Genomic DNA, 57671 nt, shown 5'->3' with positions numbered 1-57671 from the left:
CGCTGGGTGGCGGGCAACGTCCGCTGGCTCAGGATCGCCGCGGTGGCCCTCGGAGCGGTGATCCTGCTGTGGGGCAACGACGTCTCGGTCGCACGGTGGTGGTGGTCCCTGGCACTGGTTCTGTTCCTGCTGGCAGTCCTGCAAGTCCTGGTCGGAGCTGGTCGCGCGAGCGCTCCTCATGAGGCACGTCCCACGTCGCCGACGGTGCCGGCGTGAATACCTCACGTCGGATGAGGCTGCCCAGCGCCCTGATCCCTACCGTCGGCACCAACAGCCCCGCCGACCGGGGGATACGCGGAGAGGACTGACATGAGCTTCTGGGACATCCTCTGGTTCATCATCATCTCGTACGCCTTCATCGCCTACCTGATGCTCCTGTTCAACATCCTCGTCGACGTGTTCCGGGACGACGGGATGTCAGGGTTCGGCAAGGCAGGCTGGACCATCTTCCTGATCCTGGTCCCGCTGATCGCCGCCCTCGTCTACCTGATCGCGCGGGGGAACGACATGGCTGCTCGGCACCGGGCGCACCTGGAGAGTCAGATCGCGGCGCAGGACGACTACATCCGCTCCGTGGCCGGGACCAAGGGCGGTGGTGGCGCCACCTCGCAGGTGGCAGAGGCCAAGGCCCTGCTGGACTCCGGCGCGATCACGCAGAGCGAGTTCGAGACGCTGAAGGCGAAGGCGCTGGCGTAGCGACGTTCGGAGCCCGATGCTCGTCCGTGGGCCTGCGAGCACCGACCCCTCACGGCTGCTGGGCGCGGTCCGCGATTCCCCGACGAGCCGCTGACGCGAAGAGCTTCACGAGGGCGCCCAGCATCACCAGGTCCAGCAGCATCTGCAAGGTCACGAGGAGCCGCATCGGGTTCGACATCGCCACGATGTCCCCGAAGCCGACGGTGGCGAAGCAGCTCACTGTGAAGTACAGGGCGGTGGTCTTGTCCAGGGGCTCGCTGAACGACGCAGGATCGCCCAGCGAGCCGGAGAGGTAGCTCCGCGCGAAGATCAGCAGGAAGACCGGCACCGTGAGCGTCAGCGTCTCCACCGCCCGGATCATTGGATGAGGCGCCTTGACGATGGAGTGCAGCTGAACCCCGACGACGACGCCGAAGACGCACAGGGCCAGCGCCAGCCAGGGAGCGTCGGAGCCGCCTCGGGGTGGGCGCGCGGGGAGCAGGAAGTAGGCGCCGAACAGGGCGGAGAGAGAGAGGACGGTCCGAAGTGCCGCGAGCCTGGCCAATCGCCAGGTCTCGCGCGTCGATGGAGTCAGGCCCGGCTGCGACATACCTCCTCCGGATCTCAGCTCACTGACGCGCCACGGCGACCCGAAGCAGCTCCTCGGGCGACAGGAAGTGGTCTGCGTCGTGGGCGTCCTCGCCGACGGCGATCTCGACCCAGTGCACCTCACCTGTGAAGTGGTTGGGCGTGGGGTAGTCGTCCGACACCAGCGCACCGTCCTCCCTGCCCACATCACAGGTGTCGTCAGCGGAGAAGATCATGGCAGCGGTCGCGTCGACGTGTCCCGTACCCGCCTCCTCGCCGCCCACGAACAGGTGGACCGTGCCGCCCTTCCCGAGGCCGGGGCCCTCGTAGTCGAATTCCATCCTGACCTGCTGCCGGCCGGCCGGCAGCGGCTCGTCGGCCGCCACGTGGAACCGATGGATGCCGAAGAGGTTGTAGCAGTAGCGGAGCCTCCCGTCCTTCACGTACAAGCTCCAGCCACCGATGCTCCCGCCCTGGGCGATGATCACGCCCTGGGCGTTCTCGTCCGGAACCGTCACCTCCGCAGTCACCGCGTGCGAGACGTTCTTGATGCTGACGACCGAGTGCTCCGACAGCCTGCCCATCCCGGCGTACAACCGCTGCCGGTTGCCGATCACGAGCTGGGGACGACCGCTGATGTCCGCGGAGAGTCGTTCTGCGACGCGGTCGTCGAGGGGTAACACGCCGTTCCTCGTGGCCTCGATGAGGAACAGCCGCTGGAGCTCGTGGAGCTTCCCTGGGTGCTTCTGCGACAGGTCCTCGCTCTGGGACCAGTCGACGCCGGTGTCGTAGAGCTCCCAGACGTCGTCGTCGAAGGCGGGCGTGTCCTCACCCATCAACAGCCACGGGGTCTTGTGCCGCGTGACCGCGGTCCACCCCTTGTGGTAGATGCCACGGTTACCGAACATCTCGAAGTACTGGGTCTCGTGCCTCTCCGCGGCCGCTGCGTCGTCGAAGGAGTAGCGCATGCTCACACCCTGCATGGGTGTCTGCTGTACGCCGTTCACGAACGTGGGCTCGGCCAGACCCGCAGCGTCGAGGACGGTGGGAGCGACATCGATCACGTGCGCGAACTGGGTCCGGAGACCGCCCGACGACGCGACTCCGCGCGGCCAGGACACGATCGCGCCGTTGCGCGTGCCGCCGAAGTGGGACGCCACCTGCTTCGTCCACTGGTACGGCGTGTCCATGGCGTGGGCCCAACCCACGGAGTAGTGGTTGTAGGAGTCGGGTCCACCGAGGCCGTCGAGATTGGCCAACAGGAACGCGGTCGTCTCCAAGGCGGCCGCTCCATTGAAGTTGATCATCTCGTTGAAGGTGCCGTTCATGGTTCCCTCGGCCGAGGCGCCGTTGTCCCCGATGATGTAGAAGACGAGCGTGTCCTCGAAGACCTGGAGCTCCTCGAGTGCGTCGAACAGTCGACCGACGTGGTGATCGGTGAACTCCAGGAATGCGGCGTAGACCTCCATCTGCCGGCGGAGGACCGGCTTCAGCTCCTCGGACATGTCGTCCCACGCGGGGATCTCGGTCGGCCGTGGCGTCAGCTGCGCCCCGGAGGGGATGACGCCGATCTCCTTCTGACGGGTGAAGATCTCCTCCCGCAGCACGTCCCAGCCACCGTCGAAACGGCCGGCGTACCTGTCGACCCAGTCGGGCGGCACATGGTGCGGCGCATGGGTCGCGCCCGGCGCGAAATAGGCGAAGAACGGCTTGTCAGGCATCAGGGACTTCTGGCGGCGGACCCAGCCGATCGCCTTGTCCGTCATGTCGCCCATCAGGTGGTAGCCCTCCTCGGGCGTACGGTCGGGCTCGACGGGTGTGGTTCCCTCATAGAGGGCTGGGTAGTACTGGTGTGCCTCCCCGCCGATGAAGCCGTAGAAGTATTCGAAACCACTCCCTGTGGGCCAGTTGTCGAAGGGGCCCAAGGGACTGGTTTCCCACACGGGTACCTCGTGGCACTTGCCGAACTGCGCGGTCGAGTACCCGTTGAGACGGAGGATCTCGGCGAGTGGTGCACAGCTGTTGGGACGTCTGGAGCTGTAGCCCGGAGCGGACGTTGCGATCTCGGTAATTCCGCCCATGCCCACGGTGTGGTGGTTGCGGCCGCTCAGCAGAGCGGCACGCGTCGGCGAGCACAGCGCCGTCGTGTGGAACCGGTTGAACTTGAGGCCGGCTGAGGCCAGTCGGTCAGCGTTCGGCGTGCTGATGACGCCACCGAACGTGCTGGAGGCCCCGAACCCGACGTCGTCGAGCAGGACGACCAGCACGTTCGGTGCTGAGGCAGGGGGTCGGATCGTCTCGATCGACGCGCGGGGCGTGTCAGGGTCCTTCGCGTCATACGTGACCAGACCAGGTGTGAGTCGATCCGGAACCGGCAACACATCGCGACGGTCCGGGTTCTGCTGGCTGTCCATAGGCGATGGCCCCTCCATCTCGCGACCCGCGCGGACACCGAGGGTCGGTGGCGCCATCCTTCGCCCTGGGAGCAACGGCATCGTCGTCCAGGATGGATGACTCCCGGCTTCGATCATCCATCCGGAGTGAGGACAGCCGGTGGCTGTCAAGGCAGGCTGCGGGGACGTGCGCTGCGGTCGCAGCGTGTGAGCCGGGCCAGCGAACGTACACAAGTAGAGGGGGCTTGCCAGACGTGGAGGCGGCCTCGATCTCGATCGTCCTCCTGACCGTCGTCCTGTGGGGGACGTTGGGCAACAGGGCCGGGTCGGTCATGATCACCGCGCCGATCGTGTTCGTCGTGGCCGGCTATGTCTACGTGGACGTCGTCGGGGTGATCCACCTCGACGTCGAGGCCGAGCCGGTGAAGGTGCTCGCCGAGGTCACGTTGGCGTGGGTGCTCTTCGTCGAGGCCTCCGCGCTGAACCTCCATCGGCGGCCGCCAGACCTCGGCACCGAGGTACGCCTGCTCGGCCTCGGCCTGCCGCTCACCATCGGCCTGGGCGCGGTCGTGGCGAGCACGCTTCTCGGCTACGGCGCCTGGGAGGCCCTGTTGGTCGCCGCGGCCGTAGCGGCGACGGATGCGGCGATGGGCGCGGCTGTGATCGGGAACCCGCGCGTACCTGCGCGGGCCCGACGCGCGTTGAGTCTCGAGAGCGGCTTGAACGACGGCATCGTCTTGCCGATCGTCATGCTGGCCATCGCGGGTGTGGCCGCGGACCTCGGGGTGGAGGGTGTCCATGAACCTGGACGCGCAGTCGTGGACCTGCTCGTCGGTGCGCTGGTGGGAGCCGTGGTCGGGGCGGTCGGAGGAGGCTTGGTGCGCGAGGCCCGGCGCCACGGGTGGCTGAAGGAGGACCTCGTCGGGGTCACCCTGCTCTCCTTGGCGCTGCTCGCGTTCTCGACCGCGCTCGTCGTCGATAGCAACGGGTTCGTCGCCGCGTTCGTAGCGGGCCTCCTGTTCAGCTGGACGACGCGGCTGACGAAGGCTCGAGAGATCGAGTACGTGAAGGAGACGTCGAGCCTCGCGTCGATGCTGACCTGGCTGGTCTTCGGCGCGCTCGCGCTGCCGACGATGGGGCAGTGGACCGACTGGCGCGTCTTCACCTTCGCGCTGCTGAGCCTGACACTGGTGCGCCTGTTGCCGATCGCGCTCTCACTCGTCGGGTCCGGACTGGAGCGCGCCGAGGTCATGGTGATCGGCTTGTTCGGAGCGCGCGGACTTCCCTCCGTCATCTTCGCCTTGATCGTCCTCGAGAACCTTCATGAGCAAGGCAGGGAGCTGGTGGCGGCGATCGCGCTCACCGTCGTGCTGTCCGTGGTGATGCACGGCCTCGCGGGCGGGCTGCTCGCGAGAGGCCTTACAGCTGACCGAGGATCTTGGCCTTCTGCGCGGCGAACTCCTCGTCCGTGAGCGTGCCCGCTTCGTGGAGACGTCCCAGGTCCGTCAGCAGGGCGATCGGGTCCGGTGTGCTCGCGGCTGGTGGAGCTGCGGGAGGCGCCATCTGCGGTGGAGGGGCCTGCGGAGGTGCCTCGGCCGCCCATCTCTCGGCCTGCCGGCGCGACACCCGGTTGGAGACGGCGGTCGCCGTCCCCGCGATGGCCGCCGTACGGGCAACGCCTCTGATCAGTCCTGGCATGGTCGGGTTCCCTTCTGTCGTGGGTGGGCTACGGTCTCAGCCCTTTGCCTCGGCAATCTCGAGGGCCTCTGCGACTCGGTCGAGGGGCACGTACCCGCTCGCCACGAGCTGGGCGCCGCTCTGCCTCAGACCACGGACGAACGGGGCGGCCCAGGTGTTCGCGAAGAGCAAGATGGCGGCCGCGTTGTTCGGCTCGATCGCCTGGCCCGCCTCCGCGAGGTCGTCGGCACCGAGCAGGTCCGACGAGGCCCCCTGGAAGACCGCGAGGTCGAGCGTGCCGTCGTGGTCGAGGTCGGTCACCTCGACGAGGGTCACGGTCCCGTCGGCTTCCTTCATGACGAACACGAGATCCAGGACGCGGACGATGCCCTGGTCCGTGAGGCGAAGGAGCTCCTCCATGCCTTTCCCGGTGAGCTTGGCTCCCGGGAACTCGACGACCAGATAGCTGATCGGTCCCAGCTCGACCTCGTCCATGACGACCAGTCCTCTCCTCGACAGGTATCGCTGCCGTGTGGTCAGGTGCTGGCCACGTTAGGAGTCCGACGCCGGGCTTCCCTCATCCGCCGAGGACGAAGTGCGGGTCCCGAGAGGCCCGGTTCCTGTACCCGCCTCAACTCGTCTGCATCTGACGATGATCGATGCCCGCGTTCCGGCCAGACTTCCGACAGATGCCGAGCCCCGACGGGCATGTGAGAGGGATGGCTGACGATGATGGAGGGGCAATCGTCCGAGGACACCGGGGCCAGAGGCCCCGGCCACGCCACTGGCGACCAGGTGTTCGAAGTCCGCATCACGGGCAGCGTCCCCGACGCGGTGCTCGAGCAGCTGGCCCCCGTCGACGTCACGATCCGAGAGCTACGGACCTCGCTTCGTGGTCACTTCCGAGACCAGGCGGAGCTGCACGGATTCCTGGTGAAGCTCCGCGCGTACGGGCTCGACGTCGTGGAGGTGAGACGGCTCTCCACCGGCAGCACGGAGGACCCGGGGGTCGATGAACCATGACTCGGCACGACCACGGGGCGGCGACGCAGTTCGAGCTCACGATCGCGGGCCGGCTGGGCCCTGTCCTGCGTTGGGCGCTCCGACCGAGCACCGTCGTGGACTCACACACGTGCACCACGATCTGCACTGAGACGGAGAGCGATCTCGCCGAACTGGTGGCGCTGCTTGACTCACACGGCCTGCAGATCGAGGGCATCTGGGTGGCCGACCGCTCCCGCGACAGCGCAGAGACGTCGATAGGTAGTCGAAGGTGAAGGACGCGCAGCAGCCTCCCCGCGTCGCGAGCTCGCAGGGCTAGCATTGCCGCATGTCCGTGGGTCGGGGAGGGCCTGCGGCTCCAGCGGATCTCGACCGCATGTTGATCGATGCCAAGCTTCGCGTTCCGCCGACAGCCGTAGGAATGGTGAGCCGTCGGGCTCTCATCGACGCCACCGTCACGAGCTCCAGCCGGATCGTGGGCGTGACGGCCCCACCTGGATACGGGAAGTCGACGCTCCTCGCGCAGTGGGCGCAGGTGGAGGAGCGCCAGGTCGCGTGGGTGTCGCTGGATCGGCTGGACGACGATGCCGCCGTTCTGCTCACCCTGCTCGCGACCGCGTACGTCCGTGCCACGCAGCACCGCCCCGACGTCGTGGCCGACATGGCTGCCGTCGGGTTCTCCGCCCTCGGGCGGGCGGCGCCCCTGCTGGCGACCGTCGTGAACGCCAGTCCGATGCCGTTCGTGCTCATGCTCGACGACCTCCACGAGCTTCGGTCGCCGGCCACCCACGACGTGCTCGGCCTGGTCGCCTCCGCGATCCCGGCCGGCTCGCAGCTGGTCACGGCGAGCCGCGACGAGCAGCCGCACCTGCCCCGCCTTCGCGCCTCCGGAGATGCCATGGAGCTCACGCGGAGTGACCTGGCCTTCGGCGCAACCGGTGCGAAACAGGTCTTCGGGACGGCGGGCGTGGACCTGAGTGAAGACGATGCCGAGGACCTGGTCTCACGAACCGAAGGCTGGCCGGCCGGCCTCTACCTGTCGGCACTCGTCGCGCGCGACCGCCCGGAATCGATTGCGCAGATCTCGGGGGAGGACCGGTACATCGCCGACTACTTGTACCGGGAGACTCTCTCGAAGCTCGACGAGGACGTCCGGGAGCTGCTCAGACGCACCTCGGTGCTCGACTTGCTGTCGGGCCCACTGTGTGACGCCGTGCTCGGTCGGCACGACTCGCAGTCACGTCTCCGAGGCCTGGAAGCATCCACCCAGTTCGTCTTCGCCGTGGACCGGAACCGGCAGTGGTACCGCTGCCACGCCATGTTCCGTGAGTTCCTCGTCGGTCAGCTGCACCTGGTGGAGCCGGAGATCGTCGCCGACCTGCACGTGCGGGCCGCGGACTGGTATGAGAAGAACGGTTCGCCGGAGCTGGCGGTAGAGCATCTTCTCCAGACCGACGACTGTCGTCGTGCTGCCGAGCTGGTGGCCAAGGCTGCCCTCCCCACGTACCGGAGCGGGCAGCTGGCCACCGTCCGACGCTGGTTCGCGACCCTGGGAGACGACGGTGTGGAGGAGTATCCGCCGCTCGCCGTGCTCCGGGCCTGGCTGGCGGCCGCCACGGGAGCGACGGAGGAGGCCCTGCGGTGGCTGGCGCACGCCGACGGTGTCGAGTTCGACGGCCCGCAGGTGGACGGCACGGCGTCGTTCGAGTCGGCTCGCGCGATGCTGCGGGTAGCCATGTGTCCGGACGGGCCGGGGCGCGCGATGCGCGATGCTCAGCTCGCTGTCGAGCAGGAGGCGCCGTGGAGTGACTGGCGCGACCGGGCCCTCTACCTGTACGGCGAGGCCACCCTCCTGGCGGGAGACGAACCGAGTGCCGTGGCGCTTCTCGAAGATGCGGCGGCTGCAGCCCTGCGGCGGGGAAACGCCGAGGTGATGGTGCTGAGCGAGACTGAGCTGGCCTGGTTGGCGATGAACCACGGCCACTGGGAGGACGCGGCTCGTCGGGTGGAATCGGTGATGGTCGCCGTGGACAAGCATCGGCTCCTCGATTCCGTGGCGAGCCTGCTGGCACACGGCGTGGCGGCCAGGTCTGCCCTGCACGGTGGTGACCGGGCCTCCGCGGAGCGGCTGCATCGTCAGGCGATGCGTGGCCGGACCAGGTGCACCTACGCGCTGCCCTTCCTGTCCGTGCGCGGGCGGCTTCAGCTCGCCGAGGTCTCACTGGCCGCGGGCGACCCCGGAACGACGCGTCACCTGCTCACCGAGATCGACGAGATCCTTCGACACCGACCCTCGCTGGGAGCCCTCGTCGACGAGGTGGAGACGTTGCGGTCGATCGCCGCGCCGGCACTCGACGCGTCGGCGGCGGGCACAGCACCACTCACCCCTGCCGAGCTGCGGTTGCTTCCTTACCTGCAGACGCACCTCACCGTCGCGGAGATCGGAAAGCGCCTCTTCATCTCGCGCAACACCGCCAGCTCCGAGATCGCCTCGATCTACCGGAAGCTCGGCGCCTCCTCGCGTGGACGCGCCGTCGAGAAGGCCATTGCCATCGGCCTCCTCGGAGAGTGACTCCGCCTCAGATCTCGAGCCTGCGGTCCCAGTCTGTCTCCGTGTCGTAGCCCAGCGCGAGACTGACGCGGTGGGCGGCTGCCACGGCACACGGCAGGCCGATCACGGGGACGATCGACTCCAGCACGTCCACGATCTCGGCCGGCCTGGCGCCGGAGCTGATGGCCGCGTCCGCCAGTGCGCCGTACGACGGCACCGCACCACCCACCGCCATCATCGCCGCAAGGCGCACCAGAGATCGGGTCTTCGGGTCCAACGCTTCAGAGCCCGCAAGCCCACTCAGGCATCGTTCGCCGTGGGCGGGGTCGCTCATCGCCAGCAGCGTCAGTCGTTCGGCGTGATCCACCGTCAAGTCCTCACGTGCAAGTACTCGGGCCGGTTCAACAGCTATCAAGCCACGAGACGCACCCGGGCACGACATCCGGATCGTGTGAAAAGCCTGCCGGGAGTGCTCGGCGAGCGGAGAACCGTCGCTCTTATCCTCTCCTTTCACATGATTCGTGTGATTCCCGCCCGGAGCGGCACGGCTAGCGTGCCGACGTCGGGAGGGAGACCCGTGGAGTCGAAGGCGCGCGTCGACCCGGTCGAGGACGGCCGGCACACCGACGTATCGCCGATGATGGCCGGATGGGCGGGGATTCCCGAGCGGCCGCGCCAGTTCCTGGCCCGCGGCCGGCTTCTGGAGCAGCTTGACGCCGACCCCCGATGCTCCCTGGTGCTCGTGAGCGCTCCGGCAGGAACCGGCAAGACGACCCTGGTGGCCGACTGGATCACGAAGCGGGGGGCGAACCGGGCGGAGTGGATCACCTTCGACGGGGAAGAGGCGTTCTGGCCGGGGTTCGCAGGGTGCCTCGAACGGCTCGGCGTCCCGGTCTCGGCCAGGTCGCTGCCGACCGGCAGCTCTCCCCTGGATGCGAGCGTTCGCCGTGCCATGGCCTCCGCGGTCGCCACGCACGCAGAGCCCATGACCGTCGTCGTCGACGGCTACGAGGTGGACTCGGCTGCCGTCGCCACCGATCTCGACTTCCTTCTCCGGCACACAGGGCACCGGTTGCGCCTGGTGCTGCTGACCCGCGCAGACCCGGTTCTACCCCTGTACCGCTACCGGCTTGACGAGACGATGACCGAGGTCCGGATGGCTGACCTGGCGTTCACCGACGACGAGGCGGCCGCGCTCCTCGGCAAGATGCGTGTCGTGCTGCCCGCTGAGTCGGTGCGCACCTTGAACTCCCGCACCAGGGGCTGGGTCACCGGTCTGCGCCTCGCCGGGAGGATGCTCCTCGAACGCGAGGATCCGACCACTGCCGTTGACGAGGTGGTCGGCGACAGAGGCACCATCGCCGAGTACCTCATGGGCGAGGTGCTGGCCGCGCATCCGCCGGAAGTGCGCGAGCTGCTCATGGCGACGAGCATCCCCGACACCATCACCCCCGGGCTCGCCGAAGCCCTCGCGGGTCGTTCGGCTGCCCGGACGCTGGCGTTCCTGGTGAGGGTCAACGTCTTCATCGAGCAGGTGCCCGGCCACGCGGAGCACTATCGCTATCACCCGTTCTTCAGGGAGCTGCTGCGCGCGGAGCTCGCCTACTCCGCCCCCGGCACCATGGCCACGCTGCAGCGAAGGGCGGCCGAGTGGTTCGCTGAGCAAGGCCTGATCACTCCCTCCGTGCGTCATTTCGCATCGCTCGGGGCGTGGGAGGAAGCGGCAGAGCAGGTGGTCGACAGCGCAGCGGTGGGGCAGCTCGTGCTCGACGGCGGCTCCAGCCCTCTGATGCAAACGCTCCAGGCGCTACCGCCCGACCTCGAGCATCCGGCGGCGGCGGTGGTGAGGGCGACGCTTGCGTTCAGCGCAGGCGACGATCAGGGGTTCCGCCACGAGATCGACCTCGTGCGGGGCCTGCCCGCCGACGGAGCCCAACACGCCAAGGCCATCAATCTGGCGGTCGCCGTGCTGGTCGCGCTCCGGGCCCGCTTCTCCGAGGACCCCGATGAGGCCGAGATCCTCGCGACCGCGGCAGCGGACGCGCTGGCCGACGCGGCAAGCCTGGCGTCGGTGCGCTCCCACCCCGAGCTGGCCGCACTGGTGTTCGCGAGCAAGGGCATGGCGGCGGTTCGACATGGCGAGCTGGAGGTCGCGGAGGAGGTGTTCCGCGCCGGATGCGGCGCTGCCGTCGAGGCCGGCGCCGATCCGCTGCTCGTCGAGTGCCTGGGTTTCCTCGCGCTCCTGTCCTGCTTCGATGGAGATGTCACGCGCGGAGAGGGCTTGGCGAACCGCGCGATCAAGGTCGCCGGTGATGCGGGCATCCCGATGGCGGACCGCTCCGCCGGGGCGCACGTGGCCCTCGCCTGGGTGGCCATGGACCGGTTCGATCTGCGCGCCGTGTCGGAGCACGTGCGCGCCGCCGAGCACTCCGACTTCATCCCCGGGGACCCGGTGCAGCGCACACTTCTCACGCTGGTGAAATCGCGACTCCAGGTCGCTCAGGGCGACCGGAATGCTGCCGCGGCGCGCATCGCGGAGACGATAGCCGGGATGACCGACCCGGAGCACTGGTTGTCGACGTGGCTCCGGCTCGAGGCCGCGCACCTCGCGGTCGCCGGCGGTGACCCGCAGGCCGCGGTCGCGGAGCTCCGGGACGTGCGCGAGAGCGTGGCTGTAGCTGAGGTAGCCCTGCTCGTGGCCGAGGCACGACTGAGGCTGGGGGACGATGCAGCCGCGATGGAGGCCTTGAAGGTCGCCCTCGACAAGACGTCGCCGATCACTGTCCGGGTCCGTGCGTGGCTCGTGGAGTGCGGACGGCAGCTTCGCGAGGGATCCTCGACTCGCGCACGCGACGCGCTCGAGCAAGCACTGCAGCTCGCGTCCGCCACCAGGCTGCGGCGGCCGTTCCACGAGACGGCCGCCCCGGTCCGTCACCTGCTGGTCCAGGATCCCCGGCTCTTAGCGGACCACGCGTGGCTCTTCGAGGTGAGCGCACGCGGCATGCCTCGGTCGGCGCGAAGGACTCCAGTTGACGCGGGGCCACGGTCCGCACCGGTGGAGACCCTGACGGTGAAGGAGCTGGAGGTTCTGGTGCATCTTGCCGAGATGCTCACGACGGAGGAGATCGCGGCGGCGATGTACATCTCGGTGAACACGGTGCGTACCCATGTGAGGAACATCCTGCGCAAGCTCGGAGTGTCGCGCCGCAACGCTGCGGTGCGAGTCGCGCGTGAGTTCGACCTGATCCCGGCGTGACCCAATTCGTTCCCTGAGGACGCGGGCTGATCAGCCGAGGAGCGTCCCCTCGCCTGCTTGCGACGGCGCGATGTCGGGGAGCCGCATCATGCGGAACGAGTTGAGCCATCCGATCAGGCCGGCGAGCACAGGAACGAGCAGCGCCACCTGCAGGGACAGGTTGCGGGCCTCGGAGTTGATGCGGAGCACCTCGTCCTGCACGGTCGCGGGTGCGTCGTCGAGCATCGCATCCAGCTCGGTGTTGCTCATGACCTGGGCGTCGTCCTCCAAGACCTGGGCGATCTGCTCCTTCTGGTCGGCGGGGATCGCGGTGCTCGCGTCGGTCAGGTTGCCGAAGCCCAGCGCCAGCGCCCACAGCATGATGCCTCCCGCCACAGCCAGCCCGAACGACAGCCCGAAGGATCCGGCCGCGGAGTTCACGCCGGCCGCTTCGCTCACCCGGACCTCCTCGATCGGGGCCAACGTGTAGTTGTTCAGCTGGGAGACCAACAGACCCAACCCAGCACCGGCCAGCAACAGCGGACCGATCAGGTACCAGCCGAAGTCTGCTCTGGGGACAAGCGGGATGAGCAGCAGCATCCCCACCGCCGTGAGCGCGAACCCCGCCCGCACGATGGAGCTCGCCCGTCGGTTTCCGGTTCTCCTGCCCGCGATCATCGCCACTGCGAACATGCTGAGCGACAGCGGAGCCAGTGACAGACCGGCCTGCATCGCGTTGTACTCGAGGGTCATCTGCAGGAAGATCGGGAGCACGATCATCGCGCCGCCCAGCGTGATCTGCTGGAGCATCTGCTGGGTCACGCCGATCCTGAAGTGCGGGAAGCGGAAGAGGTTCGGATCGAGCAGCGTCGGTCTCCCCGCACGCGACCGACGGACGAGCCAGCGCGCCAACCCCGCGAGTCCCACCACTCCGATCGCGATCAAGGCGCCCACGAACTCCCCTCCCTCCTGCCAGACCAGGATGCCCAGGACCACTCCGCCCATGCCGACGACCGAGAGCACCGCGCCGATCAGGTCGATGTGTCGGGGTCCGGTGTAGACGACGTCTCGAACGATGCCGAGGTTGAGCAGCACCACCGCGATGACCACTGCCTCCAGCATGAAGCCCACCCGCCAGGACAGGAACGTCGTGACGAAACCACCGAGCAGAGGCCCGACGGCGGCCGCGACCGCAGCCGCGGCGCCCACGAGCGCGTAGGTCCTCTTCTGCGCCGACCCCTCGAAGTTCCCGTGGATCAGCGACTGCATCGCGGGCAGCAGCAGTGAGGCGCCCAGCCCGCCGAGGATCGCCCAGAAGATGATGATCGACGTGAGGCTCTGGGCCAGCGTCATCGCCACCGCCCCGAGGGCGTACCCGAGCAGTCCCAGCACGTACGCCCGCTTGCGGCCGATCAGGTCGCCCACTTTGCTGCTGATGAGGATGAATGCGGCCGAGATCAGGGCCTCGAGCGCGATCGCCGACTGCACACCGCTCACCGTGGTGTCGAGATCCGCGACGACGGCCGAGATCGAGACGTTCATCAAGGAGGTGTCGACGACGAGCACGAACATGGCCGCGGCCAGCAGCAGCGCCAACCGCGTCCCACCGCCTTCCTGCGGGGTCGTGGCGCTCGTACCGATCACCTGCTTCCGATGCGTCCCACAGCACTCCTGGACGCGGTCATGGGCGAGATCGTCCCTGGCGGACCACGTTGCGTCGTCGTCCGCAACGGGTGATCGACCGGAGCGGTGCGGTACCAGACCCTGCGGCCAGGACCGCGGCCATTCGACTGCACTTCTCAATACCCACGCGCGGATGATCCCGTGTGCCCGCGCCGGGGGTCATTCTCGGAGTTGCTCGAGAAGTTCGGCCCAGGGACCCGAGGCGACCATGACACAGACAGATGCACAGCCGCGCGAGTCGATGGCGGCGGCTGAAGCGAGCCAGGTCGCCCAGATGATGGGCGTCGAGGTCGCCGCGGGACTGAGTGCGGCCGAGGCCGCGAGCCGGCTCGAGAGCCACGGTCCCAACCGGCTCACGGGGAGCAAGAAGGAGTCCGGTTTCCAGGCGTTCTTGAGGCAGTACCGCGACTTCATGCAGATCGTGCTGCTCGTGGCGGCGGTCGTGAACCTGGTCGTGACCGGTGACGTGGGGACCTCCCTGGTGCTGGCCGGCCTCACCCTCATGAACGCGGTGATCGGGCTTCGCCAGGAGTCGAAGGCCGAGGAGAGCGTCAAGGCCCTCTCCCAGATGATGAAGACGATCGCCCGAGTCCGGCGCGACGGGCAGGCGGTCGAGATCGATGCCGAGCAGCTCGTGCCCGGAGACATCGTGCTCGTCGAGGCGGGGAACCGGGTACCCGCCGACGGCCGGATCTGTGTGGCGGCGACACTGGAGATCGAGGAAGCCGCGCTGACCGGCGAGAGCCTGCCGGTGGGAAAGTCGACAGCGCCGGTGCCGGGCACCGACGTACCGCTCGGGGATCGCACGTGCGTGGCGTACATGAACACGTCCGTCACCCGCGGGCGCGGCGAGATCATCGTCACCGGCACCGGGATGAACACCGAGATCGGACACATCGCCGATCTGCTCGCCAACACCGAGACCGACAAGACGCCGCTCCAGAAGCAGCTCGACGCGCTGTCGAAGATCATCGCCTTCATCGCCGGGCTCGCTCTGGTGTTCGTGATCGTGCTGGGCCTGGTGCGTGGCCAGTCGTTCGACACTCTGTTCATCACCGGTGTCGCCCTCGCCGTCGCCGCAATCCCGACCGGCCTGCCCGCAGTCGTGACGGCACTGCTCTCCATGGGCACCCGGGAGATCGCGCGTCGCAACGCCATCGTGAAGCGGCTGCCAGCGGTCGAGACCCTGGGCTCGACGTCAGTGATCTGCTCCGACAAGACCGGGACGCTCACCCTGAACAAGATGACGGCGCGGGAGCTGGCGATCCCGGGTCACAACCGGTTCACGATCACAGGCGAGGGGTACGGCACGTCGGGGGAGATCAAGCACGTCGGCGGCAGCCGGATCGACCTGGATGCCTACCTGCTGCCCATGCTGCTCTGCGCCGACGCGGTGCTCGACGGTGAGAACCTGATCGGGGACCCGACCGAGGGCGCCCTGATCGTGCTCGCAGCCAAGGGCGGCATGGACGTCGAGGCAACCCGGCGGCAGTTCCCGCGGGTCGCGGAGGTGCCGTTCGACTCCGAGTACAAGTTCATGGCCACCTTCCACGAGATGACCGATGCTCACGGACGCCCGGTCGTCCGGTGCTACGTGAAGGGCGCCCCGGACGTCCTGATATCCCGCGGTGGCAGCTACCGCGCACCCGACGGCACGTTGGTACCGATCACGGACGAGAACCGACAGTTCGCACTGGAGGCCAACGACTCCATGGCCAACTCCGGTGAGCGCGTGATGGTCGTCGCCCAACGCGAGTTCGACCCTGCCACCTTCAGGCCGGACGGGGACCTGATCGGCCTCGTCACGGACCTGACGCTGCTGGCGATGGTCGGCATCGTGGATCCGCCGCGGCCGGAGGCTCGTGCCGCGATCGCCGAGTGCCGCGACGCGGGGATCCGGGTGCGGATGATCACAGGCGACCACGCCACGACCGCTGCGGCGATCGCAGCAGAGCTGGGGATCGAGGGGCGTGCCGTGACCGGCACCGAGTTCGCCGCGATGAGCGACGAGCAGCTGCTTCGCGAGCTACCTGAGATCGGAGTCGTCGCGCGGGTCGCGCCCGAGGACAAGATCCGCCTGGTGCAGCTCCTGAAGCAGTCGGGCAACGTCGCAGCGATGACGGGTGACGGCGTGAACGATGCCCCGGCCCTGAAGGCGGCTGACATCGGGGTCGCTATGGGGATCACCGGCACAGAGGTGTCGAAGGAGGCCGCGGTGATGATCCTCACCGACGACAACTTCGCCACCATCGTCAACGCGGTCTCTTACGGACGGACGCTCTACGACAACCTCGTGAAGTACCTCCGGTTCCAGATGTCGACCCTGGTGGCGTACATCGCCATCTTCCTGGTCGCCGGCATCCTCGACATCGCCGGCGGCGTGCCGCTCAACCCGTTGCAGATCCTGTGGCTGAACATGGTGATCGACATCCCGATCGCCATCGCGCTGGGCTTCGACCAGGCCACCAAGGGGCTGATGGCACGCCCGCCACGCCCCGTGGACGCGCCCGTGCTGTCACGTGCGAACTGGGTTCGTCTCTGCATCCAGGGTGCCGTGATGACCGCGGGGTCGCTGGTTGCGTATCAGATCGGACTCGACCTTGAGAGCACGGTCGTCGCCGCCACGATGCTGCTCACCACCCTGTCGCTGTTCCACGTGTTCGCGGGCCTGCTGTCCCGGGACCAGGTCAACACGATCTTCGACCGGGACGCCGTACCGGCTGTTGTCCAGCTGCGTCGGTACGGAGTGGCCCTGCTCGCCATCATCGCCGTGACGACCATCGACATCCTGGAGCGGATCTTCGGCACCGTGGAGCTGACGGCGGGCCAGTGGGCCATCTGCCTCGGACTCGCCGCCAGCCTCGTGGTCGTCGAAGAGGTCATCAAGCTCGTCCTTCGTCACCGCCACGACGTCGACTCCGGCACTGCCGCCGCCGTCGTCACCCCGCCCGCCTACGCCGCCTGAGACCGAGGAACGTCATGTCCTTCAACCTGCGCAACCGCAGCTTCCTCAAGGAGCTGGACTTCACGCCCGACGAGCTCCGGTTCCTGTTGAGGCTCTCGGCCGAGCTCAAGGCCGCCAAGTACGGCGGCTACGAGCAACCTCGGCTGAAGGGCAAGAACGTCGCGCTGATCTTCGAGAAGACGTCGACGAGGACGCGGACGGCGTTCGAGGTGGCCGCGAAGGACCAGGGCGCGCACGTGACCTACCTCGAACCGACCGGCTCGCAGATCGGCCACAAGGAGTCGATGAAGGACACCGCCCGCGTGCTCGGACGGACCTTCGACGGCATCGAGTACCGGGGCTTCGCCCAGTCGAACGTGGAGATCCTGGCCCAGTACGCCGGAGTGCCGGTGTGGAACGGGTTGACCGACGAGTTCCACCCCACCCAGATCCTCGCCGACATGCTCACCATGACCGAGCACAGTGACAAGCACTTGCCAGAGATCGCCTACTGCTACCTCGGGGACGCTCGCAACAACATGGGCAACTCGCTCATGGTGGGCGGCTGCAAGCTCGGCATGGACGTCCGGCTGTGTGCCCCGGAGCACCTGTGGCCCTCCGACGACCTGGTGAAGACGTGCCGCGGGATCGCCGAGACCACGGGGGCACGGCTGACCCTCACCGCGGATGTCGACGAGGGCGTCGGCGGCGTCGACTACCTGTACACGGACGTGTGGGTGTCGATGGGCGAGGAGAAGAGTGTCTGGGAGGAGCGGATCGAGCTGCTCCGCCCGTACCAGGTGAACTCCGACGTCGTCGGGCGCACGGGGAATCCGAAGGTCAAGTTCCTGCACTGCTTGCCTGCCTTCCACAACCGGGAGACGAAGGTGGGGGCGGAGATCTTCGAGACCTACGGCTTGGACGGTTTGGAGGTCACCGACGACGTGTTCGAGTCGCCGGCCTCGATCGTCTTCGACCAGGCCGAGAACCGGCTTCACACCATCAAGGCGGTCATGGTCGCCACCCTCGGGTCATGAGAGGTGGGCGGGATGCGAGTCGTCGTGGCCCTGGGAGGCAACGCCCTGCTGCAGCGTGGTGAGCCGATGACCACGGAAGTGCAGCGCACGAACGTGCGGAAGGCGGCGCCGGCGCTGGCGGCCATCGCGGCAGAGCACGAGCTGGTCCTCTCCCACGGCAACGGTCCGCAGGTCGGGCTGCTTGCGCTGCAGGCTGCGGCCTACACCGATGCCGAGCCGTCAACGCTCGACGTCCTTGGCGCGCAGACGCAGGGAATGATCGCCTACCTGCTCGAGCAAGAGCTTCGCAACTGCTTCCCGCCCACGGAGCGGTTCGCGACCATCATGACCATGGTCGAGGTCGACAAGGACGACCCCGCCTTCGCCAGCCCCACCAAGTTCGTCGGGCCGGTGTACTCCGAGGGTCAGGCACAGCAGCTCGCGGAGGAGAAGGGCTGGCCGTTCCGCAAGGACGGCGAGTCGTGGCGCCGGGTGGTGCCGTCTCCGCGACCGCAGCACATCTTCCAGCTGGACGCCATCCGGGCGCTCCTGGACCTCGACATCGTCGTCATCTGCACCGGGGGCGGCGGCATCCCGACCTTGGTCACCGAGGACCATGGGAAGCCGTCCCTGACCGGCGTGGAGGCGGTCATCGACAAGGACCTGGCCACCGAGCTGCTGGCCAGAGAGGTCGGCGCAGACCTGTACGTCATGGCCACGGACGTGGACGGCGTCTACGCGGACTGGGGGAGGCCGGATCAACGGCGCCTCGACCGCGTCACTGTCGCGGAGCTGCGAGACATGGAGTTCCCCGCCGGCTCGATGGGGCCGAAGGTCGAGGCCGCGACGAGCTTCGTCGAGAACACCGGCGGGCGAGCTGCCATCGGAGGCCTCGATCAGATCGAGCTGATCGTCAACGGCACTGCCGGGACGCAAGTGGTCCCGTCCTGACCGGGACCGCGTACGAACGGAGAGGGAAGATGACCGGGTTCGGAGTTCACTCAGAAGTAGGCCGCCTGCGACAGGTGATGGTCCACCGACCAGAGCTCAGCCTCCAGCGGCTGACGCCCTCCAACCACGACGGCCTGCTGTTCGACGACGTGCTCTGGGTCGAGCGCGCACAGTACGAGCACGACGAGTTCGTGGCCCGGATGCGGGAGCGAGGCGTGGAGGTCTTTCTCCTCAAGACCCTCCTGGCCGAGGCTCTCGACGCCAGCGCGGAGGCGCGGAAACGGCTCATCGAGCTCGTGGCTTCGGAGTACACCGTTGGTCTGTCCTTGGTCGACGAGGTGCGTGCCAGACTCTCCGAGCTGAAGTCGGACCAGCTGGCGACCCACCTGATCGGCGGGCTCACGGTGGCCGAGTCGGGGCTGGACATCGGCAGCTACCGCGCGTGGTCCCTGCCCGCAGCCGCGCTGGACGACGAGAGCATGTTCGTCCTGCCGCCGCTTCCGAACACCCTCTTCACCCGAGACTCCTCGTGCTGGATCTACGGAGGAGTGTCGATCAACCCGATGTTCTGGCCGGCCCGCAGGCTGGAGGCGTACAACGTCGCGACCATCTACCGCTATCACCCGATGTTCCGGGACGCCGAGTTCGAGTACTGGTACCCGCCGCTGGGGGACGACGGCCGTTTCGACGCCCACGACTTCGGGCGCGCCTCACTGGAGGGTGGCGACGTGCAGCCGATCGGCAACGGGACCGTTCTGATCGGGATGAGCGAACGCTCCCAGGCGCGGATGATCGAGCAGGTCGCCGCCGCGTTGTTCGACAAGGGAGCTGCGGACCGGGTCATCGCCGCGGTGATGACGAAGGACCGTGCTCACATGCACCTCGACACCGTGTTCACGATGCTCGACCGGGACAAGGTCACGGCCTATCCCAAGGTCGTGGACCAGATCCGCGCCATCAGCCTGCGGCCGGGAACCGACGGCAAGCGGTTCCACGTCACGCAGGAGGAGTCGTTCGTGGGCGCGGTGGCGGATGCGATGGGCGTGCCGAAGCTGCGCGTGGTCGAAACCGGCGGCGACGCGTACCAGCAGGAACGCGAGCAGTGGGACGACGGCAACAATGTCGTTGCCCTCGAGCCGGGCGTCGTCGTCGCCTACGAGCGGAACACGTACACCATCTCGAAGATGCGCGAGGCGGGCGTCGAGGTGGTCACGATCGAGGGCTTCGAGCTCGGCAAGGGCCGTGGTGGAGGTCACTGCATGACCTGTCCGCTGGTGCGCGACCCGGTATGAGGTGAGTGACGATGTCCTCCGACCTCCCCCGCTGGGTTTTCGCGGCAGTCCTGATCCTTCTCGTGCTGGGCATGCTGCTGTGGGCCCGTGGGACGACCCACCACCGCGGTGAGAACGAGGGCGCGCTGGCTAGCTCCGCCGCCGCTTCACAGGAATTTGGGCAGTGAGAGGCGCCCATGTCCGGTCCCGGCACGTCAGCTCCCGCGGAGGCGGCGGGTGACACCCCCGAGCAGGGTCCACGATCTCCGACCATGCTCGACGCTCTGCTGCCGATCCTCGTGCTCATCGTGCTCCTGGCCCTCACCATCGTCCAGTTCGGGATCGACGCCACCAACGGCCCGCTCCAGGTTGCCCTGCTGCTGAGCGCCGCCTTCGCAAGCCTGATGGCGTTCAAGAACGGCCACACGGTGGCCAGCGTCGCAGACGCAGCGGTCGGAGGGGTCACGTCGGCGATCGGAGCGATCTTCATCCTGCTCGCCGTCGGGGCGCTGATCGGTACCTGGAACATGGCCGGCACGATCCCCACCATCGTCGACTACGGCATCAGGCTGGTCAGCCCCACCTGGTTCTACCTGACCGCAGCCGTGGTCTGCGCCCTCGTCGGGCTGGTCACGGGTAGCTCCTGGACCACGGCGGGGACCCTGGGGGTCGCCTTCGTCGGGATGGCCAACGTGATGGGCCTCGACGAGGCGGTGGCCGCGGGGGCCGTCATCTGCGGCGCGTACTTCGGCGACAAGATGACCCCTTTGTCGGAAACGACGATCCTGGTGCCGAAGCTCGTCGGTGGCGGTCTGAGCGTAGGCGAGCACGTGCGCAACATGTTCTGGACCGCAGGCCCGGCGCTGGGCATCAGCCTGGTCATCTTCGTCGTGATCGGCCTGAACGCGGACCCGGAGGCCGAGATCAGCACCGACGCGGCCCGCGCCGCGCTGGCGAGCGCGTTCGACATCGGGTTCGTGAGTCTCCTGCCACTGCTGCTGCTGGTGGTCTTCGCGGTCCTCAAGCTGCCGCCGTTCCTCTCCATCCTCGGATCCGCGCTGTTCGCCGGCATCCTGGCGCCGTTCACGCAGTGGGAGGCGGTCAAGGCCTTCGTGGACGATCCCAGCCTGGGCCCGCTCGGCACCGCGATCGAGGCCGTCTTCGCGGCCATGGCGACGGGCTTCGTCAGCAACTCGGGCGTCGAACCCATCGACGCGCTGTTCACCCGTGGGGGGATGGCGAGTCTGCTCACCACCATCTGGCTGGTGCTGGGCGCCCTGTCGTTCGCCGCCGTCATGGAGCACGCCGGCTTCCTCCAACGGCTCTTGCTGCCGATCGTCTCGCGGACCCGGCGGCGCGGGTCACTGATCGCCGCGGTCAACTCCAGTGGGGTCGGTCTGAACGTGATCGCTGGTGACCAGTACGTCGCCGCCGTACTGCCCGCCAGGATGTTCCGACGCGAGTTCTCCGAACGGGGGCTCGCGCCACAGGTGCTCTCACGCGCCGTGGAGGACTCGGGGACCGTGACCTCGGTGCTGGTGCCCTGGAACACCTGCGGGGCGTACATCTCCGGCGTTCTCGGTGTCTCCACCGCTGCCTACTTCCCGTTCTGCTTCTTCAACCTGCTCAGTCCCCTGCTGGACGTCCTCTACGGGTTCCTCGGGTTCAAGGTCGCGAGTGCCTCCGAACCCTGGGCCGACGTCGAGTCCGCCGTGGCGGCCACAACGGAGACCGGCGATCCGCCGGAAAGGAGTTCCCGATGAGCGAACAGGCGACGGCGGCCCCCGAAGCACGACGGCGGTTCGCCCTCCCGTCGGCCTACACCATCCTCTTCGCGCTGATCGTCGTGATGGCCATCGCCACCTGGCTCATCCCGGCCGGCGCCTACGAGCTCGACCAGGACGGAGCCCCGATCCCCGGGACCTACGCGGAGGTCGAAGGCGACCCCCAACGCATCCTCATCGACTCGCTGACGGCGCCGATCAACGGCCTCTACGGCATCGAGGACGCCGACGGCTTGATCAGCTACTACAACACCGGCGTCCTGTTCGGTGCCATCGACGTCGCGCTGTTCATCATCGTGATCGGCGGGTTCCTGGGCGTGACGATGCGGACCGGTGCGATCCAGACCGGCATCGGTGGACTGGTGAACCGGCTCCGCGGCCGGGAGAGGTGGATGATCCCCATCCTGATGATGGTGTTCGCGCTCGGCGGGTCGACCTACGGCATGGCAGAGGAGAGCCTGGCGTTCTACACGCTGGTGATCGCGGTCCTGATCGCCGCCGGCTACGACGCCCTGACCGGGGCCGCGGTCGTCCTGCTCGGCTGCGGAATCGGGACGCTGGGCTCGACCATCAACCCGTTCGCGACAGGGATCGCCTCCGGCTTCGCTGGGGTGTCGCTCAGTGACGGCCTGTTGTCTCGGTTGATCATCCTCGTCATCGGGCTGGGCCTCGGGATCTTCTTCGTGATGCGGTACGCCGACCGGGTGAGACAGGATCCGACGCGTTCGGCCGTCCTCGAGATGAAGGAGTCCAACGAGGCGCACTTCAGTGTGCAGGGCGGAACGGACCAGGTGGCGATGACCTCCCGGGACAAGGCAATCCTGGCGACCTTCGGCCTGGCCTTCGCCCTGATGATGTACGGCGTCATCCCCTGGGAGGACATGGGTATCGGACTCCCGACCCTGTGGTGGTGGTTCCCGGAGATGACCGCCCTCTTCATCTTGTTCTCGGTCATCATCGGCCTGATCGGCCGGTTGAGCGAGGCAGACCTCACCGACTCCTTCGTCGCGGGTGCCCGCGACCTCCTCGGGGTCGCGCTCATCATCGGCATCGCCCGCGGCATCACGGTGGTCATGACCAACGGTGGGATCACCGACACGGTGCTGCACTGGGCCGAGCTCGCCGTGGAGGGACTCAGTCCCGTCACGTTCGCGATCGTCGTCTTCCTGCTCTTCCTGCCGCTGTCGTTCCTGATCCCGTCGTCGTCCGGCCTCGCCACCGTCGCGATGCCGATCATGGCGCCGTTGGCGGCCTTCGTGGGCGTGCAGTCGGACCTGATCGTCACTGCGTTCCAAAGCGCGTCGGGGCTGATGAACCTCTTCATCCCCACGTCGGCGGTGGTGATGGGTGGGTTGGCCATCGCACGTGTTCCGTACGGGACCTACCTGCGATGGGTGTGGCCACTCCTGGCCATGCTGGCAGCCCTCGTCCTCGTCGTCGTCGGCGTCGGCGCTCTGCTGGCCTGACCGGATGGTCACGCGTCGACAGGCCTGGCGATGGGGTCTCCTTGCGCTGTTCGTCGTCGTCGGCGGGCTCGCCGTGCTCACGCTTCTCGCCCCGTTCGACACGCAGGTCGAGCTGGAGGAGGCCGAAGGGCCGTGGCCGTACGTCGCCGTGTTCGCGCTCGTCCTCGGCGACGCAGTCATCGCCATCCTGCCGGGGGAGACCACGCTCAACACGGCGGCGACGCTGGCTGCCCAAGGAAAGCTCGAGCTGGGCTGGGTGATGGTGGCCGGCGCCTTCGGAGCCGTGCTGGGTGACTCGGCGCTGTACTGGATCGCGCACCTGGCTCGGCCACGTGTCCAGACGCGGCTGGACGCCCTGCTCGCCAACGACAAGGTCGCCGCTGCCATGGACCTGATCGGTTCGACCGCCAGCGGTCTGCTCGTGTTCGGGCGCTACGTGCCAGGGATGCGATTCGTCGTCAACGCCAGTCTGGGACTGGCCGGACATCCCTATCGCGACTTCGTGCGCTGGTCCGCCCTCGGGGGCGTGCTGTGGTCGATCTACATCTGCGCCGTCGCGTACCTGGTCGGGACGGCCCTGGTGGACTCGCCGATCGCTGCGATCGCTGTGTCTGCGGTCGCCTCGAGCATCGTGGTGGCCATCGGGTTCGTCGTCCTCGCCCGCCGGATACGCCGCCAGCGCGCGGCCTCGGAGACGTAGCCGCGAAGCGGACGGTGGCGTCAGACCCGCGCTCCGCGGCGGCTCTTCCACGACACGTCGGCGACGATCGCCAGCGCCAGGATCACGAGCAGAGCGACGGCCGTCCCGGGCTCGTCCACCAAGGTCGTGAAGGCGAAAGCGATGAGCACGATGACCGTCGTGACATCTGCCAGCACCAACAGCCACAGCCGTGCGCCGGTCTCGTGTCGGACGCGTAGGTGTCCGAACGTCACGAGTGAGAACACCACCAGTGCGACGGCGCTGCCGATGGAGGCGATCGCATTGAGGTCGAAGAAGATTGCGAGCACGATCGCCGCGGCCGCCGTGAGCAGGATGCCGACCGGGGCGCGACCCGCGACGCGGTTGCCCATCGAGGGTGGGAACTGCCCGGCGGCGGCCATCTGCTCGGCGAGACCTGCCGCCGGGTAGAGCCCCGAGTTGGTGGCACCCGCCGTGGCGAACAGCGCGGTGACGCTCATCAGCCAGTATCCGGCAGACCCGAGCACCGGCTCCGCCGCGACCGCGAGGGCGGTGCCACCCGAGTCCACGACCTCGTCGACGGTCAGCGTTCCGAAGACACCGAGCGCGACCGCGACGTACACGGTCGTCGCGATCGCGAGCGCCAGGTAGATGGCGCGCGGCAGCTGGCGCTGCGGGTCCGCGAGATCCCTCGCGGTGAACGTGATGACGCCGAAGCCGAGGAAGGCGAAGAAGGTCAGGGCCACGCTCGACACGATCTGGCCCCATGAGGGGTAGCCCGAGAACGCCAACAGGTCGAAGTCGATCGTGGAGAGGGTGGCGACCGAGAACAGGACGAGGATGCCGATGACGACGACGACCACGACCGTCTGTGCCCTCGCGACAGCCTGCGAGCCGAGGACGTTCAGGGCGGCCATGACGACGAGAACGAGGACGGCGAAGAGCTGGATCCAGTCATCAGTGTCGGTGAAGGCGCTGCTGGCGTAGCTGCCGAAGGACACCGCCACCATCGCGGTGATGATCGCGTTGACCGCCAGAAGCAGCCAGGCGAGCACGCCCGTGAAGTGCCCTTCGCCCCACCCTCGGACCACGTACTCCAGAAAGCCTCCGGCAGACGGGTAGCGAGCTCCCAGCTTGGCGAACGAGTAGCCCTGGAGGATGGCGACGCCGCCGGCGATCAGGAAGGAGATCCAGACGGCGGAGCCGGCCACCTCTCCCGCTGCGCCCAGGAGAGCGAAGATGCCGGCCCCGACCATGGAGCCGACGCCGATGAAGGCCGCCTGCCGCACGGAAAGGGCTCGTGGAGACGGGCCGCCGGTGGAACCGTCACGCCGAGTGTCATCCCGGTTGTCGACCATCGCCTCAGCCTTCGTCGTACCCGGGCGCCGAGGGTGGCCCGCTCGTGCCTCGACGCATCTTTCAGAGTGCTGAACGGGCCGGATCGGCGGCTCCCCCGCAGCGGATGACCGGCCCAAAAACGAACCCCGACCACCGCTCCCCATTCCCTCTGTCGCGACCGAGGAGCACAATGCCTTCGTGAGCGTCACCGTCGACCGGGAGACCTCTCGGACGGGACTGGCCGCCGCGCTGCTCGTCGGCGCGGGTGTCACGGTCGTCCTCGGCGCGTACGCCGGGCTGCACGAGCCGGCCGGCCGGCCGCTGGTCACGTTCGGGTTCTCGGGAATGCTGCAGATGAAGGCGTGGCTCGCGACGGCCGCTGCCGTGCTGCTGCTGGTGCAGATCCTGACCGCGCTCTGGATGTGGGGCCGGCTCGGCAGTCAGCCGGCACCGGACTGGGTCGGGCCGACGCACCGGTGGAGCGGTGCTTTTGCCTTCGTGCTGACCCTGCCACCGGCACTGCACTGCATGTGGGCGCTCGGCTTCGCGACTGACAGCCCGCGGGCGCTCGTGCACTCGCTGGTCGGCTGCCTCTTCTACGGCGCCTACGCCGCCAAGATGATCGGGCTGCGGTCTCGGAACCTTCCGGGCTGGGCGCTGCCCGTGCTCGGTGGCCTGGTGCTGACCCTGCTCACCCTGATCTGGCTGACCTCGGCGCTGTGGTTCTTCAGCCGCAGCGGCCTGCCCCTGACCTGAGGAGCTGACGTGGCCCTGCCTCCGATTACCCGCGCCTCGGCCCTCAGCGGCGGCCTGGTCGCGCTGGCCGGGGCGGTCGCCGGCTTCGCAGCGGCCCGGGCTGCCGGCCTCGCGAGCGGGGAGAGCACAGGGGCGGCCAACAGCTACGGCGCGACACCGTCCGGTGGACGACGGCTCGCCGCGCTCGCCGACGTACCCGCGGGCGGCGGGTTGGTGCTGAGCGAGGAGCGCGTGGTGCTGGTCCGCGACGAGGGTGACGAGGTGCACGCCTTCTCCGCGACCTGCACCCACCAGGGTTGCCCGGTGTCCGAGGTGACCGGTGGCCAGATCATCTGTCCGTGCCACGGCAGTGTGTTCGATGCCGCCACCGGGGAGGTTCTCGCCGGACCTGCCCCGTCGCCGCTCGAACCGGTCGAGGTCGAGGTGGACGGCGAGGACGTGCTGGCCGGGTGACGGCCGGGAGAGGAGACCCCATGAGCAAGAGCATGCTGCCGACCCTCCTGTGGTTGGCCGCGGTCGGCTTCGCCGTGGGCGTGCTGCTCGCGGTGTGGTGAAGGCCTCTCAGACGCCGCGGCCGACGTTCCCCTTCTCCTCCTCCTGGTTGAAGGGGGAGTCCTTGCGTGAGAGCAGCTCACGCCGCTCATCGTGGCTGAGCGCCTCCACCTGGGCGATCACGTCCGACGGGTAGCCGCTGACCTCCGGCGCCGGTGTGAGCGGCACGACGGAGTTGACCACCCGGTCGTCGTACAGGTGGAGCATCGTGATCGCCTGGTGGCCGTCGACGCCTGAGACGAAGCGCTCGAGGGGCGCGGGGTCGCTGGTGTAGCAGGACGCCGACGCGACTGACACCGGGACGCCGGCGAAGGTCGACCAGGACGTGAAGTGGAAGTGCCCGCCGAGGATGGCGCGGACGTCGGTCCCGGCGATCGCCTCCGCCAGCCGATGCTGGTCGTAGAGCTCGATGATCTCGGCGGCGCGCAGCATCGGGACCGGGATCGGTGGGTGGTGGAGTGCGAGCAACGTCCCGTGCGGCGCCGGTACGGCGAGCTGGCCGCGCAGCCAGGCCAGCTGCTCGTCCGTCAGCTCCCCGTGGTGGTAGCCGGTGACGCTGGTGTCGAGTGCGATGACCCGCAAGCCGTCGACCTCGTACACGCGGTCCTGGCAGCCGTCGTCGTTGGAGTCGAACAGCTCCCGTGCGAACTCCGCGCGCTCGTCGTGGTTGCCCATCACCCAGACGACCTGAGCGCCGAGGTCCGCAGCCACCGGCTCGACCAGCTCGCGCAACCGGGTGTACGCCGCCGGCTCGGCCTTGTCGGCGAGGTCGCCGGTGAACACCAGGAACTGCGGCGCGGGACGCAGCCTCGCGACCCGCTCCAGGGCCAGCCGGAGGCCGTGCTCCGGGTCGACGACGCCGTACTGGCGCTGGCCGTCGGCCAGCAGGTGCGGGTCGGAGAGGTGGGCGACGACGTGTCGGGGAGCCGGGTACTGACCGAACTGGACCACGCCGAAAGCGTAGGGGCTCGACTGCCATGATCGGGCGGTGACGCGGCGGCAGATCCACGACATCGGCAAGCGTCGGGCGTGGGTCATCTGGGGCGTCGGTCTCGCGATCTACCTGCTGGCCGTCTTCCACCGCAGCTCGCTCGGCGTCGCGGGCCTGCTCGCGGCGGAGCGGTTCGACATCGACGCGACGCAGCTGGCGCTGTTCACCGTCCTCCAGCTCGCTGTGTACGCCGCGATGCAGGTCCCGGTCGGCGTCCTGCTCGACCGGTTCGGCTCGCGCGCGATGCTCCTGACCGGACTGGTGCTGATGACCGCCGGTCAGCTGGCCTTCGCGTTCGTCGAGTCGTTCCCGGCGGCCGTGCTCGCCCGGGCGGTGCTCGGTGCGGGCGACGCCATGGTGTTCGTCAGCGTGATCCGGCTGGTGTCGGTGTGGTTCCTGGTCCGGCAGGCTCCGGTCGTGACGCAGCTGACCGGGCTCACCGGACAGCTCGGCGCGATCGTGGCCGCGGCGCCGCTCTCCTGGGCGCTGAACCAGCTCGGCTGGACCCGCACGTTCGCGCTTGCGTCCTGCGTCGGGTTCGTCCTGATGATTGCGGCGCTGCTGCTCGTCAAGGACTCGCCGTACGCCAGCACCGGCCCGACCCGCGTGAAGCTGCGCGCGCTCACACGGGCGCTGCAGACGGTCTGGGGCAACCCGGGCACCCGCTTGGGGATGTGGTCGCACTTCACGCCGCAGTTCTCCGCGACCGTCTTCGGGATGCTCTGGGGCTTCCCGTTCCTGGTACGCGGCCAAGGCCTCTCGGAACAGGCCGCGAGCACGCTCCTCATGGTGATGACGGGCTTCGTGGTGGTGACCGGGCTGCTGCTCGGCTGGCTGGTCGGGCGGTTGCCCTACTACCGCTCGTACATCGTGATCGGAGTCGTCGTGATCATGCTGGTGCCGTGGACGGCGGTGCTGCTGCGTGAGACACCCGCCCCGATGTGGCTGCTCGTCGTGCTCGTCTGCGCCACCGCCGCTGGGGGCCCGGCCTCGATGGTCGCCTTCGACCTCACCCGCACCTTCACCCCGCAGGAGTCGATGGGGCGCGCCAACGGGGTCGTGAACGTCGGCGGGTTCGCGGCGTCCCTGATGACGATGGCGTTGGTCGGCGTCGTCCTGGACCTCCGGCAGCCCGCTGGCATGGACGCGTACGACCTCGACGACTTCCGGTGGGCGATGTCGGTGCAGTACCTCTTCTGGGCCTTCGGCATCGTGCAGATCCTGCGCTACCGCCGGCGCGGCCTCGACCACCTGCGGCGGGTGCACCCCGGCGCCGTCGAGTCGCTGCGACGCGGCGAGCCGTTCGTTCATCCCGGGTTCAGTGACCGCGAGGGCGTGTAGTCCCACAGGCCGATAATCCGCCGCCGAAATCATCACTTCCGAGCCGCCGGAGATGATTTCGGCGGCGGACTATCGCGTTGTCAGGGGCGGGCCGGGAGGATCGTGCCGGTCACGTCACCCAACGAGATCCGGCCACCGCCGGTGCCGGGCGCGGTGTAGCGCAGGGTCACGGTGTCGCCGTCCTGCAGGAAGGTGTGCCCGTCACCGAACGGCTCCTGGCCGCCCCAGCTGATCTCGAGGAACGAGCCGCGCTGGTCGCGCTCGGGCCCCGAGACGGTGCCGGACGCGAACAGGTCGCCGGTGCGCAGCGACGCACCGTTCACGGTGAGGTGCGCCAGCATCTGCGCGGGTGACCAGTACATCGATGCGTACGACGGGCGGCTGACGACCTCACCGTTCAGCTCCACCTCGATGTCGATGTCGAGGCCACGCGGGGAGCCCTCCGTGAGGTAGCCGAGCGGCTCGGGGTCCTGGCCGGGGAGGTCGACCCAGGCGGCGTCGAGCGCCTCCAGCGGGGTGACCCACTGGGACACGGAGGTCGCGAACGACTTTCCGAGGAACGGGCCGAGGGGGACGTACTCCCAGGCCTGGATGTCGCGCGCCGACCAGTCGTTGAGTCCGAGGACGCCGAAGACGTGGTCGGCGAAGCCCGTGGTCGGCACCCGCGCGCCGAGCCGGCTCGGCGTACCGACGACGAAGCCGAGCTCGGACTCGATGTCGAGCCGGGCCGAGGGGCCGTACGTCGGGGCGTCCGCGTCGGGCGGCTTCCGCTGGCCGCAGGGACGCACGACGTCGGTGCCGCTGGCGACGACCGTGCCCGCGCGGCCGTGGTAGCCGACCGGGAGGTGACGCCAGTTCGGGAGCAGCGCCTCGGCCTCGGGCCGGAAGATCCGGCCGACGTTGGTGGCGTGCTCGAGCGAGGCGTAGAAGTCGACGTAGTCGGCGACCTCGACGGGCAGCAGCAGCTCCACGTCGTCGAGCGGCACCAGGTGCGGCTCGACCAGGTCGCGCTCGGTCTCGTCGGAGAGCAGCCCGGTCAGCCAGCGGCGCAGCGACTCCCTGACCTGCCGCCCCTCCGCCATCAGCGGGTTGAGCGAGGACTCCTCGAACACGTGGTGCACGTCGAGCATCTCGGCCGCGGCGACCGGTGCCACGTCGAGGACGAGCTCACCGATCCGCACGCCGACCCTCGGTTCCTCGCCGCCGCGGGTGAAGACACCGTAGGGGAGGTTGTCGAGGTCGAACATGGAGCCGGCCGCTCCCTCGACCCAGGTCCTGGTCATGGCTTCTCCAGCAGGCCGAGTGCGAGCAGGTCGTCGAGCGGCTCGGTCACCGAGCACGACCCGAAGGACGTGAACCAGCGGCGGGCGCGAGCGAGATCCTCCTTGGCGGCAGCTGCGACGACGGAGTCGGGATCGCGGTCCTCGAGCAGGGCGACGACCTCCTCGGTGGTCGCGCCGTCGAACGCCCGGACCGTCGCCACGAGGACGTTGAGGAAGCCGTGGTGCTCGAAGCCGTCGTCACCGGTGTGCCGGATCGCGTTGTGCAGACCGGCGGTGCACTTGAACGGCGTCTCGCGGTCGAGGGCGGCGTCGATCCACCGTGCCAGCGCGTGCGAGGCAGGGAACAGGTGCGCCTCGAGCCCACCGGTGCGGAACTTCAGCCGCAGCCCGCTCTCCGCGACCGCGTCGGCCGCCCGCAGCCAGGAGCCTGTGTCGGGAACATGTGGCAGCTCGACGTACACCCGGTCGGGGGCCACGCCGCAGCCGTCGACGGCGGTCGCGACCCGCCGTGCGTTGCCGGGTAGGTCGTCGAGGTCGCGCAGCGCGATCTCCACGCCGCTCAGCTGATGCCCGCCGCGCTCGGTGAGCCGCAGGGCGGGTTCGACACCGCCCGCACCACCGGAGACGACCACCGCCAGCGGCAGTGGCGTGCGGACCTCGGGAACCTTGGTGTCGGTCACGACGAACGAGCCGACCAGGTCGGCGTACCACTCGTCGCGACGCGCAAGGTGTGCATCGATCGCGTCGGGGAGCGGGACGTCGCCGGGCGGGAAGATCGCCGCGTCGTCGACCAGTCCCGACCAGGTGGCGGGGAAGGTGGGGCTCACCCCCGCCACTGTAGAGGCCGACCCGCCGGCTCTCCCAGTGAGGAGGACGCGGGCGCGGCAAACCCCCGAGTGCCGCGCCCGCGTCGGTCAGTCGGCCGTCCTCCAGGCCTGCCTGAGGGTGACACGGCCCTGGGTCTGCAGCAGCGCCCGGCGATAGATCCGCTCCGCGAACACCACGGTCGCGGCCATCGCTGCGAGCAGCACCCCGAGGGCGATCACCGGTTCCCACCACGCGGCGTCGCCACCGAGCAGCCGGATCGGCATCAGCACGCACGAGAACGGCGGGACGTACGACGCGACCGTCAGCGCGGTGCCGTCGAGCAGGAACGCCCCGAAGAAGACGGCCATCATCAGGAACGACAGCGGTGTGGCCGTCGCCTGCAGGTCCTCGGCCCGGCTCGCCAGCGCTCCGGCGACGGCCCACCAGCAGGCGATGAAGCAGAAGCCGACCAGGAAGAAGGCCACGAACCAGCCGATCCCCTCGGACAGGGCGGGCAGCAGCTCGCCGTACTGCGTGAACGAGATGCCGACCAACCCGATCCCCACGATCAGGGCCGTCTGCGCGATCGCGAGCATGGTGTTGCCGGCGATCTTGCCGATCAGCAGCTGCCGGACCGGGATCTTGGTCGTGATGATCTCCACCACCCGGTTGGCCTTCTCCTCCACCACGCTGCCAGAGAGCATGTATCCGAACCCCAGTGCGGCCATGTAGAAGAGGAACGCGAGCACGAGGCCCATCGCCCGCGCGAAACCCTGCTGCTCGGCGTCGCCCTCGAGGAGCTCGGTGCCGAGCACGCTGCCGCGCTGCAGCTCGGCCACCGACGTCCCTGCCGCCTCGGCGTTGGCCGCCAGCGCGGCCTCTCGCACCACGGTCTCCGCGGCACGTTGCAGGTTGTCGTTGACCTCCTCCGTGCCCACGAGCGTCCAGCCGTCGTCAGCCGGCCGCAGCAGCACGTCGGCGTCCTCCTCCTCGAGGGCGCGTACGCCGGCTGCGTCGGAGTCGACGTCGAGCAGCTCGACCCGGGACTCCTCGTCGATGTCGGGGACCCGCTCCTGCAGCAGCTCGGCCGTCGCCCGCGCCTCCGCGGTCGTCGCGATGGTGTGGGTGTCGGTGCGCTCCTCGGACCAGATCTGGAACCCGAGGAAGCCGACGATGAGCAGCACCGTGATCAGGGTGCCGACGAGGAACGCCTTGTCGGTGAGCCGGACCAGCACCTCGCGGCGCGCGATGAGCAGCCACGGCCGCTCGGTGGTGCTCCGACCGGTCTCGGTAGTGCGGGCGTCGATGCTCATGCCGTGACCTCTCGGTAGATCTCGGACAGCGGAGTGACGACCCTGACAGCTCGACCACCTCACCGCGGTCGAGAGCGGTGGTGAGCAGCCGACGGCGTACGTCGACGGGGTCGGTGCCGTCGACCTCGACGACCGCGGTCGGGCCGTCGACGTCGACGACATGGAGTCCGCCGTGGTCGCGGACCCAGCCGGCGTCCCGGTCGGTGACGAGCCGCAACCGCTCGGGTCCGCGCGACCGGAGCTCCTCGACCGAGCCCTGCGCGACGACCCGACCACCGGCCAGCACGACCAGGTGGTCGCAGAGCCGCTCGACGAGGTCGAGCTGGTGGCTGGAGAACAGCACCGGCGTGCCGCGCGAGGTCTCCTCGCGCAGCAGGTCGGCCATCGAGTCGACAGCGGCAGGGTCGAGGCCGGAGAACGGCTCGTCGAGGATGAGCGCGAGCGGCTGGTTCATCAGCGCGACGATGATCTGGACCCGCTGCTGGTTGCCGAGGCTCAGCTTCTCGACCCGGTCACCCGCCCGCTCGCCGAGCCCGAAGTGCTCGAGGTGCTGCTGTGCGGAGCGCCGGGCCTCGCCGGCGGGCATGCCCGACAGCTCGCCGAGGTAGACGAGCTGGTCGAGCACCTTCTGCTTCGGGTAGAGCCCCCGCTCCTCCGGCATGTAGCCGAACCGACGCCGTACGGCGGCAGTGATCGGCGCGTCGTCCCAGAGCACCTCGCCGGCGTCGATGCCGAGCAGCCCCATGATCATGCGCATCGTGGTGGTCTTGCCGGCGCCGTTGCCGCCCACGAACCCGGTGAGCATGCCGCGCGGGACGTCGAACGACACGTCGTCGACGGCGGTGAGGTCGCCGAAGCGGCGGGTCAGTCCTCGGGTCTGGATCATGCTGACCACGCTAGGTCGCGGTGACCCTCGCGAGATCCCTCGGAGGATGGAGATCCGGGCTCCCCCGGAGAGCGGAGGTCAGCCCACGAGCCCGGCCCGATGGGCCAGCACCACCGCCTGGACGCGGTCGCGCAGGTGCAGCTTGGTCAGGCAGTTGGAGACGTGGGTCTTCACGGTCGCCTCGCCGAGGACCAACCGCTCGGCGATCTCGGCGTTGCTGAGTCCCTCGCCCAAGAGCACCAGGACCTCGCGCTCCCGCTCCGTCAGGTGGCGCAGCTCGACCTGGTCCCGTCGGTCCCGGGTCGGCTCGTCCTCGCCGCGACCGGTCATCTCGGCGATGACTCTGGTCGTGACCTCGGGCGACAGCAGCGCATGGCCGCGCCCCACGGCGCGGACCGCGTCCACGAGCTGCTCGGCGCGGGCGTTCTTGAGCAGGAAGCCGCTCGCCCCGGCACGGAGGGCGGAGAACAGGTAGTCGTCGTGGTCGAACGTGGTGAGGATGACGACCTTGCCGTGGTCGGCGGCGACGATGTCGGCGGTCGCGGCGATCCCGTCCGTGCCGGGCATCTGCACGTCCATCAGCACCACGTCGGGGTCGAGCTCCCGCGCGAGCGCCACCGCCTCGGCACCGTCGCTGGCCTCCCCGACGACCTCGAGGTCGGGCTCGACCGCCAGGATCATCCGGAACCCCGAGCGCACGAGAGCCTGGTCGTCCACCAGCAGGACCCGCAGCGGCTCAGGCACCGGCACTCCCGTCCTCGCCGCCTCGCAGGGGTACGCGCACCCGCACCCGGAACCCGTGGGTCGCGCGCGGTCCGATGTCGCACTCGCCCCGGTGTGACGCGACCCGCTCCCGGATGCCCAGCAGGCCGAGTCCCGATCCGGACGTGCCGGAGCGAGGCCGCCCGTCGTCGAGCACCTCCACCTCGGCGTACGGCGTCGAGGCGTCCTCCACGACGCGGAGCGTGACCGACGCCCGGCGGGCCGTCGAGTGTCGGACGATGTTGGCGAGGGCTTCCTGAGCCGTCCGGTAGAGCGAGAGTGCGACCGGTCGCGGCAACCGGCCCGGGCCGCCGTCCCGGTCGGTCACGACGTCGTACGTCGTCGTCAGCCGGTCGTCGTTGCGTGAGGCCACGAGCGCGGGAAGGTCGTCGACACCGGGCTCGGGGGCCCGGCCCGACAGCGATCCGCCGTCGACGTCCTGCTCGATCTCTCGCAGCGTGCCCAGCAGCGACCGCATCTGCGTGACCGCCTCGCGTGAGCTCTCCTCGATCGTGCCGAGGGCATCGCTTGCGGCGGCCTGATCGTGATCGAGCACCCGGCGGGCGCCGGCGGCCTGGACGCCGATCACGGAGACATGGTGGCCGACGACGTCATGCAGCTCCCGCGCGATCCGGAGCCGTTCGTCGACCACGGCGCGGCGTCGCAACGTGTCCGACTGCGCCGCGATCGTGGCGGCCTGCGTGGCGAGCGCGCCGCGCTGCCGGGCGCTGCGCCAGGCCACCTGGCCGCCGACGATCGCGCCGAGGAAGTAGACGACGTTGACGACGTAGGTCAACAGCACCACCGACGGGATCGGCGGCAGGAAGCCGTGCGACTCGGCGTCGTCGTTCTCGTCGACGAACTGCTGCAGCCCGGAGCCGACGGCGAACTGCCACGCCAGCCAGCTGAGCATGAAGGCGAGGATCGCGCCCGAGACCAGCAGGGCGGTCCGGCGACTGCGGCCCCACGCCATGGCCGAGAACAGCCCGACGAAGTAGCAGATCTGCAGGGACAGCTGTCCCATGACAGGCGCCATGGTCACCCCGGTCACGAACATGTGGGTCGCGAGGTACACGGCGACAGCCAAGGGGAAGCGACGTCGCCACACCAGCGGCAGCGCCGCCGCCGACATCACGAGGTAGATGACCCACCACGGGGAATCGACATCCTCGAAGGCTCCGGCGCTGCGCGCGAGCTCCAGCGTCAGGATGCCGATGGCCTCCAGCCCCACCCCGGTCGCCACGTCGCTCGCCCCGAGCGGCGGCATCGGGCGGGACCAATCGTCCTCGAGCGCGAAGAAGGCAGCGAGGCGACGGGTCACGGCGACGTCGCGGGAGGGCACGGCTCCACCCTAGGGAGTGCGGTTCAGGCGTTCGCGATCGACTTCCAGTCCTCGATCCGCTCGGCGATCAGCGCCGCTCGGGCGGCGTTGTCGCGGCCGTCCAGGATGGCGAGGTCGTCGGGCTCGGCGCGCAGGTAGACGCCGGAGGTCCGGGCGTTGAGCTGGGGATCGGCGTCGGACCTCGTCCGCCAGTGACCGGAGGCACGGTCATCGGTCTCTAGCCTGATCTCGCCGGTGCCGTAGATCGCCGGTGCGTTCGGGTGGCGGGGGCGCTCGCCCTGCCAGGCGTAGAAGATGCCCGTGGGGTCTCGCATCTCCTTGGCCGCCTCGCTCCAGTAGCGGGCGGACAGGGTGCCGTCCTCCTGCCAGGCGCGGCCGTTCACCTCGAGCATCCGCTCGCGATCCCGGGAGATGCGAAGGAGGCTCACCGCGGACGGTTCGAGTGCGCTTCGCTCGGTGATCGAGAACTGCCACCAGAGTCCCTCGATCCGAGAGCGCCGGCCCAGGTCCTCGATCGCCCTGCGCAGCTTCTGGTTGACCGCGCGCACCTCGGCCGCCTTGGTCGCATCGCCGTACCGGACGCAGGTCAGGCCCAGCAGGTCGGTGGGCAGCTTCGCGCCGTTCGCGTGGAGGATGAAGGTTCGCTCCATCCCGAGCACGCCGCCGAAGAGCCCGGCCTCGAAGACGACGTTGTCGCGTGGGGAAGCCTGCCCCGCGGCGGCGGGATCGGCGCTGGTCCAGTCGTCCAGGGCGAAGACGAACGCCGCGAAGTCCACCTCACGGGTCAGCTCGACCAGGCGACCGAGCGTGGTCGTACCGGGATTGAACGTCGCCGTCCACGGCTCCACGTCCGCGACGTCCTCGAGCCCGCGCGTCAGGGCCCGGAGCAGCGGCGCCTGCTTGCCCGACGAACCCAGGAAGATGCGGGGCTTGGACATCGGTCCTCCCGTGCGGGTCGACGTGCTTTGCCAGTCGCAGCGTATCGAAGCGGACCGGGTCTACTGTGGCTGCGCAACTCACCCGACCGGGCCCGCTCGACGAGGAGAACTGGGATGGCGACCTTCAGCAAGGCCGACGACCTGCAGGGGGCCGAGTTCGTCGACGCGAACCTGCGCGGCGCCCGGTTCGTCCGGTCCGACCTGTCCGGCGCCGTGATGCGAGCGGTCGACGTCGAGGGTGCCGACATCGACGCGCCGTGGCTCTTCGCCGGCTCCCTTCGGATCAACGGGGTTGACGTGGTCCCGTTCGTCGAGGCCGAGCTCGACCGTCGCTTCCCGGGCCGCGCCGAGCGGCTGGCCACCGAGCCGGAGGGACTGCGCAGCGCGTGGGCTGCGCTCGAGCGAACCTGGGCCGCGACCCTGGACCGCGTGGCTGCGATGCCGCCGGGCACCGTCGACGTCTCGGTCGACGGCGAGTGGTCGTTCGCGCAGACGCTGCGGCACCTGGTGATGGCGACGGACTCGTGGCTGCGCAAGGGGATCCTGGAGATCGAGCAGCCGTTCCACCCCATCGGCCAACCGAATGTCGAGTACGAGACGGACGGGAACGACATGTCGGTCTTCTCGACGGCGTCACCGTCGTACGCCGACGTGCTCGAGGTCCGAGCCGGCCGGGTCGCCATGGTGCGCGAGTTCCTCGCCTCCGTGACGCCGGACCAGCTGGCCGAGACGCGCAGGCACCCGGGCGACCCGGACTACCAGGAGACGGTTCTCTCCTGCCTGCACGTGATCCTCGAGGAGGAGTGGGAGCACCACCGGTTCGCCGTCCGCGACCTCGACTCGATCGAGGCGGACCCGACGACCTAAGCCCGCAGCACCTTCTCCATCGCCTTCCCCCTGGCCAGCTCGTCGACCAGCTTGTCCAGGTAGCGGATCTTCTGCATCAACGGGTCGTCGATGTCCTCGACGCGGACCCCACACACCACGCCGGTGATCGACGACGCGGCCGGGTTCAGCTGCGCCTCTCCGAAGAAGTCCTCGAACGTCGTGCCCGCCTCGAGGTGGCCGCGCAAGGTCGATGCGTCGAAGCCCGTCAGCCACTCGATCACCTCGTCGAGCTCGGCCTGCGTGCGGCCCTTCTTCTCCACCTTCGTCACGTAGTGCGGGTAGACCGACGCGACGCTGGTCGTGAAGATGCGGTGCATGGACAGATCGTAGGTCGCCGGCGCGCTGCCCTGACAGATCAGCTGGTCCAGGCCCGCCACAGGGCGGCGTACTCTCCGTCCTCCAGGTCGACTAGGTCGTGGTGGCTCCCCAGCTCGACGATCCGGCCGTCGATGACCACTGCGATCCGCTCCGCGTCGTGCGCGGTGTGGAGCCGGTGCGCGATCGCGATCACCGTGCGCCCCTCGAGCAGCGCGTTCATCGAGCCCTCCAGCGACCGCGCGGTCCGCGGGTCGATCAGCGAGGTCGCCTCGTCGAGGACCAGCGTGTGCGGGTCGGCGATGATCAGCCGCGCGAGCGCGACCTGCTGCGCCTGGGCCGGGGTCAGGCTGTGCTGACCGGACCCGATCCGGGTGTCGAGGCCGTGCGGCAGCCGGCGGACCCAGTCGTCGGAGCCGACCGCGCGCAGCGCGTCCCAGACCGCGTCGTCGGGGGAGTCCTCTCGCGCCAGCACGATGTTGTCGCGGACCGTGCCGATGAACACGTGGTGCTCCTGGGTCACCAGCGCGACCTCGGTGCGCAGCACCTCCAACGGCAGGTCGACCAGCTCGACGCCACCGACCCGGGCCGCGCCGGTACGAGGTCGGTTGATGCCCGACAGCAACCGCCCGAGCGTCGACTTGCCCGAGCCGGAGGGGCCGACGATGGCGAGCCGCTCGCCGATCCGCAGCTCGAGGTCGACGCCGTGCAGCACGTCGTGGCCCTCGCGGTAGGCGAACCTCAGGTCCTCGCCGACCAGCTGCGCCCCGTGCGGGCGGACGTCGGAGGGCTCGCGGTCGGGCGGCACCTCGGCGATCCCGAGGAGGCGAGCGGTCGAGGTGGCGCCGACCTGCAGCCGGTCCAGCTCGCCGACCAGTCGGTCCAGCGGCCCGCTCAGCGCCTCGACGTACAGCACCGCCGTCGTGATCTGGCCGAGCGTCACCCAGCCGTTCGCGAACCCCCACGCGCCGACGACCAGGGTCACGACCCGGGGCGTGTTGAAGGCGACGTCGATCACCGCGAACAGCAGGTTGCGCAGCGACATCGTGTAACGCTCGGCCTGCGCCGAGATCGCGATGTCGTCGTCGCCCTGCTGCACGCGCCGACCGGCGAGGCCGAGCGCCTCGACCGTCCGCGCGCCCTCGACGGTCTCGGTGAGCGTCGTGTTGATCTGGGAGTACGTCGCGCCCTCGGTGATGTAGCCCTTCGGAGCGGTCCGCAGGTAGCTACGCACAGCCGCGTAGCTGGTGGCGATCACCAGCAGCGACGGCACGGCCAGCAGCACGGAGTTCAGCAGCATCGCGACGACGGACAACACGACGGTGAGCAACGAGATGATCGCCATCGGAAGGCCGAACTGGACCGCCCGGCTCATGGTGCCGACGTCGCGCGTCACCCGGGTCACCAGGTCGCCGGTGCTGGCGCTCTCCACCTGACCGACCGGCAGCCGCAGGATGGTCCGGACGATGTACTCGCGAGCGGAGGCGAGCAGGTCCTGGCCGAAAAGAGTGGACGTCCACTGCGCGAGGAACGTAAAGAGCGCCTGCGCGCAGACGACGGCCACGACGAGCAGCGCCACCCCGCCGTACCCGGTCGTGATCCCGTCCTCGATCCGGTCCACCAGGCCGCCGAGCAGCCGCGGGACGATCAGTCCGGTGGCCGCGGCGAGCCCGTTCAGCACCACCAACGCCAGGAACATCCGGCGACGCTCGCGGATCAGCTCGGCGAAGAACTGGACGACGACCTTGTCCTCGGCCACCGGCCAGCCGCGTACCGGGTTGCGGGAGTCGACGTAGACCTGCTCTGCCTGCTCGCGCCGCAGGTGGTGACGCATCCGCCAGGCGGCGAACCGCTCCCGTGCGGGCGCGCCGGTCGGCGGGACCAGCCGCGGGTCGACCGCCGGCTGCTCCGCGTCGTGCGGGGCCCAGGTCGAGGCCGAGTCGGCCAGCAGGTCGGGGCTCATGTCGTCACCTCCTCGTCGAGGGCGCGGACGACCACGGCGCGGTACGCGGGGTCCTCGTGGATCAGCTCGTCGTGTCGCCCGGTCGCGGACACCGTGCCGTCGGTCAGGAGCACCACACGGTCGGCGTGGTGGAGCCAGAGCGGCGACACCGTGCAGACCACGGTCGTACGCCCGGCGCGCAGTCGTGCCACCCGCTCGGCGATCCGGGCCTCGGTGTGGGCGTCGACCGCCGACGTGGGTTCGACCAGCACCAGGATCGGCGGGTCCGCTGCGAGCGCGCGGGCCAGGACCACCCGCTGACGCTGTCCGCCGGACAGGCCGCGACCGCGCTCGTCGAGCACGCCCTGCCAGCCACCGGGGAGGGCGTCGTACACGTCCTCGGCGTTGGCCGTGCGTAATGCCGTCTCGGCCTGCTGCCTCGTCAGCCGACGGTGCGGGTCGATCGCGTCCTGCAGCGTTCCGGCGAACACCTGGCTGCCGGTGTCGCTGACCAGGATCGTGTCGCGTACGTCGGCCAGGGTCGCGTCGGCCAGGTCGACGCCACCCAGGCGAACGCCCCAGGCGCCGCGGGTCCGGGCGGCGTCGCGGGCCGCGATCTCGGCCCGCTTGCGGGCGCGCTCGATCCGCGCCTCGCGGGCGGCCCGGCCCTTGAGCTCGTCGATGTCCTCGATGCCGACCGGCTCCGTGTCGGCCGGGAGGTAGCGGCCCAGCCGGTCGGCCAGCGCGGCCGAATCCTCCGGCAGCGCGCTGACGACCACGGTGAGCTCGCCGGGGTCTGCGGTGAAGCCGCTCGCTTCGTCGACGAGCCTGGCGGTCGGGTCGAGCGTCGCGGCGACGTCCGGGTCGCGCCACGGCGGCGCGGACTCGAAGATCGCGATCGCCTTCCGGGCGCTGACCAGCGCCCGGGTGAACTTCTGCGCGAACTCGAAGAACGTCCGGATCGGGCCGATCAGGTAGAGCCCGTAGCCGAGGAAGCTGATCAGCTGCCCGATCGAGAGCCGGTCGGCCAGCACCTCACGGGCGCCCAGGTAGAGCAGCAGCACCAGGAAGACCCCGGAGAAGAGCACGCCGAGCGCCTCGATCACGGCCTGCCAGATCCCGGCGCTGACCCCGGCCGCCCGGGCGCTCTGCGACTGGTTCTCGTAGTTGCGGCCGAACGTCCGCTCGCCGCCGATGCCGCGCAGGATGCGGAGGCCGGCGACGATGTCGGTGGCCATCGACGTCAGCTCGGAGTTGCGACCACGCTCGATGGCCTGCCGCCGGTGCAGCGGTCGCAGGAACGGCAACGCGACCGCGAACAGGATCGGGGCGGCCACCAGCACGACGGCGCCGAGCCGCGGTGAGGTGGTGAGCACGATCGCGGCGACCGCGAGGAACGAGACGAGCTGCGAGCCGGCCCGCGCGATGATCTCGGTCATCGCGCCGAACTCGTCGGAGTCGCTCGACGCCACGCTGAGGATCTCGCCGGTGGGAGAGCGACGCGGGAGCACGTGCCCCATCTGGGCGGCCTTGCGGGTGACCATCATGGTGGTGCCGTAGAGGCTGATCAGCCAGCTGCGCACGACCAGCGTGTGCAGCGAGATCCCGAACACCGCCCCGATCAGCGTCACCACAAGCAGTGCGATCGCGCCGAGGGCGACCGCCTCGGGCTGGTCGCCGACGATGCCGGCGTCGATCGCGCGGCCGAAGATCCAGGGGCCGACGATCAGCGGCAGCTGCCACACCACGCCGAGCAGCGTTGCCACCACCACGACGTTCCCCTGCTGACGCAGCACCCAGCGCAGGAACCGCGTCGGGCTCGTGGTGTCGGGTGCCTCTGCGACCACCTCGCCCGTGCGGACCCAGAATGTCGAGACGAGGGGTGGGAAGTCACGCATGGCACCCTCGAGCGTAGGTGGCAGCGGGGACGCCCGGCGAACGATTTTCGCAGGTCACAGGCGGAACGCTAAGACCTCGAGCGCGCTTGAGATCAATCCCGGATGACCGACGGAGTGGTCGGATATCGGCGTCCCGCGTTCGGCAAGCGGTCTTGCGGAGAGTGCCGTGCTGATTGCACAGTGGCCACGTGGCCCACTACCGCCGCGTCGGCGAGGTCCCTCGCCAGCGCCACACCCAGTCCCGCGACCCCGAGGGTCGGCTGTACCGCGAGGAGCTGATGGGGGAGGAGGGTTTCTCCTCCGACTCCTCCCTGCTCTACCACCGCGGCGTCCCGTCCGCGATCGTCGACAGCCAGGTCTGGGAGCTCCCCGACCAGCGGCTGGTGCCCAACCACCCGCTCAAGCCGCGCCACCTCAAGCTGCACACCCTGTTCGACGAGCCGGGCGCCGGAGCCTGCCCGGTCGAGGGCCGCCGGCTGGTGCTGGGGAACGGCGACGTGCGGATCGGGTACGTCGTGACCGGCACCGACCCCTCACCGCTCTACCGCAACGCGATCGGCGACGAGTGCGTGTTCGTCGAGAGCGGGGCCGGCACGGTCGAGACCGTCTTCGGCGTCGTCCCCTACCGCGCCGGCGACTACGTGCTGGTGCCGCGCGCCACCGACCATCGCTGGTGCCCGAGCGAGCCGAGCCGGCTCTACGCCATCGAGGCCTCCAGCCACATCGCACCGCCGAAGCGCTACCTGAGCCGCTACGGCCAGTTCCTGGAGCACGCGCCGTACTGCGAGCGCGACCTGCACGGCCCGACCGAGCCGCACCGGGCCGAGGGCGAGAACGTCGAGGTGCTGGTCAAGCACCGCACATCGGCCGGCGTCGTCGGCTCCCGCCTGACCTACGCGACCCACCCCTTCGACGTCGTCGGCTGGGACGGCTGCCTCTACCCGTACACGTTCAACATCGAGGACTACATGCCGATCACCGGCAAGGTCCACCAGCCGCCCCCGGTGCACCAGGTGTTCGAGGGCTGGAACTTCGTGGTCTGCAACTTCCTGCCGCGCAAGGTCGACTACCACGAGCTCGCGATCCCGGTGCCGTACTACCACTCCAACGTCGACTCCGACGAGGTCATGTTCTACGTCGGCGGCGACTACGAGGCGCGGAAGGGCTCCGGCATCAACATCGGCTCGATCTCCCTCCACCCCGGCGGGCACGCGCACGGCCCGCAACCGAGCGCGATCGAGGCGTCGCTCGGCGTCGACTACTTCGAGGAGTCGGCCGTCATGGTCGACACGTTCAAACCGCTCGAGCTCGGCGAGGGCGGGCTCGCCGCCGAGGACCCGGCGTACGCCTGGACCTGGGCCGGCCGCGGCCCCGACACCGATGGCCCGGACGGTGGCCCGGCTGTCTTCTCCAACTCCTGACCCTCTCCCATTGGTGTGTAGTCCCCCTCCCAGTGGTGTGTAGTCCCCGACGCTTTGGTCGCACCGCCGTCGAGACCACTGCCAGAGCGTCGGGGACTACCCCGTTCAGGTGGAGCCGAGCCTCCGCGTCAATTCAAGACGACCGGGTACTGCACAGGACATGGGCCGCACTGCGCGTGAGCACGAGATCAACGAGGCGGATGTCGCCGTCGAGCAGCCGAAGCGCTCGGCGGCGGGGGTCGAGGCCGTCGTCGTCGCCCTCAGCCGCGCGGTCAAGGCAATGGGGGCGCTGCGAGCCGGCCGGGCCCTGCGAAAGCTGAACCAGACCGACGGCTTCGACTGCCAGGGCTGCGCCTGGCCCGACCCTGCACCCGGCCACCGCCACCCCGCGGAGTTCTGCGAGAACGGCGTCAAGGCTGTGGCCGACGAGGCCACCCGCGACCTGCTCGACCGTGACTTCTTCGCGACGCACCCGGTCGCCGACCTCGCGGAGCACACCGACTACTGGCTCAACAAGCAGGGGAGGATCACCGAGCCGTACGTGCTGCGCGAGGGATCGGACCACTACGAGCCCATCGACTGGGACGACGCCATCGCGATGATGGCCGCCCACCTGCGGTCGGTCCGACCGGACCAGGCGATCTTCTACACCTCGGGCAAGATCTCCAACGAGGCCGCCTACCTCTACCAGCTGTTTGCCCGGGCGTACGGCACGAACAACCTGCCCGACTGCTCCAACATGTGCCACGAGTCGTCCAGCACCGCCCTGAGCGAGACCATCGGCATCGGCACCGGGTCGGTGAGCCTGGAGGACGTCCATCGGGCGGACCTGATCCTGATCCTCGGGCAGAACCCGGGCTCGAACCACCCGCGGATGCTCTCCGCGCTGGAGGAGGCCAAGGGCAACGGCGCCCGGATCATCGCGGTCAACCCGCTGCGCGAGACCGGTCTGGTGCGGTTCCGCAACCCGCAACGGCCCCGCGGTGTGGTCGGGCGTGGGACCGAGCTCGCTGACCTCTACCTCCAGATCCGCACCAACGGCGACCTCGCACTGGTGCAGGCCCTCGGCTCCCTGCTCCTGCAGTGGGACGCCCTCGACCGCGACTTCATCGACCAGCACACCGTCGGGTTCGAGGCGTACGCCGCAGGGTTGGCCGACCTCGACTGGGAGCAGGTCCGCGCCGCCACTGGTCTCGAGCGCGGCGAGATCGAGGATGCCGCCCGGATGCTGGCTGGGTCCACAGCCACCGTGACGTGCTGGGCGATGGGCATCACCCAGCACCGCAATGCGGTCGCCACGATCAAGGAGCTCGTGAACCTCGCGCTGCTCCAGGGCAACATCGGCAAGCCCGGCGCCGGTCTCTGCCCGGTGCGAGGCCACTCGAACGTCCAGGGCGACCGGACGATGGGGATCTGGGAGCGGGCGCCGGAGCACTTCCTCGACGCGCTGCGCGATGAGTTCGGCTTCGAGCCCCCGCGCGAGCACGGGTACGACACCGTCGCGGCGATCAAGGCGCTCCGGGACGGCGACGCCCAGGTCTTCATGGGACTGGGCGGGAACTTCGTGTCGGTGACGCCGGACACCTCGATCACCGAGGCCGCGCTGCGACGAGCGGCGCTGACCGTCCAGGTCTCGACCAAGCTGAACCGGTCCCACGTCGTCCACGGCCGGGAGGCCCTCATCCTGCCGGCGCTCGGCCGCAGTGAGCGCGACCTCACCGGCGGCCAGAAGCAGCGGATCACCGTCGAGGACTCGATGTCGGCCGTGCACGCCTCCCACGGACCCCTGCCGCCCGCCTCGAAGAAGCTGCGGTCCGAGGTCGACATCGTCTGCTCGCTGGCCGAGGCGACGTTGCCGGCCGAGCTCGGCATACCGTGGGCCGACTTCCGCTCGGACTACTCACAGATCAGGCGGTCGATCGCCCGCGTGGTGCCCGGCTGCGCGGCGTACGACGAGAAGGTCGACCAGCCGGGCGGCTTCGTGCTGCCGCACCCTCCGCGCGACAGTCGGACGTTCCCGACCGACGTCGGGCGGGCCGTCTTCACGGTGAGCCCGCTCGAGGTCCTGCACGTGCCCGAGGGCCGGCTGCTGCTGCAGTCCATCCGCTCCCACGACCAGTTCAACTCCACGATCTACGGCTTGAGCGACCGGTACCGCGGCATCGAGAACGGCCGCCGCGTGGTGTTCGTGCACCCTGACGACATCGTCGCCCTCGGCCTCGCGGAGGGTGACCTCGTCGACATCGTCAGCGAGTGGCGGGACGGGTCGGAGCGCCACGTGCCGACCTTCCGGATCGTCGGATACGACCAACCCCGGGGCTGCGCCGCGGCGTACTACCCCGAGACCAACCCGCTGGTGCCACTCGAGCACACCGCCGAAGGCAGCAACCAGCCGGCGTTCAAGTCGGTGATCGTGCGGCTCGAGAGGTCCAGCGGGGGCCTCCGCGACCTCCACCCGAGCGACGCGAACCGGTTGCTTCCGCCCGGGCGTGGAGACGAGTCCAAGCGCGACGTTCAGCCCTACCAGCTCTCGTGACCACTGGCACACTGGTGGTGTGACCAACCCCGAGCGCGACCCGGCGGAGCTGCGCCTCGGCCCGGGCGGTGGCGGACCTCGGCTCGAGGTGCTGACGCCGCGCGAGGTGCCGCTGGGTGGGCTGCGGGCGATGACGGTGCGCCGGACCCTGCCGCAGCGGCAGCGCTCCCTGATCGGCGCCTGGTGCTTCGTGGACCACTACGGCCCCGACCTGGTCACCGAGACCGGCGGGATGCAGGTCTCGCCCCACCCACACACGGGGCTGCAGACCGTGAGCTGGCTCTTCAGCGGCGAGATCGACCACCGCGACAGCGCCGGCCACCACGCCCCGGTCCGGCCCGGCGAGGTGAACCTGATGACCGCCGGCCGCGGCATCAGCCACTCCGAGGTGTCGACGTCCGCGACCCGACTGCTCCACGGCGTCCAGCTCTGGGTGGCACTGCCGGAGGGGTCCCGTCACACGGACCCGGGGTTCGAGCACTACGTGCCGCCGCGGGTTCGGGGACCGGGGTGGCGAGCGCGGGTCTTCCTGGGGTCAGCGCTCGGCGACACCTCGCCGGTGACGACCTTCACCCCGCTGCTGGGGGTCGAGCTCGTGCTGGAGACCGGCGGCTCGGTCATGGTTCCGGTCGACCCGGCGTACGAGCACGGCGTGCTCGTGGACTCCGGTGTCCTGACCGTCGAGCATCTCGACGCCAAGCCCTCCGAGCTCGTGTACGCCGCTCCAGGACCGACGTCGCTGACGCTGACCGCCCACGACGAACCGGTCCGGATGCTGCTGCTGGGCGGGCGCCCGTTCGGCGAGCCGATCGTCATGTGGTGGAACTTCGTCGGCCGTACCCATGACGAGATCGTGCGTTATCGCGCCGAGTGGCAGGCCCAGATCACGCGCGACGGCGCGGTCCTGCGCAACAGCCGCGATGTGGCGCCCGGCCGGTTCGGCATCGTGGACGACCCGCTGCCCCCGATCCCGGCACCGGCGATGCCGAACGCCCGGCTCAAGGAGCGTCGTTGAGTGGTCGGGTCCCCGTTGCCGTTTGGGCACAAACGGCGAGGACACGCCGTGGGGAGCCGTCGTTTCTGCCCAATCGACGCCGTCCATCCTGCCCGAGGGCAGCGGTCGAGTCGGTTGGCGGTCGGCGTCGCCGTTTGTGTCCAAACGGCGACGACACGCCGCGCCGAGGTGCCGTTTCCGCCCAATCCACGGCCGCAGCGGCGGATCAGGTGGGCAGGGCGGCTGGCCACAGGACCGCGACAACCACACGCGACGCCATCCCCATGACAGGCCTCGCATCATGAGCGGACCGGTCGTCGGTGACGACGGCGTGGCCCGCTGCCCGTGGGGTGCCGGCAGCGAGGTCTACCGCGCCTACCACGACGACGAGTGGGGCCGGCCGATCAGTGGGGAGTCGGCGTACCTCGAACGACTGACGCTGGAGGCCTTCCAGTCGGGCCTCTCCTGGTTGACGATCCTCAACAAGCGCGAGAGCTTCCGCCGTGCGTTCGCGGGGTTCGACGCCGAGGCGGTGGCCGCCTACGACGACACCGATCGGGAGCGGCTGATGGCCGACGCCGGCATCGTCCGGAACCGCCTGAAGATCGATGCCGCCATCACCAATGCCGCCGCCACCGTACGGCTGCGCGAGAGCGGCGGCCTCGAGGAGTTCGTCCAACGTTTCCGCCCGGAGCAGCACGCTGCGCCGGTCACGATCGACGACGTCCCAGCGACATCGCCGGAGTCGACGGCGCTGTCCAAGGCGCTGAAGAAGCAGGGGTTCGTGTTCGTCGGGCCGACCACGATGTACGCGCTGATGCAGGCGATCGGGGTCGTGGACGACCATCTCGTGGGTTGCCACAGGCGGGGAAGTGACCGGTCGGTAACCTCGGGCCCATGACGCACGTCCACGCCTTCGGTGACGACGCCCTGGCCCACCACGACGCTGTCGGTCTGGTCGACGCGCTCCACGCACGGCAGGTCACGACCACCGAGGTGGTCGAGGCCGCGATCGCCCGCACCGAGGCGGTCAACGACCGGCTCAACGCCGTGGCGTACGCCGACTTCGACGGTGCCCTCGAGCGTGCCGCCGACCCGCGGGGCGGGTACTTCGCCGGCGTCCCGTCGTTCCTGAAGGACAACGTCGACGTCGCGGGGATGCCGACCCAGCAGGGGACCGACGCCTGGGAGCCGGCGCCGCGCCAGGTCGACGGGGACTTCGCCCGGATGTACCTCGACACCGGCCTGGTGTGCCTCGGCAAGACGCAGCTGTCCGAGTTCGGGTTCAGCGCCGCGGCCGAGCACGCCCGGATCGGCCCGGTCCGTTCCCCGTGGTCGCTGGAGCACACCGCCGGCGCCTCCTCCTCGGGGTCCGCGGCACTGGTCGCCGCCGGCGCTGTGCCAATCGCGCACGCGAACGACGGCGGTGGCTCGATCCGGATCCCGGCGTCGGTCAACGGCCTGGTCGGCCTCAAGCCGTCGCGTGGCCGGCTGCCCCAGGACGCGCTGATGCGGCAGATGCCGGTCCGGATCATCGCCGACGGCGTCGTGACCCGCAGCGTCCGCGACACTGCCGCGTTCTTCCGGGAAGCGGAGCGGATCTACCGCAACCTGCGACTGCCTCCGGTCGGCGACGTCACCCGCCCTGGTCGGCCCCGGCTCCGGGTCGCGGTCGTCACCGAGGGAATCGGCCGCGACGCGACCCCGGAGGTCGAGGAGCTCACGCTGAAGACCGCGGCGCTGCTCGACGAGCTCGGCCACCAGGTGACGCCGATCGGCAACCCGCTCCCGGCGAGCCTCGCCGACGACTTCCTCCTCTACTGGTCGATGCTCGCTCTGGTTACGGTGCGCAGCGGCAAGCGCAGCTTCGGAGCGTCCTGGGACCCCAGCCGGCTCGACAACCTGACGCACGGCCTCGCGGCGCACTCGGCCCGCAACCTGCGTCGACTGCCCGGTGCGATCAAGCGGCTCCGGCGTACGACCCGGTTCTCGCGCGACTTCTTCGGTGACTACGACGTGCTGCTGACCCCGACCCTGGCGGCCGAGACGCCGCGGATCGGCCACCTCGACCCCAGCCAGGACTACGACACGATCATGGAGCGGCTGCTCGACTGGGTGGCCTTCACCCCGCTCCAGAACGCGACCGGCGACCCCGCGATCAGCCTGCCCCTCGCCACCACCGCCTCCGGACTCCCGCAGGGCATGATGCTGAGCGCCGGGATCGGCCGGGAGAGCACGCTCCTGGCGCTCGCCTACGAGCTCGAGGAGGCGGTTCCCTGGGCGCGGATCGACGCCTGACTCAGGCTGGTTCGGGGGCGCTCAGCGCGATTTCTCGAACGCTCGGAGCCCTGTGTATTGTTCTCCGACGTTGCCCCTTTAGCTCAGTCGGCAGAGCGTCTCCATGGTAAGGAGAAGGTCTACGGTTCGATTCCGTAAAGGGGCTCTGGGTTGGGGCTCCGCGGTCGACGGCGGCGGAACGTTCCGTCCCGGCGGCGGGGTAGCTCAGGTGGTTAGAGCACACGGCTCATAATCGTGGTGTCGCGGGTTCGAGTCCCGCCCCCGCTACAGACAGACAAGAGCAGGACAACCAAAGGACTTCCCGTGGCCAGCAAGAGCTCTGACGTTCGCCCCAAGATCACCCTGGCGTGCCAGGAGTGCAAGGAGCGCAACTACATCACCAAGAAGAACCGGCGCAACGACCCCGACCGCATCGAGCTGTCGAAGTTCTGCCCGCGCTGCCGCAAGCACACCAGCCACAAGGAGACCCGCTGACCGCGGTTCCCCCTCTGATCGACTGACCGACCCGCCCGGACCCCGGGCGGGTCGACGTCATTTCACGGTCGGTTGCGCCGCCTTCAGCCCACTCGCGCCGCGGCACTAGGTTGGTGGGCATGCCGATCGACCAGTCACTCGTCGGGCGCAGCTTCCCGCCGACCAAGCCCCACGAGGTCACCGAGGAGCACGTGCGGGCGTTCGCGCGTGCCAGCGGAGGCGAGTACGCCGGAGGGCCGGCCCCGGCGACCTACCCCATCGTCCTCGCGTTCGATGCCATGAACGCCTTCCTCGACGCCGAGCAGGTGGACCTGTTCCGGATCGTCCACGGCGAGCAGAAGTTCGCCTACCGCCGGCCGATCGTGCCCGGTGACGTGCTGACGGCCACGCTCAGCGTGGCGAGCCTGCGCCAGATCGGCGGCGCCGACATCATCGGCACGAGGAGCGACATCGTCGACGCCGATGGTGAGGTCGTGTGCACGACCTCGGCCACCCTCGTCCACTCGGGCGGTGCCGCATGAACCCCGGCGACACGCTCGAGCCGCGCGAGTACGCCGTCACGCGCGCGGACCTGGTGGCCTACGCGGACGCCAGCGGCGACCACAACCCGATCCACCAGGACGACGAGGTCGCGAAGTCCGTGGGCCTGCCGGGCGTGATCGCCCACGGGATGTACACGATGGCATTGGCAGCCCGCGCCGTGTCGGACTGGACCGGCGCGGCCCACGTGGTCGAGCTCGGCTGCAAGTTCACCAACCCGGTCGTCGTGCCCGCCGAGGGAACGATCCTGGTCCGGGTCGCTGGAACCGTGAAGTCGGTCGAGGACGGCCTCGCCACGCTGGCCCTCGAGGTCACCTGTGAGGGGACCAAGGTGCTCGGGATGCCCAAGGCCGTCGTTCGTGCCTGAGCTGTTCCGGGACCACACCACGCTGCGGCTGGGCGGTCCGGCCCGGTCGTGGGTGAGGGCGACGTCGGAGGCTGAGCTCGTCGGCGCCGTGTCGGCGGCTGACGACGCGGGCGAGCCGGTGCTCGTGCTCGGCGGTGGCAGCAACCTCGTTGTCGCCGACGCCGGCTTCGACGGCACCGTGGTCGAGGTCGCCACATCCGGGATCACCGCCGACAGCGACGACCCCGACGACCTCGCCTGTCTGGGCGCCGTGACGGTGAAGGTCGCCGCGGGCGAGAGCTGGGACGAGCTCGTCGCCCATGCCGTCCGGCAGGGCTGGGTCGGCGTCGAGGCACTCGCCGGCATCCCCGGTCTGGTCGGCGCGGTCCCGATCCAGAACGTCGGCGCCTACGGCCAGGAGGTGTCGCAGACCATCGCCCAGGTGCGCACGTGGGACAGGGGTGAGTGCGCGCTGCGCACGTTCAGCACCACCGAGTGCGGCTTCGGCTACCGCACCAGCCGGTTCAAGCAGGAGCCGTCCCGCTACGTCGTCCTCGACGTCACCTTCCTGTTCAGGCAGGGGACTCTCGGCGCGCCGGTCGAGTACGCCGAGCTGGCCCGCGCGCTCGGCGTGGAGCTCGGCGACCGGGCACCGATGGCCGACGTGCGCGAGGCCGTGCTGGGACTGCGTCGTGGCAAGGGGATGGTGCTCGACCCCGCCGATCACGACACCTGGAGCGCCGGTTCGTTCTTCACCAACCCGATCGTCGACCCCGACGCCGTCCCCGAAGGCGCACCGTCCTGGCCGCTGCCGGACGGCCGGGTGAAGACCAGCGCCGCGTGGCTGATCGAGCGCGCCGGGTTCGGCAAGGGGTACGGCGACGGCCGGGTCCGGCTGTCGACGAAGCACACCCTCGCGGTCACCAACCGGGGCGAGGCGACCACGGCGGAGCTGCTCGAGCTCGCGCGCGAGCTCCGCGACGGCGTCCGGGACCGGTTCGGGATCGGGCTGGTCAACGAGCCGGTCCTGGTCGGCTGCCGGCTCTGAGTCGGCCGCGGGGGAGTTGTGCCCCAGGCGGAACCGGAGCCGGCGCAGCGGTGTCTCCACACCAGACACGTTCGCGTCGGAGGAGGCGGTCATGCACCGGTTGCGCAGCTCACTCGTCCTCGTCGTCCTGGTGGTGGCACTGACGCCCCTCGGCCGCGCCGAAGCGGGCGGACCCACCAGTGTCCTGCTGACGGTTCCCGGGGATGGCGCGACGGCCTCCCTCTACTACACCGATCCCCAGTACGAGGCCCTCGCCCGCGTCGTCGGCATGGAAGCGGACGACGGGGTCGGCAAGGTCGACCGGTCTGGTCTGGATCACGCGAAAGGCCCCGGCATCAGGGTGACCTGGCTGATCCACGACGTGACACCGTGGCGGGTCGACCACATCTACCTCGAGGGTGAGGGTGCGCCGTGGATCTCGACCCAGACCACGAACGGGGGCGGCAGCATCTGGGACGCTCCGGTCGTGTGGCACCGGCCGGACTCCCCGGCCGGACTCGCGGCGTTGCTCGACGACCTCGGGCTGGCCGAGGCGTCGCTCACGGCCGGTCCCTTCACGGGAGTCCCCGGCGCCGACGCGCCGCCTCCCGCCGGGCAGGCCCAGAACGCTGCCTCCGGCACAGCCACGGCGTCGGGCCTCGCGGGGGGCAGCGACCGGGCCGTGTGGTGGGGCCTCGCCGGCCTGCTCGTCGGCGCCTTGGCCACATGGCTCCTGATGGGCGTCCCACGCCCTGGGCGGGAACGCGCCGTGTTCGCGTCGGCGCGTCGTCCGTGACTCGGGGCTTGCATCCTATGAGCGGGGACTGAAGGCGAGTAGATTCCCCGCCCATGGGGGATGCCGGGGGGAGGGGGGCCCGGCTCCGTGACGCAGCTGCAGCGTTCACCAGCAACGCGTGCAACGCCGACCTACGCCGCGCACAGCTCAGCTTCCTCGGTGCCTGGACCGCCGAGTGGGCGTTCACCGTCGCACTCGGGATCGTCGCCTACCGCGACGGCGGCGCGGCCGCCGTCGGCCTGGTCGGGCTGCTCCGCATGGTGCCTGCCGCCCTGCTCGCGCCGCTGCTCTCGCCGATCGCCGACCGCGGCCGGCGGGAGCGGGTCCTGATCCTGGTCTCGACGGCGCGCGGGATCGCCACCGCGGCTGCGGCCGTCGCGGCCGCCGTGTCCGGCCCACCGGCCGTCGTCTACGCCCTGGCCGTGCTCTCGACGATCGCCGCCACCCTGTTCCGGCCGGCACACTCCGCCCTGCTCCCGTCGCTGTGCCACTCGGGCCACGAGCTGGCGAGCGCCAACGTCGTGCGCGGGCTGCTGGACTCCGCCGCCACGCTGGTCGGCCCGTTGCTGGCGGCCGTGCTGCTCTCGTTCACCGGCGTCTCCGTCGTGTTCGGGGTCGCCGCGGGCTCGTCCCTCTGGGCGGCTGCGCTGCTCCTACGTCTGGACTACGACGCACCTCCGAGGCCGGCGGCCCCCCAGCGTCCACAGCTCGTCAAGGAGGCCGCCGACGGCCTGCGCGCCGTCGCCCGGAGCCGCGACCTCTCCCTGATCCTCGGCCTCGCCGCGGCGCAGTCCCTCACCCGCGGCGCCTTGACGGTGCTGTCCGTCGTCGTGGCGATCGAGCTGCTCGACACCGGCGAGTCGGGCGTCGGCACCCTGATGACGGCGGTCGGAGTCGGCGCGGTGCTCGGGTCGCTCGCGGCGTCCCTGCTGGTGGGGACCAGCCGGCTCGGGTCGTGGTTCGCCGTCGGCGTCGCGCTGTGGGGCCTGCCCCTGACGCTGGTGGGCCTGGTGCCGCACGAGCTCGCGGCACTCCTCATGCTGGCGTTCATCGGCGTGGGCAACGCCCTGATCGACGTCGCCGGCTTCACGCTGCTGGGACGGCTGGCCCCCGACGAGGTGCTGGCCCGCGTGTTCGGTGTGCTCGAAAGCCTGGTCGCGGTGTTCATCGGGATCGGTGCGGTCGTCGCCTCGGCGGTGATCGAGGTCTGGGGCACGCGCGCCGCGTTGATCGCCATCGGACTGCTGTGCCCGGTTCTCGCCGTCCTGTCGTGGCCGCGGCTGCGGGTGCTCGACCAGGCGGTCGGCGTGCGTGACCACGATGTCGCACTGCTCCAGCGGGTGCCGATGCTGCGCGCCCTGCCACTGCCCTCCATCGAGCAGCTCGCCCGCGGCCTGGAGCCGGTCGCGGTCGCCGCCGGGCAGGTCGTGTTCAGCCAGGGTGACGTGGGCGACCGGTACTACGTGATCGAGTCCGGTCGCGCGGACGTCGTGGGCGACGGCCAGGTGGTGGCCACGCTCGGCCCGGGTGAGGGCTTCGGCGAGATCGCCCTGCTCCGCCGAACCCGCCGGACCGCCACCGTCGTGGCACGCGAGGACCTCCGGTTGCAGGGGCTTCGCACCGACCGGTTCCTTCCCGTCGTCCTCGGCTACATCCCCAGCGCTCGGGAGGCGGCGACGGTCGTCGACGTCATGCTGGACCGCTACTCACCGCTGGACGCCTCCGCGGAGCCGATCGTGGACCCGGCGCCAGACCCGATGGAGGAGCCGTCGTGAGCATCATGTGGGATCGTGGCGCATGACATCAGCCCGTGCCCTGCTCCTCATCGCGGACATGGGCGGCTACACCGAGTACATGCGCACGCACCGGATGAGCCTCGCCCACGCCGAGGTGAACACCGCGAGGCTGCTCGAGAAGGTGATCGACGCCGCCCCGGGGTTCGACCTCGTGGAGATCGAGGGCGACGCCGCCTTCTTGTCCCGTGGGGCCGATGGCCTTCCTCCGGAGGCGGCGGTCAAGGAGGTGCTCCGCGCGGCCTCGGCCATGCACCACGCCTTCCACGTCGAGCGGCAGTACGTCGCCAAGAACCTGTGCCCGTGCGCCGGGTGCAAGGAGGCTGCGGCTCTGAAGCTCAAGTTCGTCGCCCACGTCGGCGAGGTCGCCACCCAGACCATCCGACACCGTCGGAAGCTGGTCGGGATCGACGTCATCCTCTTGCACCGGCTGTTGAAGAACTCGGTCGAGATCCCCGAGTACGTGCTGCTCTCCGAGGAGCTCTACGCAGACGGGGAGGGCGTGGTCTCGACCCCCGTGCACGAGATCGCGCCTGAGCTCGAGGGGGTGGGTCCGGTCCGCGCGTTCTACGTCGACGTGGGGGACCTGGAGTGGTCCCGTCCGCCGTTGCCGGCCCCGTCGTGGCGAGGGCGGCTGGGGCGCACGTTCGCGGCCGCGGGCCTCGGGATGCCCTACATGCTCGGACTACGACGCCGGCGCGAGGCGTCTGCTCAGTAAGGGGCCGGCGCGGCCAGCCAGGCGTCGATGTCGGCGTACGCGCGGTCGCGCAGCTCGACCGGCGCTCGTGACGCGCGGAACGACATCCGGGCCAGGTCGGCGAGCTGCTCGTCCGTGAGCTCGTGGGCGGCGCGCATGGTGGCGTACTGCGCGGCGAGCCGGGAGCCGAACAGCAGCGGGTCGTCGGCGCCGAGGGCGACGGTGGCACCGGCCTCGAGCAGCTGAGGAAGCGGCACCGAGGTCAGGTCCGAGTACACGCCGAGCGCCACGTTGGAGACCGGGCACACCTCGAGGGCGATGCCCCGGTCGACGACCTCCTCGAGCAAGGCAGGGTCCTCCACCGAGCGCACGCCGTGACCGAGCCGACCGGGCCGCAGGGCCTCCAGGCAGCTGCGCACGTGGTCGGGGCCACGGAGCTCCCCGCCGTGCGGGACCAGCAACAGGCCGGCCCGCTCCGCGATCTTGAACGCCGGCGCAAACTCCGCCGTCACGCCGCGGCGCTCGTCGTTGGACAGCCCGAAGCCCACCACCCCGCGACCGGCGTACTGCGACGCCAGCCGGGCCAGGGTGCGCGCATCGAGGGGGTGTCGGGTGCGGTTGGCGGCGATCACCACCGCCATCCCGAGCCCCGTCTCGCTGGAGGCGGTCGCGACCGCGTCGAGGACCAGGTCGGTGAACGCCGTGATCCCACCGAACCGCGCTGCGTAGCCGGAGGGATCGACCTGGATCTCCAGCCAACGGCCCCCGTCCCTCACGTCGTCCTCGGCGGCCTCTCGCACGAGTCGCCGGACGTCGTCCTCGGTGCGCAGCACGCTGCGCGCGACGTCGTACAGGCGCTGGAACCGGAACCAGCCCTTCTCGTCGGCCGCCGACAGCTCCGGGGGCCAGTCGGTGACCAGTGACTCCGGCAGGTGGATGCCGTCCCGCGCGGCGAGCTCGAGCAGCGTCTCGTGTCGCATCGAGCCGGTGAAGTGTAGATGCAGGTGAGCTTTGGGCAGGGCAGCAAGCTGCCCTCGCCCAGCGCTCACCTGCTTTCCCTCGCGCTGCGCGCTCGTCATGGTTGCGAGGTCGATCCCGCGCTGATCAGGACGCTGCCACCAGATGCTCTGCCGCCGCGAGGAGGACACAGGTGGCGACGGCCTCCATCGCGGCCCGGACCTCGGGCAGCTCGGGGAAGGTCGGGGCCAACCGGATGTTGGTGTCGTCCGGGTCGTGGCCACCGGGGAACGCCGCACCGGCGGGGGTGAGCGCCACCCCGGCGTCCTTCGCGAGGCCGATGACCCGGGCAGCGGTGCCGGGCAGCACGTCGAGGCTGACGAAGTAGCCGCCGCTGGGTCGGGTCCATCGGGCGACGCCGAGCCCGCCGAGCCGGTCGGAGAGCACCTCCTCGACCACGGCGAACTTGGGCGCGATCAGCCCCCGGTGCTTCCGCATGTGGTCGCGGACGCCTTGGGGGCTTCCGAAGAACTGGACGTGGCGCAGCTGGTTGACCTTGTCGGGCCCGATCGCGCCCTTGCCGAGGTGGCCGGTGTACCAGGCGACGGTCTCGGTCGATCCGGCCAGGAACGCGACGCCCGCACCGGCGTAGGTGATCTTCGAGGTGGACGCGAACATGATCGCCCGGTGCGGGTGCCCGGAGGCCGCCGCCAAGGTGAGGATGTCGGCGCTCTTGGCCTCCTCCTCCGTCAGGTGGTGGAACGCGTAGGCGTTGTCCCACAGGATCTTGAAGTCGGGTGCCGCGGTCTCCATCGACGCCAGTCGCGCTGCGATCTCCTGCGAGACGATCGAGCCAGTGGGGTTGGAGTACGTCGGGACGACCCACATCCCCTTGATGCTCGGGTCCTTTGCCACCAGGTCGGCCACCGCGTCCGCGTCGGGGCCATCCTCGTTCATCGGAACGGTCACCGTGTCGATCCCGAACCAGCTCAGGAGGGTGAAGTGCCGGTCGTAGCCGGGGACGGGGCAGATGAAGGTGACCCGCTCCTCCTGCGACCACGGCCGCTCGCTGTCGACGCCGCCCTTGAGCCACAGGTCGGTGATCACCTCGCGCATCAGCACCAGGCTCGAGTTGCCCCCCGCGACCACCTGCTCGGGCTCGACCCAGAGCAGGTCCGCGAACATCTCCCGGATCTGCCTGATCCCGGCGAGCCCGCCGTAGTTGCGGACGTCGACGCCGTCGTCGTCGCGGGTTCCGTCGGGGAGGGTCAGCAGCCGGTCGGAGAGGTCGAGCTGTGCCGTCGACGGCTTGCCGCGGGTCAGGTCGAGCTTCAAGCCCTGGTCGCGCAGGCCGTCGTACGCCGCCTGCTGCTCGTCTCGGAACCGGGCGAGCTCCTCGGTGCTGAGGTCGGCGAGTGGCTGGGCTGTGGTCGGCTCGGGCACGCGCCCATGGTCCCATCTCCGCCGGTTCGACTCCGACTCGGATGCACGGGTAGAGTTCCGATTCGGTGATTCCCCCGAATACTTCGGCCTGCCCTTAAACAGGCAAGGTGGGAGCGCCGTAGGGCACTAGCTCAACTGGCAGAGCATCGGTCTCCAAAACCGAAGGTTGGGGGTTCAAGTCCCTCGTGCCCTGCAAGGACTTGAGGGTCACAGCAAGACTGGTCGTGGACCAGCAGACGCAAGATGGAAGGACGGCGACATGACCGACAGCCGTGAGGCACGCAGCGAGGCGACCTCGTCGCGCACGAGCCTGCCCACGTTCTACCGGCAGGTCGTCGCCGAGCTGCGCAAGGTCGTCTGGCCGACCCAGGAGCAGCTGGTCACCTACTTCATCGTGACGCTGGTCTTCGTGGCCTTCTTCATGGCCCTGATCTCCGCGCTCGACCTGGGCTTCGGCCGGCTCGTCTTCGAGATCTTCACCACCGGCGACGCGTGAGCGCCGAAGGGACGACAGCGCCAGTGACCGAGAACAGCCCAGCAGAACCAACCGTGACGGAGCAGCAGGTGTCGGAGCAGTACGACGAGAACCCGCCGATCGAGGTCGAGCCGGCCGCCGAGGAGCCGGCCGTCGAGCAGGCCCCCGAGGTGCAGGTGGCCGAGGAGCAGGTCGCCGACGGCGACTCGGTCGCCGCTGAGGAGGTGCCCGCTGACGAGGCTCCCGCTGAGGAGGCTCCCGCCGACGAGGCGTCGACTGATGAGGCTCCGGCTGATGAGGCTCCGGCTGACGAGACTCCCGCTGACGAGACTCCCGCTGACGAGACTCCCGCTGAGGATGCTGCCACTGAGGACGCTCCGGCCGACCCGCTCGAGGCGTTCCGCCAGGAGCTGTGGGCCAAGCCGGGTGACTGGTTCGTCATCCACACCTACTCCGGCATGGAGAAGCGGGTGAAGTCGAACCTCGAGAACCGGATCAACTCCCTCAACATGGAGGACTACATCCACGAGGTCGTGGTCCCCACCGAGGACGTTCCCGAGATCAAGAACGGCCAGCGCAAGATGGTGAACCGCACCCGGTTCGCCGG

At 69.7% G+C, this 57671-nt stretch carries 51 protein-coding genes, 3 tRNA genes and 1 pseudogene (1 of these 55 running past the window's edge); 35 read left to right on the top strand and 20 right to left on the bottom strand.

Features of this window, described 5'->3' with window-relative positions; all coding sequences use genetic code 11:
* A protein-coding gene (locus tag VFZ39_RS08760) for a hypothetical protein (RefSeq protein WP_330865349.1) crosses the window boundary here: on the top strand, positions 1–216 show its end. It extends 1068 nt beyond the left edge of the window; 216 of the gene's 1284 nt are visible here — the last part of the coding sequence; its start codon lies off the left edge, out of view; it ends in the stop codon at positions 214–216.
* Positions 217–309: 93 nt separating this feature from the next.
* On the top strand, positions 310–696 hold the full coding sequence (locus VFZ39_RS08755; RefSeq protein WP_330865348.1) for an SHOCT domain-containing protein: 387 nt from the start codon (positions 310–312) through the stop codon (positions 694–696).
* Positions 697–745: 49 nt separating this feature from the next.
* On the opposite strand, the gene VFZ39_RS08750 is transcribed toward VFZ39_RS08755, so the two are convergent.
* Both VFZ39_RS08750 and VFZ39_RS08745 read right to left on the bottom strand, forming a co-directional pair.
* Positions 746–1285: a potassium channel family protein gene (locus tag VFZ39_RS08750; RefSeq protein WP_330865347.1), complete on the bottom strand. Its 540-nt coding sequence runs from the start codon at positions 1283–1285 to the stop codon at positions 746–748.
* Positions 1286–1304: 19 nt separating this feature from the next.
* Positions 1305–3530, bottom strand: coding sequence for an arylsulfatase (locus VFZ39_RS08745; protein ID WP_330865346.1), 2226 nt, complete (start codon positions 3528–3530; stop codon positions 1305–1307).
* Positions 3531–3910: 380 nt separating this feature from the next.
* Here VFZ39_RS08745 and VFZ39_RS08740 point away from each other — a divergent pair, with 380 nt between their 5' ends.
* A complete protein-coding gene (locus tag VFZ39_RS08740; protein WP_330865353.1) occupies positions 3911–5128 on the top strand; it encodes a cation:proton antiporter in 1218 nt (405 codons plus the stop codon).
* On the opposite strand, the gene VFZ39_RS08735 is transcribed toward VFZ39_RS08740, so the two are convergent.
* On the bottom strand, positions 5076–5219 hold the full coding sequence (locus tag VFZ39_RS08735) for an SHOCT domain-containing protein (RefSeq protein WP_330865352.1): 144 nt from the start codon (positions 5217–5219) through the stop codon (positions 5076–5078). The two genes, VFZ39_RS08740 and VFZ39_RS08735, sit on opposite strands and share 53 nt — an antisense overlap.
* A gap of 171 nt (positions 5220–5390) precedes the next feature.
* Entirely contained in the window at positions 5391–5828 is a 438-nt protein-coding gene (locus VFZ39_RS08730; protein WP_330865345.1) for a DUF6325 family protein, read from the bottom strand.
* A gap of 300 nt (positions 5829–6128) precedes the next feature.
* Here VFZ39_RS08730 and VFZ39_RS08725 point away from each other — a divergent pair, with 300 nt between their 5' ends.
* From VFZ39_RS08725 to VFZ39_RS08715, 3 genes are all read left to right on the top strand, one after another.
* Positions 6129–6356: a hypothetical protein gene (locus VFZ39_RS08725; RefSeq protein WP_330865344.1), complete on the top strand. Its 228-nt coding sequence runs from the start codon at positions 6129–6131 to the stop codon at positions 6354–6356.
* Entirely contained in the window at positions 6353–6610 is a 258-nt protein-coding gene (locus VFZ39_RS08720; protein WP_330865343.1) for a hypothetical protein, read from the top strand. Before VFZ39_RS08725 ends, VFZ39_RS08720 begins: the two co-directional genes overlap by 4 nt.
* Before the next feature lie 149 nt (positions 6611–6759).
* A complete protein-coding gene (locus VFZ39_RS08715) occupies positions 6760–8907 on the top strand; it encodes a LuxR C-terminal-related transcriptional regulator (protein ID WP_330865342.1) in 2148 nt (715 codons plus the stop codon).
* A gap of 7 nt (positions 8908–8914) precedes the next feature.
* Here the strand turns inward: VFZ39_RS08715 and VFZ39_RS08710 are convergent, their stop codons facing one another.
* Positions 8915–9253 (bottom strand): carboxymuconolactone decarboxylase family protein, encoded by a 339-nt coding sequence (locus tag VFZ39_RS08710; RefSeq protein ID WP_330865341.1) that lies wholly within the window; start codon positions 9251–9253, stop codon positions 8915–8917.
* A gap of 210 nt (positions 9254–9463) precedes the next feature.
* Here VFZ39_RS08710 and VFZ39_RS08705 point away from each other — a divergent pair, with 210 nt between their 5' ends.
* Positions 9464–12142 carry a LuxR C-terminal-related transcriptional regulator gene (locus tag VFZ39_RS08705; RefSeq protein ID WP_330865340.1) on the top strand — a complete coding sequence of 893 codons (2679 nt, stop codon included), beginning with the start codon at positions 9464–9466 and terminating at the stop codon, positions 12140–12142.
* Between the two features lie 30 nt (positions 12143–12172).
* Here the strand turns inward: VFZ39_RS08705 and VFZ39_RS08700 are convergent, their stop codons facing one another.
* The gene (locus VFZ39_RS08700; protein WP_330865339.1) at positions 12173–13765 is read right to left on the bottom strand and encodes an MFS transporter; all 1593 of its coding nucleotides are present in this window, start codon (positions 13763–13765) and stop codon (positions 12173–12175) included.
* Positions 13766–14012: 247 nt separating this feature from the next.
* Between VFZ39_RS08700 and VFZ39_RS08695 the strand changes: the two genes are divergently transcribed.
* The 7 genes from VFZ39_RS08695 (at position 14013) to VFZ39_RS08665 (ending at position 23936) form a co-directional block, all read left to right on the top strand.
* A complete protein-coding gene (locus tag VFZ39_RS08695; protein WP_330865338.1) occupies positions 14013–16769 on the top strand; it encodes a cation-transporting P-type ATPase in 2757 nt (918 codons plus the stop codon).
* A gap of 14 nt (positions 16770–16783) precedes the next feature.
* Positions 16784–17785, top strand: a complete 1002-nt coding sequence (gene argF, locus VFZ39_RS08690) for an ornithine carbamoyltransferase (RefSeq protein WP_330865337.1) — start codon at positions 16784–16786, stop codon at positions 17783–17785.
* Positions 17786–17797: 12 nt separating this feature from the next.
* A complete protein-coding gene (arcC, locus tag VFZ39_RS08685) occupies positions 17798–18715 on the top strand; it encodes a carbamate kinase (RefSeq protein WP_330865336.1) in 918 nt (305 codons plus the stop codon).
* A 29-nt stretch (positions 18716–18744) separates the two neighbouring features.
* Positions 18745–20007: an arginine deiminase gene (locus VFZ39_RS08680; RefSeq protein ID WP_330865335.1), complete on the top strand. Its 1263-nt coding sequence runs from the start codon at positions 18745–18747 to the stop codon at positions 20005–20007.
* Positions 20008–20258: 251 nt separating this feature from the next.
* A complete protein-coding gene (locus tag VFZ39_RS08675; RefSeq protein ID WP_330865334.1) occupies positions 20259–21749 on the top strand; it encodes a Na+/H+ antiporter NhaC family protein in 1491 nt (496 codons plus the stop codon).
* Positions 21746–23236, top strand: a complete 1491-nt coding sequence (locus VFZ39_RS08670; RefSeq protein WP_330865333.1) for a YfcC family protein — start codon at positions 21746–21748, stop codon at positions 23234–23236. The genes VFZ39_RS08675 and VFZ39_RS08670 overlap by 4 nt, the downstream gene beginning before the upstream one ends.
* Positions 23237–23240: 4 nt before the next feature.
* Positions 23241–23936: a DedA family protein gene (locus tag VFZ39_RS08665; RefSeq protein WP_330865332.1), complete on the top strand. Its 696-nt coding sequence runs from the start codon at positions 23241–23243 to the stop codon at positions 23934–23936.
* A gap of 20 nt (positions 23937–23956) precedes the next feature.
* On the opposite strand, the gene VFZ39_RS08660 is transcribed toward VFZ39_RS08665, so the two are convergent.
* Complete coding sequence (locus VFZ39_RS08660; protein ID WP_330865331.1) at positions 23957–25204, bottom strand: APC family permease; 1248 nt, start codon at positions 25202–25204, stop codon at positions 23957–23959.
* A 247-nt stretch (positions 25205–25451) separates the two neighbouring features.
* Here VFZ39_RS08660 and VFZ39_RS08655 point away from each other — a divergent pair, with 247 nt between their 5' ends.
* Positions 25452–26009 (top strand): DUF6529 family protein, encoded by a 558-nt coding sequence (locus VFZ39_RS08655; RefSeq protein WP_330865330.1) that lies wholly within the window; start codon positions 25452–25454, stop codon positions 26007–26009.
* A 9-nt stretch (positions 26010–26018) separates the two neighbouring features.
* Positions 26019–26462: a Rieske (2Fe-2S) protein gene (locus tag VFZ39_RS08650; RefSeq protein ID WP_330865329.1), complete on the top strand. Its 444-nt coding sequence runs from the start codon at positions 26019–26021 to the stop codon at positions 26460–26462.
* Between the two features lie 108 nt (positions 26463–26570).
* On the opposite strand, the gene VFZ39_RS08645 is transcribed toward VFZ39_RS08650, so the two are convergent.
* Positions 26571–27512: a phosphodiesterase gene (locus tag VFZ39_RS08645; protein ID WP_330865328.1), complete on the bottom strand. Its 942-nt coding sequence runs from the start codon at positions 27510–27512 to the stop codon at positions 26571–26573.
* Between the two features lie 37 nt (positions 27513–27549).
* Here VFZ39_RS08645 and VFZ39_RS08640 point away from each other — a divergent pair, with 37 nt between their 5' ends.
* On the top strand, positions 27550–28893 hold the full coding sequence (locus tag VFZ39_RS08640) for an MFS transporter (RefSeq protein WP_330865327.1): 1344 nt from the start codon (positions 27550–27552) through the stop codon (positions 28891–28893).
* Positions 28894–28973: 80 nt separating this feature from the next.
* Here the strand turns inward: VFZ39_RS08640 and fahA are convergent, their stop codons facing one another.
* The 7 genes and pseudogenes from fahA to VFZ39_RS08605 form a co-directional block, all read right to left on the bottom strand.
* The gene (gene fahA / locus VFZ39_RS08635; protein ID WP_330865326.1) at positions 28974–30176 is read right to left on the bottom strand and encodes a fumarylacetoacetase; all 1203 of its coding nucleotides are present in this window, start codon (positions 30174–30176) and stop codon (positions 28974–28976) included.
* Complete coding sequence (locus tag VFZ39_RS08630) at positions 30173–31003, bottom strand: hypothetical protein (protein WP_330865325.1); 831 nt, start codon at positions 31001–31003, stop codon at positions 30173–30175. Before VFZ39_RS08630 ends, fahA begins: the two co-directional genes overlap by 4 nt.
* An 87-nt stretch (positions 31004–31090) precedes the next feature.
* Positions 31091–32296 (bottom strand): ABC transporter permease, encoded by a 1206-nt coding sequence (locus VFZ39_RS08625; protein ID WP_330865324.1) that lies wholly within the window; start codon positions 32294–32296, stop codon positions 31091–31093.
* Positions 32293–33182: pseudogene (locus VFZ39_RS08620) on the bottom strand (ABC transporter ATP-binding protein). The gene VFZ39_RS08625 and the pseudogene VFZ39_RS08620 overlap by 4 nt, the downstream one beginning before the upstream one ends.
* A gap of 78 nt (positions 33183–33260) precedes the next feature.
* Positions 33261–33914, bottom strand: coding sequence for a response regulator transcription factor (locus VFZ39_RS08615; protein ID WP_330865351.1), 654 nt, complete (start codon positions 33912–33914; stop codon positions 33261–33263).
* Between the two features lie 4 nt (positions 33915–33918).
* The gene (locus VFZ39_RS08610) at positions 33919–35286 is read right to left on the bottom strand and encodes a sensor histidine kinase (protein WP_330865323.1); all 1368 of its coding nucleotides are present in this window, start codon (positions 35284–35286) and stop codon (positions 33919–33921) included.
* A gap of 23 nt (positions 35287–35309) precedes the next feature.
* Entirely contained in the window at positions 35310–36224 is a 915-nt protein-coding gene (locus tag VFZ39_RS08605) for a TIR domain-containing protein (protein ID WP_330865322.1), read from the bottom strand.
* A gap of 114 nt (positions 36225–36338) precedes the next feature.
* On the opposite strand from VFZ39_RS08605, the gene VFZ39_RS08600 reads away from it, so the two are divergent.
* Positions 36339–37091: a DinB family protein gene (locus tag VFZ39_RS08600; RefSeq protein ID WP_330865321.1), complete on the top strand. Its 753-nt coding sequence runs from the start codon at positions 36339–36341 to the stop codon at positions 37089–37091.
* On the opposite strand, the gene VFZ39_RS08595 is transcribed toward VFZ39_RS08600, so the two are convergent.
* Genes VFZ39_RS08595 through VFZ39_RS08585 form a run of 3 tightly spaced genes read right to left on the bottom strand, consistent with a single transcriptional unit; the run spans position 37088 to position 41267 of the window.
* Positions 37088–37429 carry a DUF2200 domain-containing protein gene (locus tag VFZ39_RS08595; RefSeq protein ID WP_330865320.1) on the bottom strand — a complete coding sequence of 114 codons (342 nt, stop codon included), beginning with the start codon at positions 37427–37429 and terminating at the stop codon, positions 37088–37090. The genes VFZ39_RS08600 and VFZ39_RS08595 overlap by 4 nt on opposite strands.
* A 38-nt stretch (positions 37430–37467) precedes the next feature.
* Positions 37468–39390, bottom strand: a complete 1923-nt coding sequence (locus VFZ39_RS08590; protein WP_330865319.1) for an ABC transporter ATP-binding protein — start codon at positions 39388–39390, stop codon at positions 37468–37470.
* Entirely contained in the window at positions 39387–41267 is a 1881-nt protein-coding gene (locus VFZ39_RS08585; RefSeq protein WP_330865318.1) for an ABC transporter ATP-binding protein, read from the bottom strand. The genes VFZ39_RS08590 and VFZ39_RS08585 overlap by 4 nt, the downstream gene beginning before the upstream one ends.
* 188 nt (positions 41268–41455) lie before the next feature.
* Between VFZ39_RS08585 and VFZ39_RS08580 the strand changes: the two genes are divergently transcribed.
* The 14 genes from VFZ39_RS08580 (at position 41456) to VFZ39_RS08515 (ending at position 54210) form a co-directional block, all read left to right on the top strand.
* Positions 41456–42688, top strand: a complete 1233-nt coding sequence (locus tag VFZ39_RS08580; protein ID WP_330865317.1) for a homogentisate 1,2-dioxygenase — start codon at positions 41456–41458, stop codon at positions 42686–42688.
* A 160-nt stretch (positions 42689–42848) separates the two neighbouring features.
* Positions 42849–45224 (top strand): FdhF/YdeP family oxidoreductase, encoded by a 2376-nt coding sequence (locus tag VFZ39_RS08575; RefSeq protein WP_330865316.1) that lies wholly within the window; start codon positions 42849–42851, stop codon positions 45222–45224.
* Between the two features lie 19 nt (positions 45225–45243).
* Positions 45244–46239 (top strand): pirin family protein, encoded by a 996-nt coding sequence (locus tag VFZ39_RS08570; RefSeq protein ID WP_330865315.1) that lies wholly within the window; start codon positions 45244–45246, stop codon positions 46237–46239.
* 280 nt (positions 46240–46519) lie between these two features.
* Positions 46520–47119: a DNA-3-methyladenine glycosylase I gene (locus VFZ39_RS08565; protein ID WP_330865314.1), complete on the top strand. Its 600-nt coding sequence runs from the start codon at positions 46520–46522 to the stop codon at positions 47117–47119.
* Positions 47116–48516, top strand: coding sequence for an amidase (locus VFZ39_RS08560; RefSeq protein ID WP_330865313.1), 1401 nt, complete (start codon positions 47116–47118; stop codon positions 48514–48516). Before VFZ39_RS08565 ends, VFZ39_RS08560 begins: the two co-directional genes overlap by 4 nt.
* Positions 48517–48588: 72 nt before the next feature.
* Positions 48589–48661: transfer RNA gene (locus tag VFZ39_RS08555), tRNA-Thr, on the top strand.
* A gap of 48 nt (positions 48662–48709) precedes the next feature.
* A tRNA-Met gene (locus VFZ39_RS08550) sits at positions 48710–48783 on the top strand.
* A 36-nt stretch (positions 48784–48819) separates the two neighbouring features.
* Positions 48820–48990, top strand: coding sequence for a 50S ribosomal protein L33 (gene rpmG / locus VFZ39_RS08545; RefSeq protein WP_330865312.1), 171 nt, complete (start codon positions 48820–48822; stop codon positions 48988–48990).
* 119 nt (positions 48991–49109) lie between these two features.
* Positions 49110–49511 (top strand): FAS1-like dehydratase domain-containing protein, encoded by a 402-nt coding sequence (locus VFZ39_RS08540; RefSeq protein WP_330865311.1) that lies wholly within the window; start codon positions 49110–49112, stop codon positions 49509–49511.
* Entirely contained in the window at positions 49508–49897 is a 390-nt protein-coding gene (locus VFZ39_RS08535; RefSeq protein ID WP_330865310.1) for a MaoC/PaaZ C-terminal domain-containing protein, read from the top strand. Before VFZ39_RS08540 ends, VFZ39_RS08535 begins: the two co-directional genes overlap by 4 nt.
* Positions 49890–50924, top strand: a complete 1035-nt coding sequence (locus VFZ39_RS08530) for a UDP-N-acetylmuramate dehydrogenase (protein ID WP_330865309.1) — start codon at positions 49890–49892, stop codon at positions 50922–50924. Before VFZ39_RS08535 ends, VFZ39_RS08530 begins: the two co-directional genes overlap by 8 nt.
* Positions 50925–51015: 91 nt before the next feature.
* Positions 51016–51699: a hypothetical protein gene (locus VFZ39_RS08525; RefSeq protein WP_330865308.1), complete on the top strand. Its 684-nt coding sequence runs from the start codon at positions 51016–51018 to the stop codon at positions 51697–51699.
* Between the two features lie 53 nt (positions 51700–51752).
* Positions 51753–53474, top strand: a complete 1722-nt coding sequence (locus VFZ39_RS08520; RefSeq protein ID WP_330865307.1) for an MFS transporter — start codon at positions 51753–51755, stop codon at positions 53472–53474.
* Positions 53475–53496: 22 nt separating this feature from the next.
* Complete coding sequence (locus VFZ39_RS08515) at positions 53497–54210, top strand: DUF2652 domain-containing protein (RefSeq protein WP_330865306.1); 714 nt, start codon at positions 53497–53499, stop codon at positions 54208–54210.
* Here the strand turns inward: VFZ39_RS08515 and VFZ39_RS08510 are convergent.
* Together VFZ39_RS08510 and VFZ39_RS08505 are read right to left on the bottom strand one after the other, a co-directional pair.
* Complete coding sequence (locus VFZ39_RS08510; protein ID WP_330865305.1) at positions 54204–55268, bottom strand: adenosine deaminase; 1065 nt, start codon at positions 55266–55268, stop codon at positions 54204–54206. The two genes, VFZ39_RS08515 and VFZ39_RS08510, sit on opposite strands and share 7 nt — an antisense overlap.
* A 25-nt stretch (positions 55269–55293) precedes the next feature.
* Positions 55294–56589, bottom strand: a complete 1296-nt coding sequence (locus VFZ39_RS08505) for an aminotransferase (RefSeq protein ID WP_330865304.1) — start codon at positions 56587–56589, stop codon at positions 55294–55296.
* A gap of 120 nt (positions 56590–56709) precedes the next feature.
* On the opposite strand from VFZ39_RS08505, the gene VFZ39_RS08500 reads away from it, so the two are divergent.
* The 3 genes from VFZ39_RS08500 to VFZ39_RS08490 all read left to right on the top strand — a co-directional run.
* Positions 56710–56782: transfer RNA gene (locus tag VFZ39_RS08500), tRNA-Trp, on the top strand.
* A gap of 66 nt (positions 56783–56848) precedes the next feature.
* Positions 56849–57085, top strand: coding sequence for a preprotein translocase subunit SecE (gene secE, locus VFZ39_RS08495; protein ID WP_330865303.1), 237 nt, complete (start codon positions 56849–56851; stop codon positions 57083–57085).
* A gap of 53 nt (positions 57086–57138) precedes the next feature.
* On the top strand, positions 57139–57671 hold a 533-nt coding region (locus tag VFZ39_RS08490), incomplete at its 3' end, for a transcription termination/antitermination NusG family protein (RefSeq protein WP_330865302.1).

The organism is Nocardioides sp. (genome assembly GCF_036374615.1).
Lineage (GTDB): Bacteria > Actinomycetota > Actinomycetes > Propionibacteriales > Nocardioidaceae > Nocardioides.
The sequence above is the reverse complement of the archived record's forward strand: the minus strand, read 5'-3'. Positions and strand labels throughout refer to the sequence as shown.

What these genes read in the sequence shown, in the direction of transcription:
- VFZ39_RS08560 (WP_330865313.1), top strand. Translation starts at nt 47,116, where the DNA reads ATGACGCACGTCCACGCCTTCGGTGACGACGCCCTGGCCCACCACGAC.
- VFZ39_RS08665 (WP_330865332.1), top strand. Translation starts at nt 23,241, where the DNA reads ATGGTCACGCGTCGACAGGCCTGGCGATGGGGTCTCCTTGCGCTGTTC.
- VFZ39_RS08675 (WP_330865334.1), top strand. Translation starts at nt 20,259, where the DNA reads ATGCTCGACGCTCTGCTGCCGATCCTCGTGCTCATCGTGCTCCTGGCC.
- VFZ39_RS08730 (WP_330865345.1), bottom strand. Translation starts at nt 5,828, where the DNA reads ATGGACGAGGTCGAGCTGGGACCGATCAGCTATCTGGTCGTCGAGTTC.
- VFZ39_RS08510 (WP_330865305.1), bottom strand. Translation starts at nt 55,268, where the DNA reads ATGACGAGCGCGCAGCGCGAGGGAAAGCAGGTGAGCGCTGGGCGAGGG.
- VFZ39_RS08750 (WP_330865347.1), bottom strand. Translation starts at nt 1,285, where the DNA reads ATGTCGCAGCCGGGCCTGACTCCATCGACGCGCGAGACCTGGCGATTG.
- VFZ39_RS08625 (WP_330865324.1), bottom strand. Translation starts at nt 32,296, where the DNA reads ATGAGCATCGACGCCCGCACTACCGAGACCGGTCGGAGCACCACCGAG.
- VFZ39_RS08535 (WP_330865310.1), top strand. Translation starts at nt 49,508, where the DNA reads ATGAACCCCGGCGACACGCTCGAGCCGCGCGAGTACGCCGTCACGCGC.
- VFZ39_RS08575 (WP_330865316.1), top strand. Translation starts at nt 42,849, where the DNA reads ATGGGCCGCACTGCGCGTGAGCACGAGATCAACGAGGCGGATGTCGCC.
- VFZ39_RS08605 (WP_330865322.1), bottom strand. Translation starts at nt 36,224, where the DNA reads ATGTCCAAGCCCCGCATCTTCCTGGGTTCGTCGGGCAAGCAGGCGCCG.
- arcC (WP_330865336.1), top strand. Translation starts at nt 17,798, where the DNA reads ATGCGAGTCGTCGTGGCCCTGGGAGGCAACGCCCTGCTGCAGCGTGGT.
- VFZ39_RS08525 (WP_330865308.1), top strand. Translation starts at nt 51,016, where the DNA reads ATGCACCGGTTGCGCAGCTCACTCGTCCTCGTCGTCCTGGTGGTGGCA.
- VFZ39_RS08565 (WP_330865314.1), top strand. Translation starts at nt 46,520, where the DNA reads ATGAGCGGACCGGTCGTCGGTGACGACGGCGTGGCCCGCTGCCCGTGG.
- VFZ39_RS08695 (WP_330865338.1), top strand. Translation starts at nt 14,013, where the DNA reads ATGACACAGACAGATGCACAGCCGCGCGAGTCGATGGCGGCGGCTGAA.
- VFZ39_RS08585 (WP_330865318.1), bottom strand. Translation starts at nt 41,267, where the DNA reads ATGCGTGACTTCCCACCCCTCGTCTCGACATTCTGGGTCCGCACGGGC.
- VFZ39_RS08595 (WP_330865320.1), bottom strand. Translation starts at nt 37,429, where the DNA reads ATGCACCGCATCTTCACGACCAGCGTCGCGTCGGTCTACCCGCACTAC.
- VFZ39_RS08540 (WP_330865311.1), top strand. Translation starts at nt 49,110, where the DNA reads ATGCCGATCGACCAGTCACTCGTCGGGCGCAGCTTCCCGCCGACCAAG.
- VFZ39_RS08600 (WP_330865321.1), top strand. Translation starts at nt 36,339, where the DNA reads ATGGCGACCTTCAGCAAGGCCGACGACCTGCAGGGGGCCGAGTTCGTC.
- VFZ39_RS08670 (WP_330865333.1), top strand. Translation starts at nt 21,746, where the DNA reads ATGAGCGAACAGGCGACGGCGGCCCCCGAAGCACGACGGCGGTTCGCC.
- VFZ39_RS08735 (WP_330865352.1), bottom strand. Translation starts at nt 5,219, where the DNA reads ATGGCGCCTCCCGCAGCTCCACCAGCCGCGAGCACACCGGACCCGATC.
- fahA (WP_330865326.1), bottom strand. Translation starts at nt 30,176, where the DNA reads ATGACCAGGACCTGGGTCGAGGGAGCGGCCGGCTCCATGTTCGACCTC.
- VFZ39_RS08590 (WP_330865319.1), bottom strand. Translation starts at nt 39,390, where the DNA reads ATGAGCCCCGACCTGCTGGCCGACTCGGCCTCGACCTGGGCCCCGCAC.
- VFZ39_RS08755 (WP_330865348.1), top strand. Translation starts at nt 310, where the DNA reads ATGAGCTTCTGGGACATCCTCTGGTTCATCATCATCTCGTACGCCTTC.
- VFZ39_RS08680 (WP_330865335.1), top strand. Translation starts at nt 18,745, where the DNA reads ATGACCGGGTTCGGAGTTCACTCAGAAGTAGGCCGCCTGCGACAGGTG.
- VFZ39_RS08520 (WP_330865307.1), top strand. Translation starts at nt 51,753, where the DNA reads ATGGGGGATGCCGGGGGGAGGGGGGCCCGGCTCCGTGACGCAGCTGCA.
- secE (WP_330865303.1), top strand. Translation starts at nt 56,849, where the DNA reads ATGACCGACAGCCGTGAGGCACGCAGCGAGGCGACCTCGTCGCGCACG.
- VFZ39_RS08515 (WP_330865306.1), top strand. Translation starts at nt 53,497, where the DNA reads ATGACATCAGCCCGTGCCCTGCTCCTCATCGCGGACATGGGCGGCTAC.
- VFZ39_RS08720 (WP_330865343.1), top strand. Translation starts at nt 6,353, where the DNA reads ATGACTCGGCACGACCACGGGGCGGCGACGCAGTTCGAGCTCACGATC.
- argF (WP_330865337.1), top strand. Translation starts at nt 16,784, where the DNA reads ATGTCCTTCAACCTGCGCAACCGCAGCTTCCTCAAGGAGCTGGACTTC.